Raw genomic sequence first — 57,671 nt, 5'->3', positions numbered from 1 at the left:
ATATAATTCCAAAGATGAAACTGCAGCAAAACGTTATGGCCAGATAGCATCTTTCCTGGGATTGGAACCTAGTGCAGATGCATTAATTAAACACATCAATGGAATGAATAAAGAATTAGATATTCCTTCTTGTATAAAGGATTACGAAGGGGGAATCATTGATGAGAAAGAATTCCTTGAAAAACTTCCTAAGGTAGCAGAGCTGGCTGTAGGTGATGCATGTACCGGTTCTAATCCAAGAGCAATCACCCCTGAGGTAATGGAAAAATTATTATATACCTGCTATTACGATACGGAAGTAGATTTCTAAATAACTTCTGTAATATCTCACAATACTGACATGTTATAGATAAAAATAAGAAGCTTTTGCAAAATAGTTGAACAATCAGCTATCAAGCAAAAGCTTCTTATTTTTTATTCTTAAAAAGAGGATAATATAGATTTTAAACATAATCAGCTAAAGGGCTTTTTAAAGTCCTAATTGCATCAAGGCCTGCGCCATCACTAAGCTTATACGGCGCTAGTAGAAATTTCTTCTAACCTTTTGAAATCCGTGATGCTATATCCATCATCTTTTTTCAGGATTCCATCATCACAGAATTTTTTTATAACAAATAATATATGACGATAGCTGGTATTCATATATTCGGATACATCCGTATGGGATATATAGTACCTTCCATCCTGCTGGTAGTTTAGTATGAAGGAGGCAAGCCTTCTTTCAAGTGAATAATTCATATATTCACTCATTCGATAACTTCTAACCATCAGTTTATTAGAGATATAGGAAGCAAAGTAAAAAGAGGCTTCTGCATCTTTTTTACAGATATTCTTTAACTCTTCTAAATCAAACTCCAGGCAGACTGCATCCTCTACAACTTTATTTTCTTTGATAAAGTTTTCATTACAGAATAAAGAAAGCTCTCCAAGCCAATCAGATTTCCCCACAAAATCAAGGATTGACCGTCGGCCATTTTCATGATCAATATAGATTTTTACCATTCCGGAAAGGATTAGATAGCAATGAGAGATTTTTTCACTGGTCTTAAAAATATTCTTCCCCTTAATAAAACGCCTCTCGGCTCCCAGAACCATCAAGCTTTCAGGTATTTCGCATATATGGTTTTTCATCATTTTTACACCACTGCCCGGCCACAAAATTAAGTTAAAAGAATTACATTGTGGCACTCCTTTTATAATTAATTTTCTTTCAACATTTATTCCTCAATATGATAATTCTCATAGTTGGTTTTCGAATTTTTATGATATCATATTACCGAGGTGAAAACAATGATAAAGAATAATAATAAATATAAGAAATATATGTTCTATTCCATTTTATCCTTTTTGTTTTTTGGTTTTGGAATTTCTCTGCAACTTAAGGCAGCCATCGGACAAAGCGTCATAAATGCATTAGCAGTCACATTATCTGACACCATCCAGCTGAAAGTTGGCACTATACTCAATGTGATTAACTCACTTTTCTTTGCAGCCTATTTACTTTTGCGGCGTTCCCGGTTAAACTATAAGGATGCAATACAAGTAATCGCAACCATTACAAACGGAGTTGTCATCAATTTTTTTCTCTATAACGTACTTTCTATTTTTAATATAGAAAATTATTTTTATAGGGTTGTGCTTTATATAATCGGACTAGGTATCGCTTCCATCAGCTTAGGGGCTGTTCTAGCAATTGGAATTATAAAATTTCCGTTAGAAAGCCTTTGCCTGACCATCAGTGAAGTGTTTAAAAAGAAATTTACCGCTGTAAGGATGAGTTTTGATATAATATTCTTAGTTGCTACTCTAATCATTACCCTATTGGCACATACCCCTTTACAGATCAGGGAAGGGACTGTTATTAGTATTTTTCTTTTATCAACATTACTTGGAATTTGTTACGAATTTTTCAAAAAACATTTGACAATGGAGGAATAATATATGTACCGGATTTTTTTATTGGATATAGACAATACACTTTTGGATTTTGATGCGGCAGAGAAACGGGGATTTAAAAAGGTTATTGAATCCTATGAGATAGAATATAACAACGAAATGCTGGAGCAATATAAAAGAATAAACCGGAATCTCTGGAACTTATTAGAACAAGGGAAGATAGAAAAAGAAGAGTTATTGAATACTCGTTACAGTGAATTCTTCCGTCTCTATCATATAGAGGCCAGTGGTATAGAGGCGGAATCCCGTTTCCGAAAACATCTTGGAGAAAGCTCCGACTTGGTTCTAAATGCAAAAGAAACACTACTGGAGTTAAAGAAGCAAGAGAAAAAATTATATTCAGCATCCAACGGCGTATATGATACCCAGATACAAAGGCTTAAAAATGTCGGTATCTATGATCTTTTCGATGGGATGTTCATATCGGAAAAAGTGGGATATGAAAAACCAGCTCTTCCTTTTTTTGAGTATTGCTTTAACAATATCCAAGGCTTTGAAAAAGAAAAGACAATCATGGTGGGGGACAGCATATCCTCTGATATTCAGGGGGCTGTAAATGCGGGCATTGATTCCTGTCTTTTTAGCCGTTCAGAGAATCCGGTTCTCTCAAGTGCCACTTATACCATAAGGGATATATCGGAACTGCTTCATATTTAGTTACTAACACTTTAGTATAGAGACGGATTTATTTTGCTGAATATCTATAAAAAAATAATCTTTGTTAGTTGAAATCTTAAACATCTATAATACGAAAAGACGTGCCGCACTTTAAAAATGAATGTTTCATACCGGATAAGAATTGTAATATTAGTCTGAACTTATATCTAGTAACCTTATTCATTTGCAATATCCACTTCAAACTTAAAATCTATTTGCGACACGTCCTTTTTTAAAGATCTTTTCAAATATCTTATAAAAATCTCCCCAAAAAATAATCTTATAAAAGTAAATATATTCTACTTTTGAATAACACTGTAAAATTTTAGTTGCAAAGGATTATAACAAATACTAAACTATATATAACATATAAACCAATAACGATTGGAGTGAAATTATGAGAAATAAGAAAATGATTATTATGCATTTAATAATATTCATCATGGTAATATCCGGAACCGGTTGTGGGAAAGAAACAGCACAAACCAAGACTGATAATATAACAATTTCACAAAGCTTTGATATTAAAGAAGAAAAGCCGATAGATAAAGGTGAAAATCGAATGGATAAAGAAGATATTTTTGTAATAAGTCATCCATTATTGAAAGATGTACCATTTTACACAACAACAATAGATAATATAAAGGAAAAATGTTCAGAAAAGCTAGATATTACTTACTCAGAAGAAAGAATGGACGGATACTTAACTTTCTATAAAGGGGATGGAATCATTTACATTACAACAGAGGACGGAAGTCTATATTCTGTAATATTAATTAATAATAAATATGAATTTGACTGTGGTCTTAAAGTTGGTATGGATAAAAGTGAAATTAACAATCTTGATATTCCATTTAATAGATATAATAAAGTAGACATCGGTACGGACAAAAAAATAAACAGCTACTTATTGAGTTTTGAAATAGGTCCTTTATCGATGCTTGACTTTGATTACCTTTATTATTATAGCGCTGTCTTATATGATGAAAATGAAGATCATATGGATAACTTTACAGGACGTTGCATGGGACTTATGGCTTTTATGAAGGATGGAAAACTAATTGCTGTGTCTACAGATTGGCCTAATGCTAATTAGATAAAAATATTTATGCACAATTACTAAAATTGATAGATTCTTGACAAAAAATTATCACATGTATATAATGAAACCGTGTAAAAGTACTAAAATACGGAAGGAAATAAAAAAAGAAAACAGGAAAGTGAATAAGGAGAAATAAGATAAAAATTAAAAACATTGACATCTATTAAATGCCTAATGTGAAGAAGTGTTAGGAGATATATACAGTAAGGAAGTAAGTGACATAGAAGATTATATCGTACCTGGCAGCCTGAAATAATCAAGGTATTTGGGGTATTACCTGGAAGGACCTTGGAAAGGAGTTAAGGATGCTAAAAGTAATCGTAGCAGATGATGAAGATAAAATATGCCAATTAATATACAAATTGATTGACTGGGATTCCCTGGATATGAAAGTTGAAGCCATTGCACATAACGGTATTGAGGCACTGGAGTTAGTGAAGTTAAATAATCCGGATATTATAATCACAGATATCAGAATGCCCGGCTATGACGGATTGGAATTCATATCAAGAACCAGAGAAATAAATCCGAATATTCAATTTGTTATCATCAGCGGTTATCAACAATTTGAATATGCCCAGAGGGCAATTAAATATGGAGTTATTGATTACCTGCTTAAGCCAATTAAAAAGAATGAACTTTTAGCCACTTTAACCAAGATAAAGAATCAATATCTGGAACGGGTGGAGCTGTTGACGAAAGAAGAACAGTCAGAGTTAAGTATAAGAAATAATATTTATAAATTAAGAACCGGGCTGTTTAACTCGGTGTTATTTTATAATAGGACAAAAAACATAACCATTGATTTTATTAATAATGATTACGGATACGGTTTTAAGGAAGGTTTATTTCAAATCATAACCGTAAAGTTAGATGGTGTGGGGCGGTCGTATTCCACTACAGTTACCTTTCTCGAAGAAAAAATATTAAAAATAATTCAGAATAATTTAAAGGAATATTGTTATGATATGGAGAATTATTTTGAAAATAATATAATCTATTGTATCATAAACTATAATCCTGAAAACAAAAAAAGTATCCGCCGCCAATGTAAGAGGTTAATGGATGAATTGCTTTTACAGAGAGAAATATTTGAAAACTTAGAGGTAACAATTGGACTTGGTACGGTGGAAAATGAGATTCAGATGATTGATAATTCATACAAGGCAGCTGTATGGTCATATCAGCAAAGATTAGTACTTGGTACCAATAAGGTAATAGAAGGCAAGATATCCGAATCAAGTAACCTTGTTGACAGTAAACTGTTTCATGATTTTAACAAAGATATGAAAGCTGCTTTGGAAAGGCTGGATAAAGAAGCAGTTGTTGGGGCGATCCATTACATAAGGGAAGGTTTAAGAAACCGGCCAGGAATCAGCGGGTATGAACTGCTTCAAATGACCAAGGAGATTTGCAATTTGTTTTTATTTACCATGCGTTATAATAAGTTTCCTGTAGAAGGGGGAGATAACTTCCTTGAGAATTTCAGCATGAATGCCAATGACATTGGTTCTGTTTATAAATTATATCAATATCTTACAGAAGTTATTGTTAACAGCATGGATAAGATAATAGAAGATAAGAGACAAAGCGATACAAGGCCTATTCGGGATGCAAAACAATTTATTCAGGAAAACTATAAGAGACCCTTAACTTTGGAAGAAGTCAGCGGGAAGGTTGGTTTTAATGCTACATATTTCAGCTCCCTATTTAAGAAAGAAACCGGTTATACATTTTTAGAATATCTATCTGAGGTACGTATTAATAAAGCAAAAGAACTTTTAAAGGATACCAATTATAGTGTTATGGTAATCTGTGAGGATGTAGGTTACAGTGATGTTAAACATTTTACAAAAACCTTTGTAAAACACACGAATTTAAAACCAAATGAGTATCGTAAGTTATACTCTTAATGAAGGGATAGAAAGTACAATGAAACATAAAAGCAGGTATCTTTCTTTTAGAGTGGGCATATTATTTTGTTTAATGACATTACTTACATTAATAATGCTGTCTTTGTTCATGATTATTGCATTAATTGAAAACAGGTACATCCTATTTACGGTGGTGGGATGTACTGCTTTTATTGTACTTCTCTACCTGAGCTATAAGTGGGTGTATAAACCTTATCAGGAGACAAATAAAACACTTAGTTTGTTTTCGGAGGGGTCTATATTGCAGGGAATCTTCGATCTTAGATGTCCCTTAAGTGAGCAGATGGATGATGCTACAAAACGGTTTAAAGTAATGCTTGATACCAAGGAACTATTTAAACTTTCTAAGAAGCAAGCGGAGTATTTAGCACTGCAAAATCAAATAAATCCCCACTTTTTATATAATACTTTAGAAGGGATCCGAAGCGAAGCTTTATGTGCAGGAATGGATGGAGTAGCCAATATGACAGAGGCCCTTGGCACCTTTTTCCGATATACTATATCGAATGTTGATCACTTGGTTACACTGGAAGATGAGCTTTACAATATACAGAATTATTATATGATACAACAATACCGCTTTGGGGACAGGCTGAATGTAAGTGTAGAATACGAAGAGGAAGAAAAGGATGTACTAATGCTCTTATTACCTAAGCTGACTCTCCAGCCAATTGTGGAGAATTCTATTTATCATGGAATTGAGCGTAAGATAGGAAAAGGTAATCTGAGGATAAAGATACAGTCAACCACGGACCGCCTGATTATTGTAATATCAGATGATGGTCTTGGAATCGAAAAAGAGCAGCTGGATTTATTGAATAAAAAGCTCCGGTCTACTTATTTGGAGGATGTGACCCAATTAAAAGGAAAACAAGGTGGTATAGCTATAGTTAATGTAAATAACCGTATTAAACTATTATTTGGTGATGAATATGGCATATATATTACAAGCACCATTCACGTTGGTACGGATGTCACTATTACGCTGCCAAAAGTGAAAGAATAATCTGTAGTGAAAATAAATTTTAAATCTGCACAATAAACCCACTAAGAATTTTAAAGTTTCACATTTGATAGTTTGCTCTGCTAAAGCGGCATGTTTGGCAGGTTAAAAAACACACCTGCAACATCCTTATTTTTATGTGTGCTAAAGCACGCAGATGGGAGTTTTTATGAGAAAAGAAATACTCCGAATGGAACATGTGACAAAGTCCTATGCAGGGGTTATTTATCTGGATAACTTTAATATGCAAATATATAAAGGTGAGATTATGGGGCTTATTCCTATCAACCGGCAGGGAAAATCAGAGCTCATAGAATTGCTTTGTCAAAATAGTCCCATTGATTATGGGCGGATTTACATTAATAATGAATTAGTTAACTATTATGAGCACAGTACCAATAGTATTAACCGGGTATATGTTATTAATCAGAAAAGTAAGCTGATACAGGATTTAACAGTATCGGATAACATTTTTGTCCTGCGGAGAGGTTTTAAAAAATATATTATTAATAATAAGGTATTGAGGGGACAGGTTAATAAATACTTAAAAGAAATTGGCATTTATATTGATCCGGATGAACTGATAGCTGATCTTAATCCTTTTGAGCAGTGCTGTGTTGAACTGGTCAAGGCGGTCATTACAGGGGCTAATCTGATAATTATCAGTGATATAACCAATATCTTAAGTGTAGTGGATTTATCAAAATTATATCAACTGGTTAATTTTTATGCCGATAAAGGATATTCGTTTTTATTTGTTGGGAATCATCATGAAGAAATATTCACAATTTGCCACAGAGTATCATTGATGAAGGATGGTACAATAATAAAGGTATTGGATGAACAGGACATGAAAAATGATCTGATTAAGTTCTATACTATTTCCTTTACTGATAATAAACAGAAAATAGACAGGTACAATGGCCAAGGAATTTTAGAGTTTGAGAATATTTGTACCGGTAATCTGAATAAGATGTCCTTTTCCGTTAAAAAGGGCGAGTGTGTCGTGCTTTTTGACACGAATAATACAATTTATTCAGATTTGCTTGACCTAATGAATGGTGAACTAAGTCCAATATGCGGACGGATTCTGTATAATAATCAGGTATATGCCGAAAATGCAGCCAGAAAAGCCTTGGAAAATGGGATAGCAGTAATTTCCGAAGATTCCATACAAAAAATGATTTTTTATAATTTGAATTATATAGATAATCTTTGTTTTCTGATAGATAAGAAAATAGAAAAAAAGATCATGAAACGAAAAATTAAAAAAAGTATTATAAGAGAATATGAAAATATTCTGGGAGAAGAAATTTATTTGAATGATCTTTCGGATCTTGAACCGGCATCTTTGTATAATCTGGTTTATTACCGGCTTCATTTATATAACCCTAATATTGTTTTCTGCATTCAGCCATTTTCAGGTGCTGACATGTATCTTAGGAAACATATTTCAGATTTGATTTATGAGTTAAAGAAAAAAGGTATTACTATAATTATTATAGCAGTTAACATTTCTGATACACTATCAGTAGCGGACCGTCTTATGATAATTGAACAAGGAGCTGTGTTAAAAGAATATCCAAAAGATGAGTTTGAGTCTATTCATGTTATAGCGTAACCTCATCAGGGATGCCCCCCGCTTTTCCAAGGGGGGGACTTGCTTGTTCAAGCAGGAATCAAGGTCCTGCTGAAATGCCAGGTAGTGGCAATAAGGTCAGAGCCGTAGCGTAAGCGGATAAACTTGCCTGAAAGTAAGTGGGAATAGCTCCTTTGACTGACCTTCTTAATATATCAAAAGAATATACCCCTAAATCCAAAGAATCACCCCTATTATTGATTAATAGGGGTGATATACTTTTATATAACGGATAAACAAAACAGAGAAGGATTAGGTAATATGTATGGATGAATATATTGTTGAGCTGGAACATGTATCGAAAAGCTTCCCCGGCGTATTGGCATTGGATGATGTATCTTTTGACCTGAAGTCAGGTGAAGTATTGGCATTATTAGGAGAAAATGGTGCTGGTAAATCAACATTAATGAAAATATTAAGCGGTGTATACACCAAAGATAGTGGTATTATAAAGATCTTTGGTCAGGTTGTAGATAGTATGAATGCCAAGAAGGCCGGGGAACTAGGAATTGCAATTATTCATCAGGAATTGAATCTATGTTCTCATCTTACGGTAGCACAGAATATTTTTCTGGGACGGGAGATTACCGGACATGGAATGCTGTCTTCAAGTAAGATGAATAGTGAAGCAAAAAAGATACTGAAAAGTTTAAACATTGATATGGAACCTGAAATGATTGTAGGAGACTTGTCTGTATCTAAGCAGCAAATGGTGGAGATAGCAAAAGCATTATCTTCCAATTCCAAGATTTTAATTATGGATGAGCCAACTTCAGCCTTAACTGCTAAAGAAATTGAAGATTTGTTTCTGATTATAAAGAAATTAAAGAAAGAAGGCTGCGGCATTGTATACATATCACACCGGCTGGAAGAATTGGAGCATATTGTAGACAGGGTAACAATATTACGGGATGGGCAGTATATCAATAGTATGAACTTCAAAGAGACTTCTTTACCTGAAATTATATCCTTTATGGTAGGACGCAATATTAAAGAGAAATTTCCAAGGATCACATGCAAGAAAGGAAAGAAAATTCTTGAAGTTAGAAAATTAAATGCCGGTCCAATGGTGAGAGATATTAATCTGGATTTATATGAAGGAGAAATTGTTGGTATAGCAGGTCTTATGGGGGCAGGAAGAACGGAGACAACAAGAGCCATCTTTGGTATAGATGCAAAGGAAAGTGGCGATATAATTCTGGATGGAAAAACCGTAAAAATAGAAAAACCAATGGATGCCATCAGCCAAGGTATTGTATTGGTTCCCGAGGACAGGAAAAAGGACGGATTATGTACAAAACTTAGTATCAGGGATAATATAGCACTTCCCAACCTGGATATTATTTGTCAAAAAGCAGGAATTATAAATAGTAAAATAGAAAGAGAGATGGCAAATAAAGCAGTATCTGATTTAAAGATAAAGCTTCCAGATATTGAAGTAAATGCAGGCAGTCTGTCTGGAGGAAATCAGCAGAAAGTAGTTGTAGGAAAGTGGCTTAGAAGAAAATCCAGAGTAGTAATATTTGATGAACCTACCCGTGGAATCGATGTGGCGGCAAAAGTTGAGATATATAATCTGATGAATGATTTGAAAGAACAGGGAATCGGGGTGCTATTTGTTTCTTCCGAGCTGCCTGAGGTCATTGGAATAAGTGACCGGATTATTGTTATGTGTGATGGTAAGATTACCGGTGAATTAAAGACAGAGGAAGCTACTCAGGATATTATTTTACAATATGCAACCAGGTTTGATAAAAAAATTGACAAAGACGTGCAATACAAATAGTCAAATAGAAGGAGAAATTATAATGGTTAAGATGGGTAAACAGAATAAAATAAAAAGAATATTATCGGTAAGAGGTATGGGACAGGTAATTACGGTTACTATAGGGCTCATAATTCTGTGCATTGTTTTTAGCATCGTTAATCCAATCTTTTTCTCAGGAAAGAATATAGCCAATCTGCTTCGTCAAATTGCACCTATTTTGATTATCGGTATTGGACAGTCTTATGTTTTAATAACAGGTAATATTGATCTTTCCATCGGCTCAGTAGTTGGTATGAGCTGTATGATTTCAGCAACCATGATGACAAAAGGAGTAAATCCCTGGGCGGCTGTATTTATTACATTTATCTGCTGTTTGACGGTAGGTTTACTAAATGGTGAATTAGTGTCTAAATGTAAGCTGCCTCCATTTATTGCAACCCTTGGTACAATGACTATTGCAAGAGGTATTGCACAAATTGTCAATAATAATTATAATACTGGTTCTATTGGAGAAAAGGCAAAAGGATTTCGGAATTTCTTTTATTACGGGAAAACGGCAGGCCTATACAATGCAATATGGATAACAATTGTAATGTGGATCGTATTTAATTTTTTATTAAGTAAAACAAGAACAGGCCGGCATATTTATGCAATTGGAAGTAATGTTGATGCAGCCAGACTTTCCGGTGTCAATGTCCATTCTACAACAATTAAGGCTTATATGGTCAGCGCCATCTGCGCATGTACGGTAGGGCTTATGACTTGTGCAACAACCGGAATGGGAACTATGGATGCGGGTAACAGTTATGAAATGTATGCGGTAGCAGCTTCTGTAATCGGTGGAGTCAGTACACTTGGAGGACAGGGACTTCTTCTTGGAACAGTAGTGGGAGCCTCCATATGGGGAGTTCTACAAAATGGTCTGCAATTTGCCGGTGCACCTGTTGCAATCAGAAATATTACAATAGGGATAATAGTAGTGGTATCCGTGCTTTTAGATGTTGTTGTACGAACCGGAAAACATAGAAAAAGGAAAGCAAGTTAGTTACATATTAACTAGGGATTAAGGCAAAAAGCTTTAATAATAAAACCAATATAAAAGGGAGGATTTAAACAATGAAGAAAAGGGTATTATCAATTATTATCTGCTTATGTATGGTTTTTGTTGCAGCATGTTCCAAAGATAAGGCTACAAGTGGTTCAGGCACAAAAGGCAATGAGAATGAAAGTAAAACTGAGACACCAACTGATACTAATAAACCGGCTGATTCAGAAAGATACAAGGTATATTTAATAACTATGGACCAGATGGACCAGCATTGGGTTAATGTGGATGCAGGATGTAAAAAAGCAGTGAAAGAACTAGATAATATTGATTATGAATGGTTAGCTCCTGACGTGAAAGATGATGCAAAGCAGATTGAGTGTATCAATAATGCTGTAGCTGGTGGAGCCGATGCTATTCTTCTTGCAGCAAATGGTCCTGATGCCGTTACCTCTGCACTGGAAGAAGCAGAAGCAGCAGGGGTTAAAATTATCTATGTTGACTCAGCCGCTGATTATCCGGCTGTTCAAACATTAGCAACTGATAATGAAGCGGCAGGTAAAACTGCAGGTGAGGAAATGATCAAAGGCCTGACGGCAGCAGGAATAAAAGAAGGTAAAATTGGTATTGTTAATGTGAATTCAGCAACAGCATCCTGTGTAGCCCGTGAAAAAGGTTTTCGTTCTGCATTTGAAGGAACCTCCTTTGAATTACTAGAGACACAATATGGTGAAGGTGATGCAGCTAAATCTAAGGATATAGCAGCTAACTATATAACTTCAGGCTGTGTTGGCTTATTCGGAGCAAATGAAGGTTCTACTGTAGGTATTGGTATTGCAATACAGGAAGCTGGTGAAACCATTATTGGGGTAGGATTTGATAAATCAGATACAATCCTTGAATTAATTGACGGTGGACATCTCCTTTGTACTATGGCTCAAAATCCTGATGTAATGGGTTATGAGGGTATGAAAACTGCAGCAAAAGCATTAGCTGGTGAAAATATAGGAGAAACTAATATCGATACAGGAGTATCTGCTATTACAAAGAATTAACTTGAATAAATGGAAGATAGAAGAAACAGTCATTATAAAAAGGTTATAGTAACAGGCTAGCAATGGTGCTAGCCTGTTTTTGTTTTTTTGCCCATTGGAAGAATATATGCTATTATATAAAAAGTTTAAAAGTAATTATCCATAAGTAATTATAATATAACTTTTTTAATTTAAAATGAACCAATTCCATTCTCATGACAATAAATAGTAAGAAGGTAAAATACAGGTTTGATATTACTGAAAGGAGAAAGCAGAAATGACAGCAGATGAATTGATAAACTTAATCACTGAATGCGAAAAGCATGTATATAGTTTCTGTTGTAACCTTACAGGAAACAGAATAGAAGCTGATGACCTGTATCAAGATACCATCTTAAAAGCTGTTGAGTTACGCCACAGACTTGACAGCAGTGGCAATCCCAAAAGTTATCTAATGGGCATATCAGTTAAGATATGGCAAAATCAAAAGAAAAAGTATGCAATAAGAAATAATATTATTCAGATGGAAGAACTTAATGAGAATCTTATGCAGGGCGTATATGGCTTAAGTAATGAACCGGAATCTGAAATAATAAGAAAAGAAACAATCAATGCAGTACGTGAAGGAATTAAACAACTACCTGAAAAAATGCAGACAGTTCTTTATATGTACTATACCGCTGAAATGCCTGTGGAGGAAATAGCGAAGGCATTACATATACCAAAAGGAACTGTAAAAAGCAGGCTTCATAAGGGAAGGAAACTAATTAAAGAATTTCTGGAGGTGTAAGATTATGGAATATCATGATATAGATAAAATCTTAAAGGCTACCCTTTCTCCTTCCGAATGTCCTTCAGAAGAACTGAATCAGAAGATATTAAATCAAATTAAGGAGAGTGGCAAAATAAAAATGAAAAGTAAAAAAATATTAATGGCAGCAAGTATTGCTTTATGTGTACTGCTTTTACCAACATCTATTTATGCAGCATATAAATACTTATCTCCCAAAGAAGCAGCTGTAGAGGTAGGGGATAATTTACTGAGTGAGGCTTTTGAAAAGGATGGTAAAGAAGTAATTCAAACTGTAACTGATGGAGAATATAAGGTTACCTACCTTGGGCACGTATCAGGAAAATCCATAAGTGAAAGAGTTGCTTCCTCATGGGAACTTCATCCTGAAAGAACTTATGTAGCAGTAGCCATTGAAAAAGCTGATGGCACTGACATGAGTGAGAACTTTGAAGAAAGCTTATTTGTTACTCCTTTGATTCAGGGGCTTAAACCTTGGCAATATAATATTGCAAGTATGAATGGTGGCTATGTTGCAGATGTTATTGACGGCGTACATTACCGTATTATAGAATGTGACAACGTAGAAGTATTTGCTGATAGAAACCTATATCTGGCAGTATCAGATACAATCTTTTACAGTACGGAAGCTTTTAATTATGATGAAACAACAGGTCTGATTACCGTTAATGAAGATTATAAAGGAACCAATGTTTTATTCCCTATGGAATTGGATCCCGCTAAGGCAGACAGTAAAAAAGCCCAAGAATATCTGGAACAGTTAGAGAAGGAATGGAATCCTACGGAGGAAATTGATAATAGGGAAGAAAATACTGCTGAAAATGAGGGCATTTCAGCGGATGATGTAGATGTTTCTACAGATGATGGTGGGGATATTGTCATCCGTATGAAAGGGGATAATTAAGAAATATAGTTATACAAAATAGCTGATATTTTATATCATTCTGAGTTATGAAAATCAGTGAATACAAAATTGATTACAGTATTTATATAAAACGGAAGCTGCCAACTTTATGTTGACAGCTTCTTTTTTATTTAGATGCCTTTTCAATTATTTCTTTCGCCTTTGCATCTTCGTTGGATACGCTTAGCACTACAGTATTACCGATTTTTACAATAACTGCTTTATCTAATTTATCAAGTTCTTTTGGAACATAATTTTCAAAAGATTCCTTTTGCTCTTTTACACGTTCCTTTAAAGCTGTTTCTACCTTTTCAGCATCTTCTTTCGTTTCGCACTTTATAGCGGCAATTTCTTCTGCGGTAGCACCGCTGCTTACATAAACAACACTTTCAGTTATATTAATGTCCTCCATATCATAGACAAGATCATAATTTACTTCTGACAACTGATCCTCATATTTTAGTTCTGTAAGTAAACTGTTTGCGGTTGTTTTTACATCAATGCTTTTTGCTTCCTTTTTGCCACAGCCGGTAAATGCCATTAACGCAGCTGTTCCGATTAATCCTATCATTATTCTTTTCTTCAATCTGTTTAATTTCATGTTACGTTTCTCCTTTTAATTTATTGTATGTTTTAATAAATAATCTTTCCAAACTAAACAGTACCTTTGATTTAAGTGTACACCATCAGTAGATGCATCTGCAAATAAATTGCCTGAACTATCTGTCAAAACCTCATTTACGTCCAGGTAATTAACGTTTTCTTCTTCTGCCATTTTTTTGATTAACTTATTTCTGCTGTTAATCTGTTTGTTGTTGATATAAGAAGGGGGATTCTTATCTTTTTCCTTACTCACATTGATAATACTCTGAATGTAAATAACAGCCTGTGGCTGGGATTCCTTTATAGCATCAATAACTTTTTTATAGTGTTCGATAAACACGCTGTCATAGGGCCAGCCAAGTTCATTTACCCCAAGCATAATATAGACCTTCCCAAAGGAGCGTTTTTTTAATGCTTCCATAATGGTTACTTTATCTCCACTTATTTTAACTGCCTTATCTTTAAAGATACTATCCACCATTAAGCCCTTTTCAGAATAAAAAGTAGCGTTCTTTAAACCTGAATACATTCCAAAACCTTCTGTTCTGGAATCTCCAACAAAGACTGCATCATCAAAATAAGAGTCATCAGCTTTTACTGTATCATCATCTTTTTTCTGGTTATCAGGCTCTTTTGTCTCATCGGACTTATCTGTTGCAGGTTTTTCCGGTTTGTCTGGCTTCTCTGATGAATCCGGCTTCTCCTTTCCATCGGAATTATGTGATGAATCCGGCTTTTTAGTTTCATCGGTACTATTTGATGAATCCGGGCTTTCAGGCCCATTTGGATCTTTGGATGAATCAGTTTCCGCTTTATCAGTATTTCCGGATGAATCTGGTTTCTCAGATGAATCAGGCTTCTTTGTTTCATCCGGCTTTTCCGGTATATCAATATTATCTGTTTGACCGGGTTCTTTTGTTTCTTCTGTATTGTCAGCAGGATCTACTATATTTGGAATCTCTGAAACAGAGTTATCTTTGGATGCCTCCGCATTGTATATGCCGTATAATTTTTTCCCTCCATAACCAACGCCGGAGAGCACCAGTATGAATACTAAAATTTTAAAAAGAAGCAGGTTTCTTTTTCGCCTTCTTTGTCTTCTCCGCCATTCTTTTCGTTGTGATTGCTGTACCACGTTATATCCTCCATTATATTTAAAGCCCATCAATTCATCGGCTTAGCCGATAAAAATGATTATCTGTCATCATTGTATCAAAATTGTATAATATGAATGTGGTCTGAATACCCTTATCCTCAATTAACTTGCTTATACTATCGCTATAATATCTCAAATCTACAACATAAATCTCCTGATAGTTATAGGTCAGATAAGGTATCATGCTATTTCCATAAGAATCTTTCAGTAATAATAATTTTTTTCCTTGATTCTGTTCATTTTCTTTTGAATATATTATGCTAATGGGATTGTTACCATGCAGGAACATAGCATATTTATCCCTTACTTTCGTTTTTTCAAGATCATAAAGTCCGGATTTTTCCTCATTGCCTATGACCATCTTTTCAATTGGCCTTTGGTAGTAGGTAATAGTATCCGGTTTAATGCCAATACCTTTATATTTAGAATCATAAGTTCCATAAAAGTTATCAACATTATGGGCAGTAAGACTATTAATATCCACAGGAGTTAATCCCTGTTCCTTGCAAAACTGAAGATATCCATAATATGCTCCTAAAGTTGTCCAATGATGGTCCGTACGATAATAAATATATTCATTTTTATGTTCTTTTAAGGTATTATCTAACTTAATATTTGTAATCTTCTTTTCTTCTTTAAGTGTTTCGTAAGATTGCTCAATCAGTGCCTCCTGATCAATATTTGGAGTTCCTTTTGGGAGATAGTCTTTTAAAATATCATATGAATTAGGTACAATGGATACATAGGTCTTCGTATTTGTGTTTTTACCAAAGTCCCTTATGGCTTTCACATTCTTTTTTAATTGTTTATCTATATTTAATTGCTTATTAAACAAGTACCCATTTTTACCTTTGATAACTCCGTTGTTTTCTTGCTTACCTAAAAGAGTTTCCGTAATTGCTTTTCCGCCAATCCATTGATTACGGAAAATAAACTGTTCATTTACATAAGTTTCATATTGGGTTCCAAAAGAAGAATCCAGTATGTTTCCCAAGGTAAGTTCAGGTTTTTGAGCTAAATATCTATTTTCCATTTCGGAAAAATCGGTATCTTTTTTTATCAAATTTATAAAGGATATTCCAAGAATCAGAATAACCATAACGATTAAAAAGGGATAATGCCGTATTTTTTTCATAAAAACTCCCATCTGCATGCTTTAGCAATGCGTATAAACCAAGATGTTGAAAAATTGCTTTTTATTACTAGAATCTAAAGTATAAAAATGGATTGTATGCTGCATCTACCAGATAGGCAATGGAAAGTAAGAATATTACCAATAACAATATATTGCATAATATTTTATTTGCCTGCTTATCATACCATTTTTTCAGGAATGGAGTAGAAAAAAGGATACCTATTACGAGAATCATTCCGTAATTTCTTAAATAATATATCCAGTCTTCCGATATGGAGAAAGAGAATAATCTGCCAAAGTAAATTTTTATATTCTCTAATTCAGTTATGGCAAATATCATCCATCCCAGTAATATAGCCAGAATGGTATAAATTCTGGATAAAATCACATTCTTCTCTAACCATTTTTTTAAGAATAATTTTTCTAATGAAAGTAAAACGAAGAAATAGATTCCCCAAAAAATAAAATTCCAGCTTGCCCCATGCCATAAACCGGTGACTGACCAAACAATAAACAGATTGATATAGGTTCTTAATTTCCCTTTCCGGTTGCCTCCCAGAGGGATATATAAATATTCTTTAAACCATGTACTAAGAGTAATGTGCCATCTTCTCCAGTATTCTGTAACGGATTTTGAGATATATGGAAAATTAAAGTTTTGTGGAAAATCAAATCCAAGCATTTTACCAAGTCCAATAGCCATCAATGAATAGCCGTTAAAATCAAAATAAATTTGAAGAGAGAAGGAGAGAAGTCCCAGCCATGCCAAAGGCATAGATATATTAGCATATCCTATTTGGGCCATATCATCCCACAATCCACCTACGTTATTGGCAATCAGCACTTTAGATCCCAGCCCTAATATAAAGATTCTTAATCCTTTCTCTATGTCTTTAAGATAATAACTCCTTTTCCTTAGTTCCTTTGATACCTGTGTATAAACTACAATAGGACCTGCAATTAATTGAGGAAACATACAAAGATATGCGCCTAAATTAATATATGATCTTTCTGCCTTGGTATCTCTTCTATATACATCAATGGTATAAGACATAATCTGAAAAGTATAGAAACTGATTCCTAAAGGAAGGGGAATATCTATAAAACTAATATCTCCTTTGAAAATATAATTTATATTTTCAATAATAAAATTAAAATACTTGAAAAACATTAATGTTCCAATATTATAAATAATGGAAAGCACTAAAATTGTAACTCGAATCTTTTCGTTTCTGTCATAACGCTCAATAAAAATTCCTGCAATATAATTTATAAGAATAGAAATTAAAATTAAAATAACAAATCGAGGTTCGCCCCATGCATAAAAAAAGACACTTGCCAAAAATAATATTAAATTCCTAAAGCGTATTGGCGATAAATAATAAATAATAAAAAAAACAGGTAAAAATTGAAAAATGAATAGCAAACTACTGAAAAGCATAATATACTCCTTATCTATGTAAATTCGACACTATATAGACTTAATAGCATCCCAAAAAGTTTTAAAAATTATAAAAAATAGTTAAAATAATTTAAAATTAGCTAAAATGACTAAAAAAAGTAGAAATATAAAAAATTATAAAAGATTTTGTCGTTTTACAAGCTATAAAAATCTTAACACATATAAAAGATTTAGTCTTTACATAGATTTTAAATTTTAATTACAAATTGATTTAAATTAGGTTGTACCTTTTTACTAAATTATTCCAAGGTGTTTTAAGTTATTCCGGAATGTTATGTCTTATCCTATTTTTATAGCTGTCCCTATATTATAATTAAATTAATGAAGTTACAATGGCATAAAATTGGTTACAAAGACAAAACATGAGAGTATTAGAAGGAGCTTACACGGTGTCTTACTAATTTCCATAATCTACAAATAAAAACTTTACATAAACTTTACAAAACATTAGTATAGACTTTACAGGAACTTAATAATCTTGTGTTGAGTGAAATTAGAATGATGGTGTTTAAAGAGGAGATAAAAAAATGGACATATTTGGTGTATTAACATTGATTGGTGGACTAGCCTTATTCTTATACGGAATGAATGCAATGGGAGAAGGCCTTGAAAAACTTTCTGGAGGAAAATTAGAAGCAATTCTTGAAAAACTTACCTCAAACAAAATAAAAGCTGTATTACTTGGAGCAGCTGTTACAGGTATTATTCAATCATCATCGGCAACTACAGTAATGGTAGTTGGTTTTGTTAATTCTGGTATTATGAAATTATCCCAGGCAATTGGGGTTATTATGGGTGCAAACATAGGAACGACGGTTACATCATGGATTTTAAGTTTAGCAGGAATAGAAAGTAATAACTTTTTTGTTAGCTTTTTAAAACCCTCCTCTTTTACACCTGTATTAGCAGCTATTGGAATTGCATTCTTAATGTTTTCAAAAAAAGAAAAAAAGAAACATATAGGTACTATTCTAATTGGTTTTGCTATATTGATTTTTGGTATGGAAACCATGAGTGATGCAGTAGAACCTTTGGCTGAAGTACCTGCATTTATAAACGTATTAACGGCGTTTTCCAACCCTGTTCTTGGTATGATAGCAGGTGCTGTTTTTACAGCTATTATTCAGAGCTCTTCTGCTTCTGTAGGTATTCTTCAGGCATTGTGTTTAACCGGCGCAGTTAAGTATAGTACTGCTTTGCCTATTATAATGGGACAAAACATAGGTACCTGTATTACTGCTATATTATCCAGTATTGGTGCTAATAAGAATGCAAAAAGAGCAGCAGCTGTTCATTTGTATTTTAATCTGATAGGAACTACTATATTTATGATTGTATTTTACGGTCTTAATACATTTATGCATTTTAGTGTTTTAGGAGAAGCGGCAGGTCCCACTGGAATTGCAGTAATTCACAGTACATTTAATATTGCGGCTACTATCGTTTTGCTGCCTTTTTCTAATTTACTTGAAAAGCTTGCAATTAAGACCATCAAGGATGGAAAAGAAGAAAAAGAAGAAAATGAATTTCAAACTCTTGATGTGCGTTTTTTGGAAACCCCTTCCTATGGGCTTAAGCTTTGTAAGGATATGACGGACAAAATGGCTGAAATTTCAAAAGAAGCCCTTTTATCCTCCATAGGATTATTAGTGAAATATGATGATGAAGCAGAAAGAAAAATAATCGCATCGGAAAATAGAGTAGATAAATATGAAGATGCAATAGGAAGTTATTTGGTTAAATTAAGCAGTAAACAACTTTCTAATGAAGATAGTAAAACATTATCATTGTTACTTCATTGTATTGGGGATTTTGAAAGAATTTCTGACCATGCATTAAATATAATGCAGACGGCAAAAGAAATGAAAGAAAAGAAAGTTAGTTTTTCTAAAGAAGCTGAACATGAATTAAAAGTATTTATCAAAGCTGTAACAGATATTATGGATAAAGCGGTTACAGTCTTTATTAATAGAGATATTGAAGGTGCAAAGTCAATTGAGCCTTTAGAAGAGGTAATTGACTATCTGCATAACGAAATAAAGAAAAGACATATTAACCGGCTTATGGAAGGAAAGTGTACCATTGAATTAGGTTTTATCCTATCCGATATCACAACTAATTTAGAGAGGGTATCCGACCATTGTTCAAACATTGCTGTTGATGTTATTCAGCTAAACATGGATGAATTTGATATACATGAATATTTAGATGTACTGAAACATGAGGATAATAAAGGGTTTAAAGATGATTATTATTCTGTGAAAAAGCTATATCAATTACCTTAGATATTGAACATTATACAAGGCACTATCAATTTAGAATTGATAGTGCCTTTGTTGTGTCAGATATGTTGCGTCAATCTCTTTTTAAAAATTCTTTCAAGTCCTTATAAAATCCTTATAAATTACAGATATACTTTTAATATCTAAGAAAGGGGAATTTAATTATGGAAAAAACAATGAAACAAAAAGGGCTTACTGGATTTCAACTAAAATATATTGCTATGTTTCTTATGGTATTAGACCATATTCATTATTTCTTTGAATTTACCGGTAAAATACCAATATGGTTTTCTATGTTGGGACGACTATCTGCACCTTTATTTCTATTTTGTATTATTGAAGGTTTTACTCACACTCATAACAGAAAAAAATATTTTACACAGATTTATTCCATTGCTGTTGTTATGGGGCTAATACAATTTTTTATCATTGAATTAGGACTTACAAGGCCGGATGGATTTTATCCACAAAATCAGATGCTTGCCACCTTTTCCATATTATTAATTATTTTACAAGGATTTGACTGGTGCTCAAAAAAGCAGTGGGTTAAAGGCTTACCTGCAATTATTGTACCAATTATATTACCATTTTTAGCATTCTTTATCGGTAGCAGGGTTCCCGGTGCTTGGAATTTTATTAATCTTCTGAGTCTTTCCATACTTCCTTTGCATAGTTTCATTATGGATGGAGGTACATTTTTTATTTTACAAGGCATCCTTATGTATTTATTTCGTAAAAACCGCAAGTGGCAAGCTATTGTCTTTGTTATTTCAACAATTGTGATAGATGTAGTTTTACCCCTTGCATTAATGTCTGGTATTACTATAGAACTTTTGCTTACAGTAGCTTTTGAATGGATGGGAGCTTTTGCGGCAATATTGATGTTGATGTATAACGGTGAGAGGGGAGCAGGCAATAAGAAACTTTTTTATTGGTTCTACCCCGGACATGTTTATATTCTATATGGGCTGTCATTTTTACTTTACTTAATTCTGAACAAATAAGCTTTAGAAGTAAGATTCTAACATGTATTAACTAGTTTTAATTTTTATAGAAGAATAAAGAAGACACCAAATTTTATGTTTATATTTAATGACTAACAGAAATATGCATTGAATAAAGTGTCTTCTTATGATTAAAAGTATGATATACTATCAAGTAAAGGTAGGTGTTAATATGTCAAAAATACTTGCACTTGATGACGATATTCAAATTTTATCAATTATCAAGAAGGCCCTTGAAAATGATAAGCATTCTGTTGATATTCTAGATAATATTGAAAAAGTGAATAAAGGTAATCTTTCTAAATATGATTTAATTTTACTTGATGTAATGATGCCTGGTACAAATGGCTTTTCTTTCTGCAAAGAAATCCGTAATATTGTTGATTGTCCTATTCTTTTTATAACTGCAAAGGCCATGGATGAAGATTTAACGGAAGGATTTGCAGTTGGTGCTGATGATTATATAAAGAAACCATTTAGCTTAGCTGAACTTAGAGCCAGAGTAAATGCACATATAAGGCGTGAAAAAAGAGAATACCATAATCGGATTATAAGTGGCAATTATATATTAGATATTTCAGAAAAAATATTTTTTTATAAAAATGAGCAAATAAAGTTAACTAAAAGTGAATATGAGATATGTGAGTTCCTGTTAAAAAACAAGGGGCAGGTATTTTCACTTGAACAGATAATTGAGAAAGTATTTGGGTTTAACTCTGAAAGTGATTGCAGCGCAATTAGAGAGCATATAAAAAATATAAGAGCTAAACTGAAACATTGCGATAAACAACCAATTGAAACAGTTTGGGGGATAGGCTACAAATGGAACTTATAAAAAATAAATCCTATACACTATTTTGGCTGTTTTTAGAGCAATTATTATGGCTTGCTGCTTGTTTTCTTATGGAGATTTTTGTGTTTATTTTACTGTTTAATATAGCGCTTAATAGTGGATTTATTTTACCTGCAAATTATGCCGAGCATTATCTTGAAATAAATAAGAGTATAATTGGAAAGAGTGAACCTTTTGACAAAGCATTAATACCATATACTTGTAAATACGGATTATTTGATTTTAATGGAAATTATTTATCAGGTGATTTTAGTGAAGATATTGTAGATGATGCAAAAGTATTTATCAAAGATGCAAAAAAATCTAATAATCGATTTATATTGATTGAAAGAGCTAACGAATATTGTGTTATTCAGTATGATATATCTGTACATTTTTCATCCTATACTCTTGATAAACTTTTTCCTAAGTTTGAGCTGATGTATCTAATTTTGTTTTTTATAATTTTTATTGTTATTGTTATAAATAATGCATTGCATTTTGGTAGAAAGTTAAAGAAGGAACTTAAACCAGTACTTGAGGAAATAAGCCAGATTCAAAATAGAGAACTTAATGTAGAACGTAAAAATTCTAAAATTAAAGAATTTAATGATATATTATTATCGCTTTATGATATGGAAACAGCATTATCACAATCATTAAAAAAGGAATGGGAAACTGAACAGAAAAGAAAAAGCAATATCTCTGCACTTGCACATGATATTAAAACGCCGCTTACTGTTATAAAGGGTAATTCAGAACTTATTTTAGAAGAAAATAATATAGCTGAAATATATCAACTTGCTGATTTAATTAATAGTAACTCTGATAGAATAGAAAGATATATTAAATTATTGATTGATGAGACAAATAATACTTTAACATCGGGCAATGAAGAAAAGGTTACATTAACTACTCTTATAGATGGTATTATTAAAGCAAGTGAAGTAATCTGTAATTTACATGGTATAGAACAAATTACACATAATAAAGTATTTGAAGTTGACATTATTATTAATAGAGATTTAGTTGAAAGAGCAGTATTAAACCTTATTCAGAATGCAATAGAACATACTAATTCAAAAAAAATGATTAAGTTGTATTTTGAATGTTTGGAAAACAAACTTGTTATATCAGTTGAAGATTTTGGAAAAGGTTTTACCAGTGAGGCCTTAAAGTATGCTAAAAATCAATTTTATACGGAAAAATCCGAAAGAAGCGAAGAACATTACGGACTAGGAATGTATTTTGCTAGCAATGTTGCAGAAAAATATAATGGCGGCATAACTTATTACAATAAGTCAGATCAAACTGGGGCTATGGTTATTTTTGAAATAAAAATTTGTTAAAGATAACAGGCTAGCATAATGTTTGACAGCTTTTTTTAATTATTAGGAAATTCCTCAAATCGAAAAAATAGTGTATAATAGAGTAGAAATAAAAAATGGCATAACAAAAGAGCGAAGGGTGCTACTTCGCCATGAATTTGCATGGAAAGTGGATTTATCCATAACCTATAGACTTTCGATATTGTTCAAATAGTGCATTTTTTTTATGTTACACTTCTAGAACCAACATAGAAGTGCCACACTTAGGACAACGAAGAGGGTCATATCCAAACGTTAGAAGAATGGATTGTTTCCAAATCAAGTAAGGAACGTAAGAGCCTACGTTTCTCACAGGAAAGGCATTTTCTGAGATTTTTTTCTTGCTTGTGATGTTTTGCATAAATTCCATAGTATCGAAGCTTTTAGAAATGTTTTCAGGGATATGTACAATTAATCGCTTTATAAAAACAAGTAAAGGAACTGTTTCTGTTACGAGAGCATCATCCTCATGTCTGCTATAGTGAAATGTTACGGAATAGCCATCGTATTTATCAATACGAGAAGCTGCAATGACAGGTCTGCAAATGTAGCGCGTGATATATTTAATGGTTTTATCTGGAGTGCAGGAGTTCGGCTTGACTCGTACATAGAAACCATTAGAATGCTTTGTATACATCTCATTTTTGACTTTCTTAAAGGAGGGACCGATATGTTTTGACATTCTATTAAGAAGGACTTTCCGAAAGGAATTTCGAAGAAAGGTATAATCAAAGTGTTTTACAATACGCCAAGGAGTGATGTTACCAGCACCGCCCTCTGAAATAAGAGCATGGATGTGAGGATTCCATTTCAAATCGCGTCCAAAAGAATGAAGAACGCAGACGAAACCAGGAGTAAAGTTTTCGATTTTATTCATTTTTGAGAACATGTAGAGGATTGCATCACGAACGGAATAAAAAAGTTCTCCAAGTAGAGAGCGATCATTTAAAAAGAAGCTACGAAGTTCTTCAGGAATAGTAAAAACACAATGTCTTGGACGCAAGAAATAAGCTTGCAAGACATGTGGAAAGAACGTTTCTGATTGTACATGTTACCACAGGAAGGACAGAAACGGCTTTTGCAAGTATAAGAAACAAATTTAAGTTTGCCACAATCGGGGCACCCCCAAAAAGCACCCCCATGAGAAGAGTCACCGAAGTTAAGCATTCGGTTAACGTTGTCAATGACAGTTTTTCGAGGGTGTAAAATATATAACATTTCTTCATAATGGTTTTTAAAAATATCTTTTAATATACTCATATGACTATTAAGAAAACCCCTTCCCCTCATGAATGAGGGGTCAGGGGAGTAAGGATATTCGCGGAAAATCGATTGGAGAAGTTTATGATAACAAGATTATTACCAAAATTGCTGAATGATTAGTAAGTAATAAATCTATAGCAGCTGAATTACTGGATGAAGGTAAAAATATAAAGGGGTTATTTGAAGAAATGACTCAGATGTTTAAAATTGAATGAAAATTTTTATACAATTTTGCTTATAAATATGGTAAAATTATCTTGGTTTATTGTATCAGTAAATAGTTGTTTATTTATCTAATATCTATATAATGAATAGAGATTGAAGATTAATGAAGATTTTAATAAGTTTCTGAAGGGATATTTCTTTGGACTTTTAATAATACTTGGACTTTAACTTTAACATTGAATAAATAAGCTATGTAGCCAATAGTGGGGGGAAAGAATGCTTAATTATGTCACTAAAGATATAAATATTAACGATTTGATTCTGGATGAAAATAATCCTCGATTTATTATACCACCTAATCCATCACAACAAAGTATTGTAGATTATTTAATTGACTATGAAGAAGTAGAACAATTAGCTATGGATATTAGTAAAAGTGGCGGATTATATGCAGGAGAGAGAGTTATAGCTGTAAAAGAAAATGGGAAATATGTTGTTTTAGAAGGTAATAGAAGAATATGTGCATGTAAAATATTAATGAATCCTCGATTGTTACAGAATCGAAGACCGGCATCCATAAATAAATTAGTAATTACAGATAATTTAATCAATAATATTTCTAATATTAATGTAGATGTAATGCCTAGTAGAATAAGTGCTCAAAGTTCACTTGCAGCAAAGCATATTGATGGAATAAAAAAATGGTCAACAATTTCAAAATATAAATTTTTTGCATTAGAATTTGATGCAGGAAGAACAATTGACGAAATAGCACTAGTTACAGGTGTTTCTCAATCTAAAATACGTAGCGGTTTAAAGGAATATAGGGTAATTCAATATGTTCTTAATCTACAATACTGGACACAGAAACAAAAAGAAGAATACTTAAATCTCCAAGATATTAAAACATCTAGGTTAACTCGTTTATTTAGCGCAAAAACACAAGATAAAAAGAATCCAAGATTACGAGATATTTTAGATTTAAGCTACGATGATAATTTTTATATTCAAACTGCTTTAGATAAGGATATATTTGATAAAATATTATATATTGTTGCACAAGCTGCTTTTATTCCTGATTATTGCGTTGATTTTAATGGAACAAGAAGTACATATGAAGATATTCCTGAACTTATGAATTATTTAGCAGAAAATAAAATTTTGATTGAATCTCGCAAGGAAGAAAAACAAACTTTATCATCAAATGATTTGGGAAAGAAGGAAACTACTCAAATAACCAGTAAAGAGTCGGATGTAGAAAATAAAAACGATTTAAGGAATAAAGAGAAAAATAAAAAAGAAAATAAAAATGATAAAAAATATACTTCGAATAGAAATGTATTAATACCTGATGATTTTATGGTTTCTTGTAAGATGATCAAGATTAATGATATTATAAATGAATTAAAAAGGCTAAATCTGAATTATTCAATTAATGCTCAGGCAGTTTTATTGAGAGTGTTGGTTGAATTAAGTTTAAAGTATTATTTAAATAATGTAAATGAGAGCGGAAAAATTATTGAAAATAATTTGGAAGGAACTTTTAATGCAACCCTGGAGAGTATGAGAGTAAAGAAGATCATTAGTCTAGCAGAACATAGTAATTTGAATCAAATTAGAAAAAATGATAAGATTTTTAGTATTTTTAATGGATATGTTCATTATGATTCTGTTTTACCTAATAAAAATATTCTGATTTATTATTTTGATAATATGAGAAAAATATTAGAAATTTGCTTGAATAGTTGATGAAATGGAGGGATGGTAGATGCTCTATTCGCCATTAAGATATCCAGGTGGAAAAGGAAAACTTGCTCCATTTATGGAATTCATGATAGAAAAATTAAATATACAGGGTGGTACATATATTGAACCGTTTGCTGGAGGAGCAGGTGTGGCTTTATCGCTATTAATGAAGGGACATGTAGATAATATTGTAATAAATGATTATGATAAGGCAATCTATTCTGTTTGGAGAGCAATTTTAATAGAATCTAATAACTTGATTGATAGGATAATCGAAACACCTGTATCGATAGAAGAGTGGAATAGACAAAAAGAGATTTATACAAATAAAAATAATAAATATTCCTTAGATTTGGCATTTGCTACATTTTTTCTAAATCGAACAAATAGATCTGGAATATTAAAAGCAGGACCAATAGGCGGAATGGAGCAAAATGGAAATTACCTAATTGATGCAAGATATAACAGAGAGAATCTTGTTAATAGAATTAAGGATATAGCGAGTAGAAAAAAACATATTAAAGTTTATAATAAAGAAATATTGGGTTTTATTGATTGCGTTTTACCGAGGTATGGAAAGGATGTGTTAGTTTATTTTGACCCTCCGTATTTTAATAAAGGACACGAATTATACAAAAACTTTTTTAAAAAGCATGATCACACTATAATTGCTGATAGGATAATGAATAATGTTGACAATAACTGGATTATTACATACGATGATACACCAGAAATTATAGAAATATACAAAAACCACTGTATTAGAAGATTTGATCTAAATTATAGTGTGGCTAATACACGTAAAAGTTCTGAAGTAATAATATTTAAGAGTACTGCTTTTTGTCCAAACAATGAGGAATTGTTAGATAAAAAAATAAATATTAACTTAAGAGGAGTATAATTAATGATTATTGAAAATATTGATATAGAACGCTTTAGAGCTATTGAGAATTTGAAGTTACAAATAGGGAAAAATATAACGGCAATAGCTGGACGTAATGCAACATTAAAAACAACCGTATTGGGAATGCTTGGTCAGCCATTTACAATATCTACAGGTCATCCAATGTATGGATGTACAACTATTGATGGTTATAATTTCAAATCACAATTTAAAGAGAAATTTAAATTATCAAAGACTTTTGATCGTTTTGGTGAACATATTTGGACGTTGAATTTTTATAATAACGGATATTATAAGGACAATCAGATTAAGATTACTAGTATGAAGCGACCAACAAAGAGCAACCCGGATGATATTAGATTTTGGAACGCAAAAAGTAGAGCTAAAGGCTCTGGTTATGTTCAATTACCGGTTTACTATTTAAGTTTAGGAAGATTATTTCCGATTGGTGAGACTGCAAAAACAAAATCTGTAGATATTAAACTAACAGATGAAGAAAATATATTTTTTACAAGATATTATAAGGAAATTTTATCTATACAAGATTCAAAAGATGCATCAGCAGTAATGGAGAAGGCTGATGCTAAAAGAAGTTTTGTAGGTGTTAATGATACTACGCATGATGTATTCACTAACTCAGCTGGTGAAAGTAATATCGGGAGAATTATTTTGGCTATATTATCATTTAAAAGATTGAAGGATAAATACCCTGCATATAAAGGGGGAATATTGTTGATTGATGAGTTGGATGCAACTTTATATGGGTACTCACAGAAAAAACTTGTTAAATTCCTTTACGAAAAGTCAAAAGAATTAAAAATTCAAATAGTATTTACAACACATTCTCCAATGATTATGAAGGAAGTTAATTCCCTGCAACGTAATGAAGTTAAAAAATTACAAAAACAACGAATAGACCCATCAATAATTTCATATAATTATGAATGTGAACTTATATATTTGGAATCTTATTATGTTGGAGAAGTTGGTGATAGTAAAAGAATGATTACAGGGAGAAACATTAGAACATCATCTGACCTTAATACTATAATAGATGGTATTAATATGCAACCATCAACAGTAAGACAGAGTGTTAATGTTTACTTGGAAGATGAGAGAGCTAAGTCATTATTATTCTACTTACTTTCAAAACATTTAGACTATAATTTTGAAAATTATTTTAATGTTGTAGATATTGATTTAGGTTGGACAAATTATGTTCAATTACATCAAAAAAATGTTCCTGAATTTATAAATAGCGTAATTATCCTAGATCATGATGTTCGTGAAAAAGCTGATAGAACAAAATTAAACTATATTTTAAATACTGCAAAAAATATTCTTTTTCTTCCAGAAGATGTTGAAAAGGGATTGTTTATGTTGCTAAAGGACCCTATATTTTATTCAGAATTTGAACAAACTATTCAAGAAGTTAGAATGCCCTATGAGATTTGCTTCAGAGATTGGGTAGAAGCTGAGTATGACGCGAAGGAATATAAGAGTTGGTTTGCATACATGGAAGAAACATTGGGAGGAATTAATAAATTATTCGATTTTTGGTTTTTAAAAAATCCAGATAAAGCTAATAAATTTGTCCAAGAGTTTATTGATGTATATAATTTGATTGCAGAGAAGTTAGGATTTGATTATATGATGGGACTTGTAGCAAATGACAATGAAAATGCAGAATTACAGAAATGATAATAAGATTATTAGAAATGTAAAATTAACCCATAAATGCCAAAGTAACGAAGCATTTTAAAATCTTTCTCAGGAATAGAAAAGGTATCATCTTATTAACGTTGTCAATGACAGTCTTACTGGTATGTAAAAATATATAACATTTATTCATAATTAAAAATATCTTTTAATATACTCATAAAGTTATTATGTAGCAACGTAATAAAAAAAGACACCCCCTTCCTCGTAAATAAAATGAGGGGAAGGGGATGTTATAATTGTCTATAAAAGTATACAATCTAATTTTTCTTTTAGTTGATCCGATATTTGTGTTAAAGGAAGTCTTACCTCATCGGAATCTATCAACGATAGTTCCTCTAAGCAATATTTAACAGGAGCTGGGTTAGGTTCTTTAAATAGTAAAGGAATAAAGTCATATAAAGGTTTCCATATCTTTAAAGCAGATTCTAAATCATTTTCCTTTATCTTATTATATACCTCCACAAACATCTCTGTTTTCAAATGTGAAGAGGAAAGTATTCCTCCATGTCCTCCCATAGTAAGGGTTAAAAAGAATAATAAGTCTTCTCCGGTTAGGATAGAGAAGTCTTCTGGAGGATTCATTAATAATTCAGCTGTTTGTTTAATATTACCGCAGCAATCCTTTAATCCTACTATATTTTTTATCTCAGATAGTTTATATATGGTTTCATTTTCCATATTTACACCAGTTCGATATGGAATATTATACATAACGATATCTAAAGGAGTTTCCTCAGCAATGCTCTTAAAATGACCATAGATTCCTTCTTGGCCTGGTCTGTTATAGTAAGGACAAACGGATAGGATACCTTTTATATCATAATATTCAGCAATTTTTACTTTCTTTATTACCTGGGCAGTACAGTTTCCGCCAACTCCTACATAGACAGGTAATCGTCTATTATTATATTCCATTGTCTTTTCAATCATATCTTCAAACTCAAAATCACTTAAAGTTGGACATTCCCCTGTTGTACCTAGTGGAATGAAACCACTTATTCCTTTATCAGAATAGTGATCAATTAATCTTTTATATGACTGATAGTCAAGTTTATTATCTTTAAATGGGGTTATAATCGGTAACCATACACCAGTAATCTGCATAAAAAATCCTCCCTGCATTTCGTATAACGTGCATTTTATTCTTAATTCTATTTTACACAATAATATTCTTTAAGAATAGCATTATAATGCTTTAAATATTGCATATAGTGCTGTATAATTGTCTTTAGATTAAAAAGTGCTAAAGTGGTGCTAAAAGTGCCAGAATTGAGGTTAATATGAACAAGGTTGAAAAAACCGGATATTTAAACAATGATTATAAAATGTTTCATATCGTTGACAGGGAGAAGAAAGAATTCAATTATCACTATCATGATTTTAACAAAATTATGATTCTTCTAAGCGGAAATATCAATTACTCCATAGAAGGAAAAGATTATTTACTTAAGCCTTACGATATCGTTCTTGTGAATCAGGGAGAAATACATAGACCTTCCATAATGGATAGCTCTCCTTATGAAAGAGTTATTATATATGTTTCAACAAAGTTTCTAAATACCTATTCAGATAATGATAATGATCTAAAGTATTGTTTCCAACGTGCAAAAGAAGAACATTCCAATGTGCTTAGAATTCCTTCCCTTGATAAAAGCAAACTATTTCAGGTATGCCAGGAACTGGAGTATTCCTTCACAGATAATGCCTATGCCAAAGACTTGTATCAAAGAATATTGTTTTTGGAATTTATGATACAGCTAAACCGGACTGCGATATCAAACCCCATCAATTACCTTGATGCTGTAATTGGTAATGAAAAACTTCTGCAAATTATAGATTACATCAATGAACATCTTACGGAGGATATTACCATAGATACATTATCTAGCCATTTTTATTTAAGCAGGTATTATTTAATGCATTTTTTTAAAGAAGAAACAGGATATACCATTGGTAAATATATTACTGAGAAACGATTATTATTAGCTAAAAACCTTGTTCAAAATGGAAGCTCACTTACACAGGCCTGTTATCAATGTGGTTTTAAGAATTATTCTTCCTTTTTCAGAGCTTTCAAAAAAGCTTATAATACAATGCCTAAAAATGTTTCCTTTATTGATTGATGTATATTGACAATCCTTATAGGCAAGTTTAGAATACCTATTAGTCCAAGGTGCTGGAAATAAATTCAGTTTATACAAAAAAGGAGTTTACCTATGTTTTCCCAAAGTAAAGAAAATGAGAAAAAGTTTAGAATAATGCCGGTTGGCCTCCGAATGATAAAGACTGCCATGGCCGTGTTTATCTGCCTTATTATATACATACTCAGAGGTGAGAAAGGTATTCCATTTTATTCTGCTATAGCAGCAATATTTTGTATGGAAACATATATAGAGAATAGTAAAACTAATGCCAAATCCCGGACATTTGGTACCTTTAACGGAGCCTTTTGGGGCTGCATTGTTTTAGTTATGAATACTTATATATTAAAAGATATACCTATAATGTGGAAATATTTGTTTATTTCCATTTCCGTTATTCCTGTTATATATACGGCAGTTCTTTTAAAGAAACATGAGGTATCATTCTTTTCTGGTGTGGTATTTTTAAGTATTACGGTAAACCATTTAAGTGACAGCAATCCCTACTTGTTTGTATTAAATCGTGTGCTGGATACCCTTATTGGAGTTGGAGTGTCAATTATAGTTAATCGGATTTCATTACCACGGAGAAACAATAACAATATTTTGTTTGTCAGCGGATTGGATGATACTTTGCTAAATGATAAGGGAGAATTAGTACCATACAGCAGGGTTGAATTAAACCGTATGATTGAGCGGGGAGCTAATTTTACCATAGCCACAGAAAGAACCATTGCCTCTTTAATGGACTTTGTAAAGGAGGTACCTTTAAAATTGCCGGTAATTGCTTTTAATGGAGCAGTTTTATACGATGTGGAAAAGAAAGAATTTCTAAGAAAAAAGATATTGGATAAAGAAGTAGTAAAATCCATACAAGATCTTTTAAGAGAGGAAAAAATCTGCTGTTTTACTACAGTCTTACTACAGGAAACTTTAATGATATATTACGAAGAATTCTATCAGCAGGCAGAAGAAAAGGTTTATAATAAACTAAGAACTTCACCCTATCGTAATTTTATAAAGGGAAGTACAGGAAGTGATGGGGAATGCTTTCATATAATGTGTATCTGTAAACAGGAACATATTACAAAAATCCATCAGCGAATTAAGGATCTGCCTATAGCAGAACATATTCGAATAGTGCAAAGCTCGTCCAAAGACAATCCGGGTTACACTTATTTAAACATATATCATGAAGATGCTGCTAAAGAAAATATGCTTGCTGAACTAAAAGTCTTAACCGGATTGGAGAAGATGGTGACTTTTGGTACTATTCCGGGGCAGTATGATATTCTAATACAGGATAGCAATCAGAATACTGTGGTGAAAAGAATGAAGGAATTATATGAGCCTTTTATCTGGAAGAAAAAAGAAGAAGGAAATATGTGAAAAATAAAAGATAATATATTATCCATAAAAAGGACAACCAAACTATTATTGCGCGGCTGTTTTCCTTATGAATAAACGAAAGGCAACCCCGCTAGGAGTTGCCTTATTGCATTATGGAAATGTTTCTGTACTTTATCCCAGATGGCTGTCTCTTCTGAAATAGGATAAAAAGCCATGGTTAAAAAATTCCTTTTCACTTACAGGATAGCAATATAAATCAAATATTGACATCCCTAGCAATACTATAAAAGCTGTTCCTTGTTATAATTAAAGTATCTAATTATAGTATTTTATTACTTAATATTCAGGGGGTGCAGCAATTATGAAATACGGCTATTTTGATAATGAGAATAAAGAGTATGTAATTGAAAGAGTGGATTTACCTACCTCGTGGACGAATTATTTAGGGGTAAAGGACATGTGCGGAGTTGTCAACCATACTGCAGGGGGGTATGTGTTTTATAAATCACCGGAATATCATCGTATTACCCGTTTTCGTGCCAATAGCGTACCTATGGACCGGCCGGGACATTATGTTTATTTACGGGATGATAATTCCGGTGACTATTGGAGCGTATCCTGGCAGCCGGTTGGCAAATCTTTAGATAAAGCCAAGTATCAGTGCAGACATGGCTTATCTTATACAAAGTATTTATGCGAATACAACGATATTAAAGCAGAACAGACATTATTTATACCCATAAATGATCCTGTGGAACTATGGGATGTAAAAATTAAAAATACCGGTGAAGTTAACAGAGAATTAAGTGTATTTTCCTATTGTGAATTCTCCTATCACCATATTGCCATGGATAATCAGAACTTCCAAATGAGTAATTATGCAGCAGGTTCCTCTTATGAAAATGGAATTATAGAATATGACTTATTCTATGAAGAGTTTGGATATCAGTATTTTACTGCGAATTTTGCTCCTGATGGTTTTGATTGTCTAAGAGATAAATTTATCGGACTTTATCGCAGCGAAAACAATCCCGTTGCAGTAGAAAAAGGTGTCTTAAGCGGCAGCTTTGAGAAGGGAAATAATCATTGCGGTTCCTTACATAAAAAATTGGTTCTCCATCCGGGAGAAGAAGTTCGGTTAGTCTTTATGTTAGGAGAAGGTAATCTTGCAGAAGGAAAACGGATCAGAGAAAAATACTCGGATTTTAACAGAATAGACGCTGCTTATAATCAAATGGCCGACTTTTGGAACAGAAAATTAGATAAATTAGTCATTCATACTCCAAATGAAGGTATGAATACATTAATTAACATATGGAATTTATATCAGGCAGAGATAAATGTTATGTTTTCAAGATTTGCTTCCTTTATTGAAGTAGGAGGAAGAACAGGTTTAGGTTTCAGGGATACCTCACAGGATGCAATGACAATTCCCCACTCCAATCCTGAAAAATGTAAGCAAAGAATAGTGGAATTACTCCGGGCATTGGTATCCAAAGGTTATGGACTTCATTTATTCCAGCCGGAATGGTTTGAACCGGACAAGGAGGTTAAACCATTTAAATCACCAACGGTAATACCTTCTCCAAATAAAAATGATATTGTTCATGGTATAGATGATGCGTGTTCCGACGATGCCCTGTGGCTGGTTAGCGCAATCGTTGAATATGTAAAAGAAACTGGTGAAATGTCTTTCTTAGACGAAGAAATCACCTATGCAGACGGTGGCAGCGGCTCTGTTTATGAGCATATGACCAAAATACTGGATTTTTCCAATAATCAGGTAGGGGAGAATGGTATCTGTAAGGGACTGCGGGCGGACTGGAACGATTGCCTTAATCTTGGAGGCGGCGAAAGTGCTATGGTTTCTTTTCTTTTATACTGGGCACTGGGCAATTTTATCGAGATCGCAGAATATCAAAATAAGACAGAAGATGTTATAAAGTATAATAAGATACGTTCAAAAGTGAAGGATGTTTGTGAAGAGGTACTTTGGGATAAGGAATGGTACATCAGAGGTATTACTAAGAACGGGAAAAAGATTGGAACAGATGAGGACAAAGAAGGAAGAATTCATTTGGAATCCAATGCCTGGGCAGTGCTGTCCGGCCTGGCATCAAAGGACAGAGGAAGTAAAGCAATGGACAGTGTAGATCATTACTTATATACGCCTTATGGTATTATGTTGAACGGCCCTTCCTATACGGTACCTGATGAGGATATTGGATTTGTTACAAGGGTATATCCGGGACTGAAAGAAAATGGAGCAATATTCAGTCATCCCAATCCATGGGCATGGGCTGCTGAGTGCATGTTAGGACGGGGTGACCAGGCAATGAAGTATTATAATGCCTTATGTCCTTATAATCAGAATGACAACATAGAAATCAGGGAAGCAGAACCTTATTCCTACTGCCAATTTATTGTGGGCAGGGACCACACTGCCTTTGGACGTGCAAGACATCCCTTTATGACAGGAACAGCAGGTTGGGCGTATTTTTCGGCTACCCGCTATATTCTTGGAATTCGTCCGGAGTTTGATTATTTATTAATCGATCCATGTATTCCATCGGATTGGAAAGAATTTCGTATTCGCCGTGAATGGAGAGGGGCACAGTACTATATCACTGTGCGGAATCCGGAAGGCGTTATGAAAGGTGTGAAAGAAATCCGGTTAAACGGAAAATTGGTTGAAAGAATACCCGTACAGGAGCAAGACAGTATAAATCAGGTTCTTATAATTATGGGTTAATTCTAATCCCTCATTAAAACCTTTTTAATTGGGATTATTGAATAGAAAATGACAGAGTAATCTGCTGAAAGCGGATAAATGTATATGACTGCTAGAGGAGGCTATTGCGATGATAAAGTTTGGTACCGGAGGTTGGAGAGCAGTAATTGGAGAAGATTTTACAAAAGCGAATATTCAGAAACTTTCCAAAGGTATAGCATTGAAAATGAAAGATGAAGGAGTTACGGAGAAAGGAATTGTTCTTGGCTATGATAGAAGATTCCTTTCAAAAGAAGCTATGAGATGGGCAGGAGAAGTATTTGCCGCAGAAGATATCAAGGCATATCTGATTAACCGGTCTTCACCTACTCCACTGATTATGTATTATGTTATGAAACATGAATTGCCTTACGGAATGATGGTGACGGCAAGCCACAATCCGGCAATTTATAATGGAATAAAAGTATTTACTTATGGCGGAAGAGATGCAGATGAATTTCAGACAAAAGAAATAGAAAATTATATTTCCCATGTTGAGGATGTGAGTTCCATGTATTATGAAAAAGCAATAGATGCCGGACTCATTTACGAAATAAATCCATTAAATGAATACATTGACACTATTATTACAAAAATTAATATGCAGGCTATTAGAAATAGGGGGCTTAAAATAGCATTGGATCCTATGTATGGCGTCAGTGAAACCTCCCTAAAAACAATTTTACTGACAGCAAGGTGTGATGTAGCTACCATCCATGACAGACACGATACCCTATTTGGCGGAAAGCTTCCCTCGCCTTCCGCCAGTACTTTAAAGAGTCTGCAAAATTATGTGATGGATTATCATTGTGACATTGGAATAGCAACAGACGGAGATGCTGACCGGATTGGTGTAATTGATGATACGGGTAAATTTCTTCATCCCAATGACATTTTAGTACTCCTCTATTACTATCTTGTGAAGTATAAAGGCTGGCATGGAGCAGTGGTAAGAAATATTGCCACTACCCATCTGTTGGATAAGGTAGCGGAAAGTTTCGGAGAAAAAGGATATGAAGTTCCTGTGGGATTTAAACATATTTCTGCTAAAATGAATGAAACCAACGCAGTAATCGGCGGAGAGTCTTCAGGGGGACTGACGGTTCGGGGCCATATTAAAGGAAAAGACGGCGTTTATGCAGCTATGCTTTTAATTGAAATGATTGCAGTTGTAGGCAAGAAACTTTCTGAGATAGTAAAAGATATTGAAGAGGAATATGGACGATACTACATGGAAGAGAAGGATTATCATTTTGATGAAGAAAAGAAGGAGGAGGTTTATCAAATCCTGTTAATTGATAAATTGATTCCGGATATACCTTTTGAGATATCAAAGATTTCCTACTTGGATGGCTGCAAGATATACTTTAATAATGGTGGGTGGATTGTAATCCGGTTCTCCGGTACAGAACCGCTGCTTAGAATATTTTGTGAAATGCCTTCTGAGGATGAAGCAAAACTGGTATGTAATATATTTGAAGAATTTCTTCAAATTTAAAGGCTTAAAGGATATTCGAAATTCATATATGCTTCCATCCCTTTACTAATTTTCGCAGAGCTCCAAAAAACTTCGAAAAAGGCTTAATAGGCCATTTTTCGAAGTTTTTTCTATTAACTTTTTTAACTAGGAATCAGTATTGCCCAAATCTTAAAAATAGTTGGGATTATTGTATAAGTACATAGAAAATACCATAAAAATATGGTAAAATTAAGAAAGTAGGGTTTTAATGAGAGAACAGTATTATGTTTAGGGGTGGGAATATGCTATTGGAGGAACATAAGGAAAGTATAAGAAAAGAAATAAAGGATGCAGCAAAAAGCGAAAGTGCAGCTATGAAAGATAATGAAGAAATTAAAGGGAAAATAATAAAGATTAAGAAAAGGGTATCCTTACGGAGAAGGCTGCTCTCTTTAGTTGTACTTATTTGGATGCTGCCGGTTTTAATCATGTATCTGTTTATGACTATTTCCTATCGAAATAATATAATTGGGAAAACCAATGCAATTATGGAAGAAAATCTAAAAAATTTCACTTATTTCAGTGCTCAAAAAATAGATGAAGCAATCGACATATCCAAAAAGACTTCCTACGAACTGGTTATTGAAAAGGCATGGAGAATGTATGAGGCTGGTAATATAAAGAAATCTAAATTATACAGCGAGATAACAGGTAATTTAAAAAGCAGATTTTACATAGACAACCGGTTTGTCATGTCTGTATTTTATTTAAGTGATGAACCTGATAAAATTTACTATACTTCAAGAGAAAATGTGGAATATATTAATATTTATAAAAATAATGTGGCTAAAGCTGCTCATGAAATAACAAGTCAGGATACTTCCGATGCCCATGTCCGTATTATTGACGGAAAAATCTATATTATCCGTAATCTATATACAACTACCAAATACACAAAGTTTGGTACGCTGGTTCTTGAATTGAATAAGGACAAGCTGATTGATGGAATATCCTTGAACAAGGATTATGAAATAGGATTTTTTATTAATGATACAAGCTCTATGATATCTTATAATAATAATTTTGATGAAACCAGCAGAACAGAGATTCTGGATAAGTTATCAAATCAATATTCTCAGAAAGTGAATAGAAAGATTCTTCAGGAAAAAGACAGACCATTCATAGGTCTGTTATATCAGCAGAAATACGATGATTTTCATTTTGGTGCGGTTCTTGTAGCCAATGAAAATGTAATTTTCTCAGAAATATATAATCTTTATACCATTATGCTTTTTATAATGCTAATTATTATTCCGGTATTTATTTATATGATATATTTTATTGCCCATCATATTACAAAGCCAATGAGCAGAATGATTGAAGCAGCAAACAAAATTGAACAGGGCGGAATCGGTATGCAGATTGAAAGCAACATCATGCCTAACCTGGAGTTTGATGTGTTGCAGGATGCCTTTAACCATATGTCATCGGAGATAAAGTATTTATTTGATTATGCCTACAATGAAAAAATAGCAAGAAGGGATGCAAAAATTAAGGCATTACAGTCCCAGATCAATCCACATTTTTTAAATAACACTTTGGAGATGATGAACTGGCAGGCGAGAATGGCGGGAGATGTTACAGTATCAAAAATGATAGAAGCCTTAGGAACACTTCTAAACTACTCCATGGATCGTTCCAACAGAAAAATGCTCAGTCTGGCAGAAGAACTAAGATGCGTGGAGGCTTATTTATATATTGTATCCATGCGCTTTGGCAAGAGATTGAAGGTGGAAAAGGAAGTGGATGAAAATTTATTACAGATTAAAGTTCCTCAGCTCATACTTCAGCCTTTAATTGAGAATGCAGTGGTTCATGGGGTTGAAACAGTAAAAAGTGGTACTATCCAAATAAAAATATATCAGGATAAAGAAAATAATCATGTAATTTTACAGATTATCAATACCGGCAAAGATATGTCGGAAGAAGATATATCAAAAGTGGATTATTTACTGAACGGGAAAAGAAATCAGAATCAGGATGAGAAAACAGATCATGAATCCTTAGGAATACAAAATGTGAATGAAAGAATTAAGCTCATATACGGTGAAGAGTATGGACTTAGTATAAGCCCCATAGGAGAAGGAGAAACGGCGTCCACTATAACCATACCTTTTGTTGAAGAATAATTAAGGCTGATATCTGGCTATTTGCTAGTATATTATCAAAAGAATATAAAGATGATTTCATAAAGAATAAATATAATTACAATATATACAAAATGTATATTGGGTGGAAATTTAAATGTAGCAAGAATATACAAATAATATCAAGTTAAACTAATGCTTTTTATTACATCTGTTTATATAATAATAATATGCCTAAGAGATTGCTCTTGGTGAATAGCTAATTATATTAAAGGAGGATTTATTTATGAGGAAAGTAAAAAGACTAGTTTACCTTGTACTGACAGTGGTTTTCATGATGTCTCTTTTAGCTGCCTGTAAAAAGGGAGATGTAAAAGAAACGTCAGAAACAAAACAGGAAACAAAGGATAATGGGGAAAAAGAGGAAAATAAGCAAGAAACAAAAACTGAAAATGATAAACACAATCCAGTAACTTTAACAACTGTTTCCATGCATGGCGGTACAGACCCTAATGCTGCGAATTATCAGGAAATTAATAAAAAGTTCATGAATGATTATTCATACATAACAATAGAAGATGATTCACAGACTTCCGATCAGGATTGGAAGACAAAGATAGCAGCAGATTTTGCTGTAGGTAATGAACCGGATGTTATCCAATTCTTTACAGATGCCAATGCTTCTGATGTTCTTGCTGCCGATAAATTCGTTACCATTGAAGAAATTAAAGCAGAATATCCAGATTATGCGAAAGATACTCTTCCAGCTGCATTAGAAGCAGCAGTTAACCCGGATGGTGTGCAAAGAGCAGTGCCAACTACTGGTTTTTGGGAAGGTTTATTCTGCAACAAAGATTTATTTGATAAATATAATCTTGAACTTCCAACAGATTGGGATAAGATGTTAAAAGCAATCGAAACCTTTAAAGAAAATGATATTATTCCAATTGCTGTATCTTTAAACAATGTTCCTCATTATTGGGTGGAGTTCTTAATGCTTGCAGCAGCAGGTCCGGAAGGTTTTACTACAGTACCTGAAAGTGCTCCTGAGGACTGGGTTAAAGGTTTAGAAATGTTCAAGACATTAAGAGACTTAGGTGCTTTTCCAGTAGATACAGATACTATCGATAATGATTTTGCTGGCGAATTATTTAAGAATAAACAAGCAGCTATGCAACTTGATGGTTCATGGTATGCTGGCGGAATTCCAGATCAGGATAATACAGTAGTAGTATCCTTCCCGGTTATTCCTGGCGGAAAAGCAGAACCAGGATTTATGGTAGGCGGATTATCATCAGGATTCTATATTACTAAGAAAGCATGGAATGATCCTGACAAGAGAGATGCAGCAGTAAAATTTGTTATGGCACATACCTGTAGTGAATCTGTTCAAAAATATTGGAATGGAAACGGTACGGCTGCTGCAAAGGTTGAACCTCTTGCAGATATGACACCACTTGGTATTTCCGGATTGAATTACAGCAGCGCAGCAACTAGTATTTCTACCCCAACTGATGCAAGAATCAAACAAGAGGCTTATAATACTCTAACTGCTGGTATTGTAGATGTTTCAACCGGAGCTAGAACTCCTGCGGATCTGATAGAAGAAGTATTACAAGTTAATGCAAGATAATTAAAAATTTCTGTCATTCATAATAAAGTAATTGTTAAGGTATGTCATTCCGACCGAAGGAGAAGAATCTAATATTTTTATAAATGGATTCTTCACCTGCGGTTTGGAATGACAAATATAATTCTGAATGACATTTGTGTTTAACTGAAATCAGGTTCTTATTACTAATCACTCATTAAACCTTACTAAACAAAATATACAGACTTTACAAATATTTTTCAGGGTTATAATTGAGGCAAGTATAAGAAGTTTCCATTAAATTAGGAAAGGCGAGAGATCAATGCTCTATAAGAAAAAATTACCGTTATTTATATTTTTGGTTCCCGGTCTGCTATTAATGGTTTTATTTCTCTACAAACCTTTTATTGAGAATATTATTAACAGCTTTTATGATATGACCTCTGTTGTGAAAATGCCGGGTCAGGAATGGAAATTTATTGGCCTGGAAAATTATAAAAGACTATTTCAGGATACGAAAGTTAGAACAGCTATTCTAAATTCTTTCAAAATGATGATATTATCCGTTGTTTTCCAAGTTGGTATTGCTTTTCTGTTGGCTGTTTTAGTTAGTAGAATAAATAAGGGCCAGCACATCTTCAGAACAGTTTACTTTTTCCCCATTGTAATTTCTGCATCTGCAATTGGATTGCTATTTAAATTATTTTATAATTATAATGGTGGAATGCTAAATCAGATAATGATAGCTCTGGGGAAGGAACCGATTAACTGGTTGTCCACAAGTAAGGCATTTTCCATGATTTCCATACCTATTATATGGAGTTATGTAGGTTTCTATTTTGTTATTATTCTAACCGGATTAAATGCAATTTCTGATGAACTTTATGAAGCAGCATCCATTGACGGATGTTCTAATTTTAAACAAGTTTTTTATATTACCATACCAATGGTCCGTGGAGTTATGTGCTCTTGCATTACTTTAGCAGTTACCGGTGCATTGAAGGTTTTTGATCTTCCTTGGGTAATCGTTCCCAAAGGTGCTCCACAAGGTGTAACACATTTCTTAGGAACTTATATGTATGAACAAACATTTACTATAAGTAACATTGATTATGGTTCAACAATAGCTTTTGTTATCGTAATATTTGGTGTGATTGTTTCCAAAATAGTATCAGTCCTGATAAAACCGGATAAGAATCTGTAATAAGGGGGTTGAAAATTTGTCCGAAGTAAAGAAGAAAAAGAAAAAAATTAAAGTATCAACTATCCTTATCTACATTATTTTAAGCTTATGGGGAATTACAACTATATTTCCATTTGTATGGGTAATCAATAATTCCTTTAAGCCATCAAGAGAGGTTGTTAATAGTTCATTTTCATTACCTATAGAATTTACCATGCAGAATTATGTTAAGGCTTTTGATAATTTAAATATTTTAGAGGCATATAAGAATAGTTTTATTATATCCGGAAGTGTAACTATTGCAGTTATGATATTAGCAAGCATGATTGCATTTGCAATGACTCGATATAAATTCAGAGGGAGGGAATTCATTCACTCACTTATTATAGCAAGTTTGATGTTCCCTGTGTTTTCTACCATTATTCCTGTCTTTAAAATGATGTCTCAGGCAAACTTAATTAGTAATCCTTTAAGTGTTATTATTCCTCAGATTGCAGGTAATTTAAGTTTTGCATCTGTGATTATGATGGGTTATTTAAGAGGACTCCCTATTGAAATGGAGGAAGCTGCTTATATGGAGGGAGCCAACATTAGACAGGTATTTACACGGATTATTGTACCTTTATGTAAACCGTCGCTGGCAACAGTAGGAATTTTTTGCTTTCTATGGTCTTATAATGATTTATTCACTCAATTGATCATGATTCGAAGGAGAACAAAATTCCCTATCTGTGCATTGTTAAACGAAATCAGTTCAAAATATGGAATTGATTATGGATTGATGGCATCTTCCATAACAATTATCATAATTCCTGTTTTGATTGTATATATATGTCTTCAAAAAAACATTATAAAAGGTTTGACAGCAGGAGCAGTAAAAGGATAAGATAAAAGTAACAGTTGTAAATAATTGAGGGATGGTGTATGTATAAAGTTGTAATTATTGATGATGAACCGATTATCGTGGAAGGAATATCTCGTATGATCTCATGGGACCAGTATGATTGTACGGTTGTGGCAACGGCCAATGATGGCAATGAGGGCGGGGAAGTTATTAGAAAGTATAAGCCTCACATTGTTATCACGGATATTGCTATGCCGGATTTGGATGGCTTAACTATGATAGCAGGCCTGAAATCCGAATTTGATAATATAGAGATAAGCATTCTCACGGGATACCGCAAGTTTGAATATGCAAGACAGGCAATTAATCTGGGTGTGACCAGGTTTTTGTTAAAACCTTCCTCCATGGAGGAGATTGAAGAAGCAATTAAAACTATGGTAAATAATCTAAAATCTCATAATATCTTGCCGGATATAGAGGAAACTGATGGTACACAAAATACCAAATTAGACAGTGAAGCAAATAATTTTATTGTCAATAATGCAATGAAATACATAGAACAGAATTATGCTCATAAGATTACCTTATCTGAAGTGGCTGAAAAAACATACGTCAGCCAATGGCATTTAAGTAAACTTTTGAATCGGAACCTGGGACAAAATTTCTCTGAAATTCTAAATAATATTAGAATTCGGGAAGCAATTGAGTTGTTGCGGGATCCGTCTCTTAGAATAGGTGATATATCTGAAAAAGTAGGTTTTGTGGATTTAGCCCATTTTTCAAGAATATTTAAGAAAAAGATGGGTATATCCGCAAATGAATACCGTAATACTATTTTGGAAAGTTCAGAAAATAAAAAAGGCCCTAATAAAGAGCGTTGCCACAAAAAAGCGTGAGAACTCCATAAAAATGGTTGGTGACGGGGAAACAGGTAGCAAAAAACTAAATACAATATATAATAGCTACGGCGGTTTTGATGTTTATAAAACCGCCGTTTTCGTTAAAAAAGCGGTGCAAATATTCTTAAAATAGAACTTGCAAAGCGCTTAAAACAATTCTTATATTTACTTTTTTCATAATAGATAAGTTTGCTTTCTTCAATCGTACTGAGAAAGTCTTTCTTCATATCCATAATGCATTCTGACTTATACATCCATACGCCGCATTCAAAATGAAAATATAAACTGCGGTAATCTAAATTAATAGAACCCACTACACCATAAAGGTCATCCACTATAATATTTTTGGAATGAATAAATCCAGGTGTAAATTCATAAATTTTGACGCCGGATTCCATTAACACAGGATAGAAGGAACAAGACATCATAAAAACTATCTTTTTATCCGGAATATAGGGAGTAATGATTCGAACATCTACACCGCTTTTGGCGGCATTACACAGGGCTGTTACCATTTCACTGTCTATTATAAGATAAGGAGCTGTAATATAGACATAATCTGTGGCTTTATTAATTAAATTAAGATATACGGTTTCACCCACTCCTTCATAATCCAGCGGAGTATCGTTATAGGGCTGAACGAATCCGGAAGGATTATCTTCTTCAGAAAGAGTAATAACTTTATGGAATGGGGAAGTATCTTCGGTTGAGCCATCTAAATAATCCCAAGTAGATAAGAACATAGCAGTAAAATTCTGTACGGCATCACCTTTTACACGAATTACGGAATCCTTCCAATAACCATGTTTATTAATAACATTAATATATTCATCAGACAGGTTAAATCCTCCGGTAAAAGCGGCTTTACCGTCAACTAATAATATTTTACGGTGGTCCAGATTGGTACTTACCGTTGAAAAAATCCAACTATAGGGTCTAAAAACATGACATTTTATTCCTAAGGATATTAATTTTTTATCATAATGAGCCGGCAGAGTAAATAGAGAGCCTACTTCATCATAAATAATTCTTACATCCACACCCTCTTTCACCTTTTTAGTAAGAATATCAAGTACACCGTCCCAGAATACACCTTCTTTTATAATAAAAAATTCTAAAAAAATAAACTCTTTTGCTGATTTTAAAGCATTCATAATATCATTATAAGAAGCTTCTCCAGATGGAAAATAGGTGCAGGAACTATTTTTATATATGGGACAAAGAGACTTGCCCTTAATATAATTTGCCTGGCGGTAGGCATGAATATCAATCTCTTTCAGTTCCGAAAGAATGGCATCGCTTCCAAGGGAGAAATCTGATTGTATTTTGGAATATATGGAATTTAGTTCTGCCTGCATTTTTTTTACCGGTTAGTTTTCCACCGTAAAGGATATAAACCAATACTCCAAAAACAGGAAAAAGAAAAATAGTGAATAACCAGGTTACTACAAATGTGGGATTCATACGCTTATTAATAATCCAAAGCATAGCAATAAAGCTAATAATAAACTTTACTATATAATATAAAACAAAGTATTGGTGGTATTTAATAACCATTATAATAAATAGGAATATTTCCGCTAAAATCACGATAAAAGGGATAAGTACTTTACTGGCTATAAATTTTATTTTATTCAAAATTGATTCACTCCATTCCGGGTTATATCCTTAAGGCAGGGTAGCTGTTAAGATTGGGCATTTTTCAGAATTTTTAAAACAATTATAGTATTAGCATAATTTTAACAAAAATACGTAATGTAAGCTGGGTTAATTAAATGAGCTATAATTATTGAAAATTTAAATATATTCATTATTCACAATAAAGTTGTCTTTTTTGCCACCGAATTTGTCAAAAAAATATCATTCATTGCAATCTCTTAATCCTGTTTGTATAATAAAAACAAATGTATCTGTAATTGTAGGAGGAAAGTGTGAATGGGTGCAAAATTGGCTAAATGCACATTGGAACAAAGTAATTCCAAAAAGCAAATCGATGAAGTTTTAAAAAAGTTTAGACGCAAGTTAGATGCATATCCAATGGGAGTTTGCCCTTTGATTGTACAAATGTCTTTACTACATACATCAAAAAACCAGACCTGCGGTAAATGTGTTCCCTGCCGTGATGGATTACCCCAGTTGGAAGAATTATTACAACTTGTTTTAGACGGAGAAGCAACAAAAGATACTTTAGAGGAGATAAAGCACTTAGCTGAATATATACGGGATAATTCAGATTGTGCCATTGGTTACGAAACTGCAGGGGATATGTTGGAGGGCATGGAAGTCTTTTATGACGAGTACATAAGTCATATTGAGAATAATAGCTGTCAAAAAGGAACAGAGCAGAAGCTGCCTTGTGTAGCCCTATGTCCGGCACATGTGGATATACCAGGTTACATTTCTTTGATTGGTGAAAAGGATTATGCAGGAGCTATCAATTTAATTCGTAAAGATAATCCTTTCCCTACTGCCTGCGCCATGATTTGTGAACATCCCTGCGAAGAGCGCTGCAGACGCAGCCTGATTGATAGTCCTCTAAATATAAGGGGTCTAAAGAAATTTGCCGTAGACCAGGTGTCGGCAGATACCGTACCTTTGCCCCAAAGTAATGTAACAACAGGTAAAAAGATCGCTGTTGTGGGAGGGGGGCCAAGCGGATTGACCGCAGCCTACTTCCTATCACTTATGGGGCATAAAGTGGTGATATATGAAGAAAATGATAAGCTTGGAGGAATGCTAAGATATGGAATACCAAATTATAGATTTCCCAAAGACCGTTTGGAAGAAGATATAAAAGCCATACTTTCTACCGGTAATATTGATGTAATCTATAATAGCAGTGTAGGAAAAGACATTCCTATAGAAAATATCCATAAAGAATACCATGCCCTATACGTTGCTATCGGGGCTCAAAGGGGAAAGGGCTTAAGAATAGAAGGAGCCAATTGTGGTAATGTAACATCAGCTGTGGATATGCTTCGGGAAATTGGTTACGGAAATTATCCGGATTACTCCAACAAAAAGGTAGTGGTAATTGGAGGGGGTAATGTGGCAATGGACTGTGCCAGAAGCGCCCTTCGGTGTAAAGCAGAGGAAGTTACCATAGTATATCGAAGGCGGCAGGAGGATATGACTGCTCTAGCCAGTGAAATAGAAGGGGCTGTTATGGAAGGAGTTGAATTAATGACCTTACAGGCACCTCTTAACATAGAAACGGATAAAAGCGGAAATTGTACGGCCCTTTGGACACAGCCTCAAAGGATTGGTGCATATGACAGTGAAGGACGTCCCCGTCCCGTAGATGCAAGGAAAGAACCGGAACGAATTCCTTGTAATATTATTTTAATAGCAGTTGGTCAGGATATTATAAAGGGCCCTTTTGAAGAATTTGGAATGCCGACAGATGGTAATTGTTTTGTCACTACATCGGAATGTGCTGTTAAAGAATTAGAAGGAGTATTCTCAGGAGGAGACTGCGTTACAGGGCCTTCTACTGTTATAAAGGCAGTTGCAGCCGGTAAAGTTGCAGCCTTTAGCATTGACGAATACTTGGGTTATCACCACAAAGTAAATGCTGGAATTAAGATACCGGATGCAAATCCCAATAACCGTATTCCAACGGGACGTGTAAATCTAACGGAAAGAAAGCCAAGTATCCGTAAGCAAGATTTTCTTCATATAGAGAATGAAATGTCTTATGAAGAAGCTATGCAGGAAGTATCCAGATGTTTGCGATGTGACCATTATGGATGCGGTGTATTGGAAGGAGGCAGGGACTGATATGGTGAATATAATAATAGACGGTAAAAATATTCAGGCAAAGGAAGGAAGCACTCTTTTGGAATCTGCTGTTTCTGGAGGAATTAAGATACCTACTTTATGTTATCTAAAAGAAGTCAGCACTATAGGCGCCTGTAGACTTTGTGTAGTAGAAGTAGAGGGAATGGAACAATTAGTTACTTCCTGTAATACCCCTGTGAAAGAAGGTATGGTAGTCCGTTCAAGAAGTGAAAAAGTAATAAAGTCAAGAAAAATGACCTTGGATTTGATTTTATCCAACCATAGTACAAATTGTTTTTCCTGTCCTAAGAATGGAGATTGTGGTCTGCAAAGTTACTGTAAAGAATATGGAATAGAAAAATCTTCTTACGAAGGCAGCAGAAGTAAAATCAAAAAGGAAATCCTTCATTCCCATCCCTTTTTATCCTACGATCCAAGTCTTTGCATCCATTGTCAAAGGTGTATTAATACCTGTTCCAAAACAGTAGGAAGAAAAGCCATAACCTCTGGAAAAAATGGAATATTTACTGTTATTGATGCACCCTTTGGTGAGGACTGGAAGAATACTATCTGTGAATCCTGCGGTAATTGTGCACAGGCCTGTCCAACCGGAGCATTAACAGAAGGTCGAAGAAAAAAATATCAGCCTTGGGAAGTAAGAAAGGTTTTAACAACCTGTCCTCACTGCGGTACAGGATGTCAATTATATCTTGTGGTAAGAGGCAATAAAATTGTTGATGTGGTAAGTGCCGAAGGCCCCTCCAACAAAGGACGGTTATGTGTGAAAGGACGTTCCGGCTCCTTTGATTTCATACACTCCAAAGAGAGATTAAAATATCCGTTAATAAAGAATAAAAAGACCGGTGAATTTGAAAAGGCAACCTGGGAAGAAGCCATGGACTTGGTTGCTTCCAAATTCCTGGAATTAAAGAAAGAATACGGCCCGGATTCTTTAGCAGGCTTTGCATGTTCACGTTCCCCTAATGAAGATATTTACATGATGCAAAAGATGGTAAGAACCTGCTTTGGTACCAATAACGTGGATAATTGTGCCCGTGTATGCCATTCTGCGTCAGTAGCCGGTCTTGCCATGACCTTAGGCTCCGGTGCTATGACTAACCCTATTTATGATATTACACATCATGATGTGGATTGCATCTTACTTATTGGCTCCAATCCGGAGGAAGCTCATCCAGTTGTAGGTATGCAGATTCGTAAGGCAGTTGGTGAGGGTGCCAGACTAATCGTAGTAGATCCCCGGGATATTGGATTGTCCAAACAAGCAGATATACATCTGAAATTAAAGCCGGGAACCAATGTGGCTTTTGCAAATGGTATGTTAAATGTAATTTTGTCGGAGGGATTAGAAGACAAGGAATTCATTAAAGAACGTACGGAAGGTTATGAGGTTCTTGCTGAAATCGTAAAGGATTACACACCGGAGAAGGTGGCAGAAATCTGCCATATCCATCCGGATCAATTAAGAGAAGCAGCAAGAATGTACGCTGCAGCAAAGAAAGCACCAATTATATATTGTTTGGGAGTAACGGAACACTCCACAGGAACCGAAGGAGTTATGTCCATCTCCAACTTAGCTATGGCGGTAGGTAAACTGGGAAAACCGGGCTGTGGAGTTAATCCCTTACGTGGACAGAACAACGTACAGGGTGCCTGTGATATGGGTGCCATGCCGGGAGATTTTCCGGGATATCAAAAGGTCAGGAATCCGGAAGTAATAGAAAAATTCGAAAAAGCCTGGGGAGTTCCTTTAAATCATAAGCAAGGAACCCATGCAACGGATGTATTTCCGGCAGCAACAGAAGGAAGAATCAAGGGACTTTATATTTTTGGTGAAGACCCGGTTGTTTCCGATCCTGATACCCATCATGTAATAAAAGCGTTGGAAAGTCTTGACTTCTTAGTAGTACAGGAATTATTTATGACGGAAACTGCCAGGTATGCAGACGTGGTACTTCCCGGTGTCAGCTACGCAGAAAAAGAAGGAACCTTTACCAATACGGAAAGAAGAGTACAAAGGGTTCGCAAAGCAGTAACCATAGAAGGTGAGATGCGTTCAGATGCGGATATATTTATGGATTTAATGAACCGAATGGGATATTCTCAGCCTTATTTAACAGCTTCCGAAATCATGGAGGAAATTGCTTCTGTAACACCAAGTTTTGCAGGTATCAGTTATGAAAGACTGGATGCAGGAGAAAGTTTACAGTGGCCTTGCACCGGAAAAAGTCATAACGGGACTCCTATTATGCATGTGGGCAAATTCACAAGAGGTTTGGGCTGGTTCTTCCCGGCAGAATACAGGCCTTCTGCAGAATTACCAGATGAAGAATATCCAATTATTATGATGACAGGACGTATTTTAGCACACTATAATGCAAGAGCCATGACCGGCAGAACTCCCGGACTAAATGAAATAGAAGGAAGGTCTTTCATTGAAATGAATGAGAAGGATGCCTTAAAACTGGGTATTGTCAACGGAGACAGGGTAAAAGTATCCTCCCGCAGGGGCGTAATAGAATCCACAGCAAGAGTTGGTGTAAAAGTATCACAGGGAGAAAGCTGGATGCCATTCCATTTTCAAGATGGCAATGCAAACTGGTTAACCAATGCTGCCCTGGATGAATATGCCCGCATACCGGAGTATAAGGTATGTGCAATAAAAATTGAGAAGGCGTAGATGTTAAGAATAATTCTGTTCTTACTATTCCTCAGAAAGACATTAATAAGGTTAGAGGTAATAATATGGAGATAACGGTAGGAATTCTTGCAGGTGGAAAAAGTACCCGTATGGGAATAAACAAAGCATTTCTCCCATTTAGAGAAACATCATTTATAGAAACTATTGCAGAAGAATGTGAAGATTTCTCTAAAATTATTCTGTCAGTGAATGATTTAGAAACCTATAAAAATATAGGTTATGAATTAGTGCAGGATGAAAAAAGTGGATTTGGGCCATTGGAGGGGGTTTATCAGATCCTAAAAAAAGCGGATACGAAGTTTGCTCTAATACTGGCTGCGGATATGCCTTATATTAATAAAAACTTCTTAAACAAGTTCTGTAGCTGTTTGGATAACCCTGTCCTGTTAAGAAATGACCAGGGAGAGATGCCGGGCTGCATTGTCTTACGGGCTGATAATATGCTGGAGCCTTTATGCAGTTTATATTCCAGAACGACTTTGCCTTTCCTGAAAGAAATGAGGGAGCAGGAAGAACATAAGCTTAGGATGCTTTATGAACGGGTATATACCAGATATATAGATATTGAGAGTTTGGGATATACAAAACAAATTATAACAAATATTAATACTCAGGAAGAATACAAGAAAATTATAGAAGCAAATTAAAGATATTAAAAGATAAATATTATACTTGTTCCTGAGAATTTTATTTTTAACAATGAAGCAAAATATAATTTTCTTAATCTTAAACAAAGCCTATCTGCTTTACTTAACAGTAAGAATAGGCTTTGTTTCTTTTTTATCCACAAAATTGGAAGCAGGAAAAACTCTAATATAAATATTCATAGAAAAACATTCTTTATAAAATCCAACCTACAAAATAATCTCCATAAAATCTCCATAAAACAAATATATACTTCTATTAAAATATACGAATTAATAGAAAGGAACTTACCATGTCCAATAATAAGAAAACCAATCATTCTAAGAAAAAAAATACGAATCCGCTGTTAATAACGGCAATTGCGGTAGGCGTGTTGGCTATTGCAATAGTATTTTTGGTTCCTGAAGGAAAGGGAACCAAACTTCCCGGTAATATACCTGATTCATCAGATACCTCGAATTCAACAGATACATCCGATTCAGCCAATAATTCAGCTAACAGTTCCGATTCAACAGATTCCTCCATTGTTTCCAGTGAGGATGCCATTCCGGCAGTTTTTAACGAAGAGGGTGATGTAGTCATCCAAACAGCAGACATATCAGAAACAGCAACCTTTTATACCATGGATGTAGAAGGAACCACGGTTGGCCTGTTTGCTTTAAAGGCTTCGGATGGAACCATACGTACCGCATTCGATACCTGCCAGATATGTAATGGAAGCCCTTACGCTTTTTTCATTCAGCAAGGAGACAAATTCCAATGCCAGAACTGCGGTAACATCTATAGTGGGGACATGATTGAGCAAGAACGGGGAGGATGTAATCCAGTTCCAATTATGGCAGATGAAAAAAAAGAGACAGACACAGAAATCACCATACCTTTAAAACTGATAAAAGAAAATGCGGATAGATTTGAGAACTGGAAGAAATTTTAATGAAAGAAAATAAAAGTTTAACTATTTTGGGTATGAGCTGTGCCCACTGTGAGCTGACAATTGAGAACGGGTTATCAAAGTTAAATGGTATAGGGAATATAAATGCCAGTTATGGTAAAGGGAAAGTATTTTTTACCTATGATAATAAAGTTGTAGGTTTGGATGAAATTAAGAACACAATCAATAAGCTGGGTTACAAGGTGGTAGAGGAAACCAATAAAATACCTGGAGGAAATAAAGATGCAAAAGAAAGTAATGTAGAAGAACTAACCGGTAATTCACAATCTCTTTATATACTGATTATCCTTATTGGCGGGTACATAATTTTAAAACGCTTAGGATTATTAAACTTTACAAACTTTTTTCCAAGAATACAAAGTAACATGGGCTATGGCATGATGTTTGTTATAGGTCTGCTGACCTCTTTGCATTGTGTAGCCATGTGCGGCGGCATTAACTTAGCCCAGAGTGCAAATGCTTCTAAAAAAGGTGCATCTGCCATATACCCTAATCTCCTATATAATCTGGGGCGTGTCATATCTTATACATTAATAGGTGGTATTGTAGGGGCATTAGGCTCCGTTATCAGTCTTGGAGGCGGATTTCGCGGCGCAGTAGCAATCTTTGCAGGTGTATTTATGATGATAATGGGACTTAACATGATGAATGTATTTCCTGCTTTAAGAAGATTTACTATTAAAATGCCAAAATTCCTTGGAAGAAAAATAGGTAAGAAGAAGACAGAAAGTCATTCCTCTTTTTATATAGGGCTTTTAAATGGACTTATGCCCTGCGGACCATTGCAAAGTATGCAGCTATTTGCATTATCCACCGGAAGTTTTTTCTACGGTGCATTATCCATGTTCCTGTTCAGTTTAGGAACCGTACCTCTTATGTTTGGACTAGGAGCCTTAAGCAGTAAACTGAATAAGAAATTCACAGATAAAATGATGTCAATTTGTGCTGTTTTAGTTGTTGTTTTGGGAATTGGAATGTTAAGCAACGGATTGGCACTATCCGGCGTGGCATTGCCCTTTCAAAATAGCAGCGGGCAGTCAATGACTGCACAAATAGAAGGCGGAATTCAAACCATAATCACACCTCTTGATTTTGGTACATATCCTCAGATAACCGTAAAAAAAGGTATTCCGGTCAAATGGATAATTCAAGCAGAAAAAGGCAAAATTAATGGATGTAATAATGAACTTATTATACCAAAGTATGGCCTTGAAATAGAACTTCATGAAGGAGAGAACGTAATTGAATTTACACCTACAGAGGCAGGTCAGATTGGCTATAGCTGTTGGATGGGAATGATACGCAGCTCCATAACAGTAGTAGAATAGAGTCATATTTTAATTGGCTCACTTGAAGTGGACTTATGTTTACGTCAAGTGAGCATTTCCCATGGAATGGAGTTCCCACTTCATGAATATTAAGTTAGTGTTACTGCCAAAGTGGCATTCTTAAGGGGACAATTCTTTTGAAAATTATCTCTAAGAGCGGTAAATATGTTTAACAGGCAATAAGAGATCTTATAAAAAAGAAATTGATAAAATTTATTAATAAAAGCACTTGACATACAAAAACAATAGGTGTAATATGAAATCATCAAAGACACCCCCACCCAGGGGGTATGGGATGAGGTGAAAAAATGAACGGCGAGAAAGAGAATGCATTAAAGTCTTTAAAGATCGCAAAGGGTCAGATTGAAGCAACTATAAAGATGCTTGAAGATGAACGCTACTGTGTAGATGTATCCAATCAGATTATAGCTACCCAGTCACTTTTAAAGAAAGCCAATTTATTGATTATAAAGCAGCATATGAATCACTGTGTTATGGAAGCTTTTGAGCATGACAAAGGAAGTGAGAAGATAGACGAGGTAATAGACCTATTATCAAAAGTAATGGGTAAATAATATAAGGTTAGGCATTTTAATAATTGCAGGCATTTATTAGCCTGATAAAAACTATAAAGGAGGGAAAAGAGTTGGCCAGTAAAACTTTAAAAATAGAAGGAATGACCTGCGCCGCTTGTGCAAAAGCAGTTGAAAGAGCAACCAAAAAACTGCAAGGTGTTACAGAGTCAAGTGTTAATTTAGCTACAGAAAAGTTAAACATCAGTTTTGATGAATCTAAAGTTACTGTTGAAGACATTCAAGGAGCTATAGATAAAGCAGGTTATAAGGCATTAAAGGATAGTGCCGCCAAGACTTTAAAAGTACAGGGAATGACTTGCGCGTCCTGTGCTAAGAATATTGAAAGAGTCACAAGAAAACTGGAGGGTGTAGAAGAAGCCAATGTCAACTACGCCACAGAAAAACTAACCATCAGTTATGATTCTTCTAAAGTCAGAATGTCAGATATAAAAAAGGCTGTTGAGAAAGCCGGTTATAAGTTGATAGAAGAAGAAACTTCAGTAGATACAGATAAGGAAAGAAAAGAAAAAGAAATAAAGACATTATGGAAGAAATTTATTGTATCTGCCATATTTACCGTGCCATTGCTTTATATAGCAATGGGTCATATGATAGGTCTTCCCCTTCCGGGTATTCTTCATCCGGATATGCATCCGGTAACCTTTGCCCTGGTGCAATTAGTATTAACGATTCCCGTTGTAATTGCCGGCAATAAATATTACAGAGTTGGATTTAAATCCTTATTCAGAGGAAGTCCTAATATGGACTCCCTGATTGCAATCGGTACTTCCGCCGCCATTCTTTATGGTATATTTGCTACTTATAAAATACTGGGCGGAGAAAGCCACTATGCAATGGATCTATACTTTGAATCTGCAGGTGTTATTATTACTTTAATTACCCTGGGAAAATATTTGGAGGCAGTGTCAAAAGGCAAAACCTCAGAAGCTATTAAGAAGCTTATGGGACTTCAGCCTAAAACAGCCATTATCATCAGAAATGGAGCAGAAGTTGAGACACCTATAGATGAAGTGGAAGCTGGAGATATTATCGTTGTAAAACCGGGTGAAAAGATGCCGGTGGACGGTGAAGTAATAGAGGGTATGACTTCCGTTGATGAATCCATGTTAACCGGTGAAAGTATTCCAGTTGAAAAACATGTGGGAGATAAAATCATCGGTGCAAGTATTAATAAAAATGGTTCCATCAAATATAAAGCAACCAAAGTTGGTAAAGACACCGCACTGGCACAAATTATTAAATTGGTGGAAGATGCTCAGGGCTCCAAAGCTCCTATTGCTAAAATGGCCGATATTATATCCGGATACTTTGTGCCAATAGTTATTACCTTAGCAGTAATTTCCGGATTGGCTTGGTATTTCTTAGGGGGCGAATCTGCCATATTTGCAATTACTATATTTATATCTGTTCTTGTTATTGCCTGCCCATGTGCGTTAGGCCTTGCAACACCAACTGCCATTATGGTTGGAACCGGTAAAGGTGCAGAACACGGAGTACTGATTAAAAGTGGTGTAGCCTTAGAAACCGCACACAAGGTGCAGACCATCGTATTCGACAAAACAGGTACCATAACAGAAGGTAAACCAAAAGTTACGGATGTAGTGGTGACAAATGGCATTACAGAAGATGATTTATTACAATTAGCAGCTTCTGCTGAAAAAGGTTCTGAACATCCATTAGGTGAAGCCATTGTAAAAGGGGCGGAAGAGAAAGGTCTTTCATTTAAGAAATTAGATGCTTTTAAAGCAATTCCGGGATTTGGAATTGAAGTTACGGTAGAAAATAAAAAGCTTCTCCTCGGCAATATAAAATTGATGCAAGAGAGAAATATTTCTTTGGAAAACCTGGAAGAAATCTCTGATAAACTTGCGTCAGAAGGTAAAACTCCTATGTATATTGCCATTGATGAAAAAATAGCAGGAATAGTAGCAGTAGCAGATACGGTAAAAGAAAACAGTAAAAAAGCAATTGACAAACTTCATCAGATGGGCATTGAAGTTGCCATGATTACCGGCGACAACAGAAGAACCGCAGAAGCAATTGCAAAGCAAGTAGGCATTGACAGAATCTTAGCGGAAGTATTACCTCAGGATAAGGCAAATGAAGTGAAAAAACTTCAGGCAGAAGGCAAGAAGGTTGCTATGGTTGGTGATGGTATCAATGATGCTCCTGCTTTAGCACAGGCAGATATTGGTATCGCTATCGGTTCCGGAACGGACGTTGCTATGGAGTCCGCGGATATTGTATTAATGAGAAGTGATTTAATGGATGTTCCAACTGCCATACAGCTTTCTAAGAGTACTATACGTAATATCAAGCAGAATCTATTCTGGGCATTTGGATATAATACATTAGGCATTCCGGTTGCTATGGGTATTCTTCATGTATTTGGAGGACCATTATTAAATCCTATGATTGCAGCAGCAGCTATGAGTCTTAGTTCTGTATCCGTACTCACCAACGCTTTAAGATTAAAGAAGTTTAAACCGATAAAATAATTCCCCTTGTAAATACTAATCTCTTATAAAACTTTTTCAGAAAATCAGAGCAAAAACCATATATCTAAGTATAAACACACTTCCCTTTCTCTTCGATTTTTTGGAAGTTTTATAACCGGGATTGGTATAAGGGTTCACTATAGATGTAATAGATATTTAAGATCAGGAGGACATCACAATGAAAAAGAAAATTGCAATTGAAGGAATGAGCTGTCAACATTGCGTCAGCCACGTAAAGGAAGCATTAAGCGAACTGAATGGAGTTACAAGTGTAGAGGTTAATTTAGAAGGAAAATCTGCTGTTTTAGAAGCATCTGGGGAAGTAAAGGACGAAGACATTAAATTTGCAGTAGACGATGCAGGATATGAAGTAGTGAATATAGAAAATTTATAATACCAGCATAAGGGGCTGTTGCCCTAGCGTTATTTCTTACTGTTTTGTCATTCTGAGCAAAATTTCTCAAAGTGAATTGGAAAAGAATCTTAGAAAATTATAATAGTTTGATTCTTCCGGATTCTGCTTTCCGAAATATGTTCAGAATGGCAAGACAGTGTTTTTAATATCCAAAGAAAGGGAAAACAATGTTTAAAAGAATAAAACAGGCAATCAACAAATATCTTCAAGATATGGCAAGGGAAAATGAAAAGCTTTATGGAAAAGAAAGAATGGATTGCTGCAAATTAAATAAATCCAAGAAGGGATAATCCTATGGGTACCGGTTCCAAGAAAGTATTAATTGTAGATGACGAAGTTAAAATTGTTGAGTTTACGGAAGTTTATCTTATAAACAGCGGTTATGAAGTCTATAAGGCATACACAGGCAAGGAGGCTCTTGCCATATTTCAGACCCAAAGAATTGATCTTGTATTATTAGATTTAATGCTGCCGGATATTAGTGGGGAACAAATTTGTAATGAAATTAGAAAGACTTCCAAAGTGCCTATTATTATGCTAACAGCAAAATCCGGTGATGAAAATATTATTCATGGGCTGGATATTGGTGCGGACGATTATATGACCAAGCCCTTTAGTCCAAGGCAGATGGTTGCAAGAGTTAATGCTTTGCTTCGAAGAGTTAAAGTAGAAACCCCTCCAGACCAAAGGGAAGGTATTATAGCCTTTCATAAAGATAATTTAATTATCAATCATTCTGATTATACAGTTAAAAAATCAGGAGAAAATGTCAGCCTTACACCCAGTGAGTTTAAGATTCTTTATACCTTGGCTAACCGTCCCAATAAAGTATTTACCAGAGACGAGTTGATTCATATTGC

General features: G+C 34.2%; 47 protein-coding genes (2 of these 47 cut by a window edge). 38 read left to right on the top strand and 9 right to left on the bottom strand.

The window, feature by feature from the left end:
• Positions 1-310 carry the end of an iron-containing alcohol dehydrogenase gene (locus BM183_RS04590; RefSeq protein ID WP_091684776.1) on the top strand. Its footprint begins 866 nt before the window's first position, so only the last 310 of its 1,176 coding nucleotides appear in the window; the start codon falls outside the window, past its left edge; the stop codon is at positions 308-310.
• 200 nt (positions 311-510) lie between these two features.
• Here BM183_RS04590 and BM183_RS04585 read toward each other — a convergent pair whose 3' ends face one another.
• Positions 511-1,134: a cyclic nucleotide-binding domain-containing protein gene (locus BM183_RS04585; protein WP_091684856.1), complete on the bottom strand. Its 624-nt coding sequence runs from the start codon at positions 1,132-1,134 to the stop codon at positions 511-513.
• Between the two features lie 156 nt (positions 1,135-1,290).
• Between BM183_RS04585 and BM183_RS04580 the strand changes: the two genes are divergently transcribed.
• The 11 genes from BM183_RS04580 to BM183_RS04530 all read left to right on the top strand — a co-directional run bounded on the left by BM183_RS04580 (position 1,291) and on the right by BM183_RS04530 (position 13,853).
• A complete protein-coding gene (locus BM183_RS04580) occupies positions 1,291-1,938 on the top strand; it encodes a YczE/YyaS/YitT family protein (RefSeq protein ID WP_242960849.1) in 648 nt (215 codons plus the stop codon).
• 3 nt (positions 1,939-1,941) lie between these two features.
• On the top strand, positions 1,942-2,613 hold the full coding sequence (locus BM183_RS04575) for a YjjG family noncanonical pyrimidine nucleotidase (RefSeq protein ID WP_091684775.1): 672 nt from the start codon (positions 1,942-1,944) through the stop codon (positions 2,611-2,613).
• Positions 2,614-3,010: 397 nt separating this feature from the next.
• Positions 3,011-3,709 (top strand): hypothetical protein, encoded by a 699-nt coding sequence (locus BM183_RS04570; protein WP_091684774.1) that lies wholly within the window; start codon positions 3,011-3,013, stop codon positions 3,707-3,709.
• Positions 3,710-4,020: 311 nt separating this feature from the next.
• Entirely contained in the window at positions 4,021-5,628 is a 1,608-nt protein-coding gene (locus BM183_RS04565; RefSeq protein WP_091684772.1) for a response regulator transcription factor, read from the top strand.
• A 19-nt stretch (positions 5,629-5,647) separates the two neighbouring features.
• Entirely contained in the window at positions 5,648-6,655 is a 1,008-nt protein-coding gene (locus tag BM183_RS04560; protein ID WP_091684852.1) for a sensor histidine kinase, read from the top strand.
• 166 nt (positions 6,656-6,821) lie between these two features.
• The gene (locus tag BM183_RS04555; protein ID WP_091684770.1) at positions 6,822-8,273 is read left to right on the top strand and encodes an ATP-binding cassette domain-containing protein; all 1,452 of its coding nucleotides are present in this window, start codon (positions 6,822-6,824) and stop codon (positions 8,271-8,273) included.
• A gap of 283 nt (positions 8,274-8,556) precedes the next feature.
• On the top strand, positions 8,557-10,077 hold the full coding sequence (locus BM183_RS04550; protein ID WP_091684769.1) for a sugar ABC transporter ATP-binding protein: 1,521 nt from the start codon (positions 8,557-8,559) through the stop codon (positions 10,075-10,077).
• A gap of 22 nt (positions 10,078-10,099) precedes the next feature.
• Positions 10,100-11,104, top strand: a complete 1,005-nt coding sequence (locus BM183_RS04545) for an ABC transporter permease (protein ID WP_091684767.1) — start codon at positions 10,100-10,102, stop codon at positions 11,102-11,104.
• Between the two features lie 71 nt (positions 11,105-11,175).
• Complete coding sequence (locus BM183_RS04540; RefSeq protein ID WP_091684765.1) at positions 11,176-12,159, top strand: ABC transporter substrate-binding protein; 984 nt, start codon at positions 11,176-11,178, stop codon at positions 12,157-12,159.
• A 256-nt stretch (positions 12,160-12,415) separates the two neighbouring features.
• Positions 12,416-12,928: an RNA polymerase sigma factor gene (locus BM183_RS04535; protein WP_091684762.1), complete on the top strand. Its 513-nt coding sequence runs from the start codon at positions 12,416-12,418 to the stop codon at positions 12,926-12,928.
• Between the two features lie 4 nt (positions 12,929-12,932).
• The gene (locus BM183_RS04530; RefSeq protein ID WP_091684760.1) at positions 12,933-13,853 is read left to right on the top strand and encodes a DUF4179 domain-containing protein; all 921 of its coding nucleotides are present in this window, start codon (positions 12,933-12,935) and stop codon (positions 13,851-13,853) included.
• A 127-nt stretch (positions 13,854-13,980) separates the two neighbouring features.
• On the opposite strand, the gene BM183_RS04525 is transcribed toward BM183_RS04530, so the two are convergent.
• The 4 genes from BM183_RS04525 to BM183_RS04510 form a co-directional block, all read right to left on the bottom strand.
• Positions 13,981-14,454 carry a DUF4358 domain-containing protein gene (locus BM183_RS04525; RefSeq protein ID WP_091684758.1) on the bottom strand — a complete coding sequence of 158 codons (474 nt, stop codon included), beginning with the start codon at positions 14,452-14,454 and terminating at the stop codon, positions 13,981-13,983.
• A gap of 15 nt (positions 14,455-14,469) precedes the next feature.
• The gene (locus BM183_RS04520; protein ID WP_170847889.1) at positions 14,470-15,591 is read right to left on the bottom strand and encodes a GDSL-type esterase/lipase family protein; all 1,122 of its coding nucleotides are present in this window, start codon (positions 15,589-15,591) and stop codon (positions 14,470-14,472) included.
• Positions 15,592-15,625: 34 nt separating this feature from the next.
• Positions 15,626-16,747, bottom strand: a complete 1,122-nt coding sequence (locus BM183_RS04515; protein ID WP_170847888.1) for a DHHW family protein — start codon at positions 16,745-16,747, stop codon at positions 15,626-15,628.
• Between the two features lie 67 nt (positions 16,748-16,814).
• Positions 16,815-18,089, bottom strand: a complete 1,275-nt coding sequence (locus BM183_RS04510; protein ID WP_330392321.1) for an MBOAT family O-acyltransferase — start codon at positions 18,087-18,089, stop codon at positions 16,815-16,817.
• Positions 18,090-18,736: 647 nt separating this feature from the next.
• Here BM183_RS04510 and BM183_RS04505 point away from each other — a divergent pair.
• From BM183_RS04505 to BM183_RS04490, 4 genes are all read left to right on the top strand, one after another.
• On the top strand, positions 18,737-20,494 hold the full coding sequence (locus tag BM183_RS04505) for a Na/Pi cotransporter family protein (RefSeq protein WP_091684751.1): 1,758 nt from the start codon (positions 18,737-18,739) through the stop codon (positions 20,492-20,494).
• Between the two features lie 161 nt (positions 20,495-20,655).
• Positions 20,656-21,495 (top strand): TraX family protein, encoded by an 840-nt coding sequence (locus tag BM183_RS04500; protein ID WP_207650129.1) that lies wholly within the window; start codon positions 20,656-20,658, stop codon positions 21,493-21,495.
• A 172-nt stretch (positions 21,496-21,667) separates the two neighbouring features.
• Positions 21,668-22,330, top strand: coding sequence for a response regulator transcription factor (locus tag BM183_RS04495; RefSeq protein WP_091684848.1), 663 nt, complete (start codon positions 21,668-21,670; stop codon positions 22,328-22,330).
• Positions 22,318-23,676, top strand: a complete 1,359-nt coding sequence (locus BM183_RS04490) for a sensor histidine kinase (protein WP_091684749.1) — start codon at positions 22,318-22,320, stop codon at positions 23,674-23,676. The genes BM183_RS04495 and BM183_RS04490 overlap by 13 nt, the downstream gene beginning before the upstream one ends.
• Positions 23,677-23,884: 208 nt before the next feature.
• Here BM183_RS04490 and BM183_RS04485 read toward each other — a convergent pair whose 3' ends face one another.
• Both BM183_RS04485 and BM183_RS21455 read right to left on the bottom strand, forming a co-directional pair.
• A complete protein-coding gene (locus BM183_RS04485) occupies positions 23,885-24,697 on the bottom strand; it encodes an IS91 family transposase (RefSeq protein ID WP_170847887.1) in 813 nt (270 codons plus the stop codon).
• A complete protein-coding gene (locus tag BM183_RS21455; RefSeq protein ID WP_242960856.1) occupies positions 24,640-24,912 on the bottom strand; it encodes a transposase zinc-binding domain-containing protein in 273 nt (90 codons plus the stop codon). Before BM183_RS21455 ends, BM183_RS04485 begins: the two co-directional genes overlap by 58 nt.
• A 486-nt stretch (positions 24,913-25,398) precedes the next feature.
• Between BM183_RS21455 and BM183_RS04475 the strand changes: the two genes are divergently transcribed.
• From BM183_RS04475 to BM183_RS04465, 3 genes are read left to right on the top strand one after another with little or no spacing between them, the layout of a single operon-like run.
• Positions 25,399-26,871, top strand: coding sequence for a ParB/Srx family N-terminal domain-containing protein (locus tag BM183_RS04475; RefSeq protein ID WP_091684745.1), 1,473 nt, complete (start codon positions 25,399-25,401; stop codon positions 26,869-26,871).
• Positions 26,872-26,890: 19 nt separating this feature from the next.
• Positions 26,891-27,769 (top strand): DNA adenine methylase, encoded by an 879-nt coding sequence (locus BM183_RS04470; RefSeq protein ID WP_091684743.1) that lies wholly within the window; start codon positions 26,891-26,893, stop codon positions 27,767-27,769.
• 3 nt (positions 27,770-27,772) lie between these two features.
• Positions 27,773-29,473, top strand: a complete 1,701-nt coding sequence (locus tag BM183_RS04465) for an AAA family ATPase (RefSeq protein WP_091684742.1) — start codon at positions 27,773-27,775, stop codon at positions 29,471-29,473.
• 261 nt (positions 29,474-29,734) lie between these two features.
• Here BM183_RS04465 and dapA read toward each other — a convergent pair whose 3' ends face one another.
• Positions 29,735-30,598 carry a 4-hydroxy-tetrahydrodipicolinate synthase gene (gene dapA, locus BM183_RS04460; RefSeq protein ID WP_091684740.1) on the bottom strand — a complete coding sequence of 288 codons (864 nt, stop codon included), beginning with the start codon at positions 30,596-30,598 and terminating at the stop codon, positions 29,735-29,737.
• A gap of 176 nt (positions 30,599-30,774) precedes the next feature.
• Between dapA and BM183_RS04455 the strand changes: the two genes are divergently transcribed.
• From BM183_RS04455 to BM183_RS04415, 9 genes are all read left to right on the top strand, one after another.
• Entirely contained in the window at positions 30,775-31,617 is an 843-nt protein-coding gene (locus BM183_RS04455; RefSeq protein ID WP_091684738.1) for an AraC family transcriptional regulator, read from the top strand.
• Positions 31,618-31,710: 93 nt separating this feature from the next.
• Positions 31,711-33,024 carry an HAD hydrolase family protein gene (locus tag BM183_RS04450; protein ID WP_091684736.1) on the top strand — a complete coding sequence of 438 codons (1,314 nt, stop codon included), beginning with the start codon at positions 31,711-31,713 and terminating at the stop codon, positions 33,022-33,024.
• Between the two features lie 322 nt (positions 33,025-33,346).
• Positions 33,347-35,737, top strand: a complete 2,391-nt coding sequence (locus tag BM183_RS04445) for a glycoside hydrolase family 94 protein (RefSeq protein ID WP_091684735.1) — start codon at positions 33,347-33,349, stop codon at positions 35,735-35,737.
• 109 nt (positions 35,738-35,846) lie between these two features.
• On the top strand, positions 35,847-37,253 hold the full coding sequence (locus tag BM183_RS04440) for a phosphoglucomutase/phosphomannomutase family protein (RefSeq protein ID WP_091684733.1): 1,407 nt from the start codon (positions 35,847-35,849) through the stop codon (positions 37,251-37,253).
• Between the two features lie 245 nt (positions 37,254-37,498).
• Entirely contained in the window at positions 37,499-39,403 is a 1,905-nt protein-coding gene (locus BM183_RS04435; RefSeq protein ID WP_091684731.1) for a sensor histidine kinase, read from the top strand.
• 244 nt (positions 39,404-39,647) lie between these two features.
• Positions 39,648-40,994 carry an ABC transporter substrate-binding protein gene (locus tag BM183_RS04430; RefSeq protein WP_091684729.1) on the top strand — a complete coding sequence of 449 codons (1,347 nt, stop codon included), beginning with the start codon at positions 39,648-39,650 and terminating at the stop codon, positions 40,992-40,994.
• A 280-nt stretch (positions 40,995-41,274) separates the two neighbouring features.
• Positions 41,275-42,156, top strand: a complete 882-nt coding sequence (locus BM183_RS04425; RefSeq protein WP_091684727.1) for a carbohydrate ABC transporter permease — start codon at positions 41,275-41,277, stop codon at positions 42,154-42,156.
• 16 nt (positions 42,157-42,172) lie between these two features.
• Positions 42,173-43,021, top strand: coding sequence for a carbohydrate ABC transporter permease (locus BM183_RS04420; protein WP_170847886.1), 849 nt, complete (start codon positions 42,173-42,175; stop codon positions 43,019-43,021).
• A gap of 38 nt (positions 43,022-43,059) precedes the next feature.
• Positions 43,060-43,875 (top strand): response regulator transcription factor, encoded by an 816-nt coding sequence (locus BM183_RS04415; protein WP_091684723.1) that lies wholly within the window; start codon positions 43,060-43,062, stop codon positions 43,873-43,875.
• Between the two features lie 104 nt (positions 43,876-43,979).
• Here the strand turns inward: BM183_RS04415 and BM183_RS04410 are convergent, their stop codons facing one another.
• Positions 43,980-45,236 (bottom strand): phospholipase D-like domain-containing protein, encoded by a 1,257-nt coding sequence (locus BM183_RS04410; RefSeq protein ID WP_091684722.1) that lies wholly within the window; start codon positions 45,234-45,236, stop codon positions 43,980-43,982.
• 577 nt (positions 45,237-45,813) lie between these two features.
• On the opposite strand from BM183_RS04410, the gene BM183_RS04400 reads away from it, so the two are divergent.
• The 10 genes from BM183_RS04400 to BM183_RS04360 all read left to right on the top strand — a co-directional run.
• Positions 45,814-47,658: an NAD(P)-binding protein gene (locus BM183_RS04400; protein WP_091684718.1), complete on the top strand. Its 1,845-nt coding sequence runs from the start codon at positions 45,814-45,816 to the stop codon at positions 47,656-47,658.
• A 1-nt stretch (position 47,659) separates the two neighbouring features.
• On the top strand, positions 47,660-50,356 hold the full coding sequence (gene fdhF / locus BM183_RS04395) for a formate dehydrogenase subunit alpha (RefSeq protein ID WP_091684717.1): 2,697 nt from the start codon (positions 47,660-47,662) through the stop codon (positions 50,354-50,356).
• Between the two features lie 65 nt (positions 50,357-50,421).
• Positions 50,422-51,024, top strand: coding sequence for a molybdenum cofactor guanylyltransferase (mobA, locus tag BM183_RS04390; RefSeq protein WP_091684715.1), 603 nt, complete (start codon positions 50,422-50,424; stop codon positions 51,022-51,024).
• A 290-nt stretch (positions 51,025-51,314) separates the two neighbouring features.
• Entirely contained in the window at positions 51,315-51,956 is a 642-nt protein-coding gene (locus tag BM183_RS04385; protein ID WP_091684713.1) for a DUF2318 domain-containing protein, read from the top strand.
• Entirely contained in the window at positions 51,956-53,302 is a 1,347-nt protein-coding gene (locus tag BM183_RS04380) for an urease accessory protein UreH domain-containing protein (protein ID WP_091684712.1), read from the top strand. The genes BM183_RS04385 and BM183_RS04380 overlap by 1 nt, the downstream gene beginning before the upstream one ends.
• 308 nt (positions 53,303-53,610) lie before the next feature.
• The gene (locus tag BM183_RS04375) at positions 53,611-53,877 is read left to right on the top strand and encodes a metal-sensing transcriptional repressor (protein ID WP_091684710.1); all 267 of its coding nucleotides are present in this window, start codon (positions 53,611-53,613) and stop codon (positions 53,875-53,877) included.
• 71 nt (positions 53,878-53,948) lie between these two features.
• A complete protein-coding gene (locus BM183_RS04370; RefSeq protein ID WP_091684708.1) occupies positions 53,949-56,396 on the top strand; it encodes a heavy metal translocating P-type ATPase in 2,448 nt (815 codons plus the stop codon).
• Positions 56,397-56,574: 178 nt separating this feature from the next.
• Positions 56,575-56,790: a heavy-metal-associated domain-containing protein gene (locus BM183_RS04365; protein ID WP_091684707.1), complete on the top strand. Its 216-nt coding sequence runs from the start codon at positions 56,575-56,577 to the stop codon at positions 56,788-56,790.
• 188 nt (positions 56,791-56,978) lie between these two features.
• On the top strand, positions 56,979-57,101 hold the full coding sequence (locus BM183_RS21220; RefSeq protein ID WP_276326320.1) for an LDCC motif putative metal-binding protein: 123 nt from the start codon (positions 56,979-56,981) through the stop codon (positions 57,099-57,101).
• Between the two features lie 4 nt (positions 57,102-57,105).
• Positions 57,106-57,671: the 5' portion of a response regulator transcription factor gene (locus BM183_RS04360; protein ID WP_091684705.1), read on the top strand. The gene runs 142 nt beyond the window's last position; only the first 566 of its 708 coding nucleotides appear in the window; its start codon is at positions 57,106-57,108; its stop codon lies off the right edge, out of view.

Origin of the sequence: Anaerocolumna aminovalerica, assembly GCF_900115365.1 — a bacterium.
Classification (GTDB): domain Bacteria; phylum Bacillota; class Clostridia; order Lachnospirales; family Lachnospiraceae; genus Anaerocolumna; species Anaerocolumna aminovalerica.
The sequence above is the reverse complement of the archived record's forward strand: the minus strand, read 5'-3'. Positions and strand labels throughout refer to the sequence as shown.

Excerpts from the sequence above, each read along its gene's own strand:
- BM183_RS04440 (WP_091684733.1), top strand. The coding sequence starts at position 35,847 with ATGATAAAGTTTGGTACCGGAGGTTGGAGAGCAGTAATTGGAGAAGAT.
- BM183_RS04530 (WP_091684760.1), top strand. The coding sequence starts at position 12,933 with ATGGAATATCATGATATAGATAAAATCTTAAAGGCTACCCTTTCTCCT.
- dapA (WP_091684740.1), bottom strand. The coding sequence starts at position 30,598 with ATGCAGATTACTGGTGTATGGTTACCGATTATAACCCCATTTAAAGAT.
- mobA (WP_091684715.1), top strand. The coding sequence starts at position 50,422 with ATGGAGATAACGGTAGGAATTCTTGCAGGTGGAAAAAGTACCCGTATG.
- BM183_RS04515 (WP_170847888.1), bottom strand. The coding sequence starts at position 16,747 with ATGAAAAAAATACGGCATTATCCCTTTTTAATCGTTATGGTTATTCTG.
- BM183_RS04445 (WP_091684735.1), top strand. The coding sequence starts at position 33,347 with ATGAAATACGGCTATTTTGATAATGAGAATAAAGAGTATGTAATTGAA.
- BM183_RS04385 (WP_091684713.1), top strand. The coding sequence starts at position 51,315 with ATGTCCAATAATAAGAAAACCAATCATTCTAAGAAAAAAAATACGAAT.
- BM183_RS04450 (WP_091684736.1), top strand. The coding sequence starts at position 31,711 with ATGTTTTCCCAAAGTAAAGAAAATGAGAAAAAGTTTAGAATAATGCCG.
- BM183_RS04545 (WP_091684767.1), top strand. The coding sequence starts at position 10,100 with ATGGTTAAGATGGGTAAACAGAATAAAATAAAAAGAATATTATCGGTA.
- BM183_RS04470 (WP_091684743.1), top strand. The coding sequence starts at position 26,891 with ATGCTCTATTCGCCATTAAGATATCCAGGTGGAAAAGGAAAACTTGCT.
- BM183_RS21455 (WP_242960856.1), bottom strand. The coding sequence starts at position 24,912 with ATGTTATATATTTTACACCCTCGAAAAACTGTCATTGACAACGTTAAC.
- BM183_RS04380 (WP_091684712.1), top strand. The coding sequence starts at position 51,956 with ATGAAAGAAAATAAAAGTTTAACTATTTTGGGTATGAGCTGTGCCCAC.
- BM183_RS21220 (WP_276326320.1), top strand. The coding sequence starts at position 56,979 with ATGTTTAAAAGAATAAAACAGGCAATCAACAAATATCTTCAAGATATG.
- BM183_RS04425 (WP_091684727.1), top strand. The coding sequence starts at position 41,275 with ATGCTCTATAAGAAAAAATTACCGTTATTTATATTTTTGGTTCCCGGT.
- BM183_RS04580 (WP_242960849.1), top strand. The coding sequence starts at position 1,291 with ATGATAAAGAATAATAATAAATATAAGAAATATATGTTCTATTCCATT.
- BM183_RS04455 (WP_091684738.1), top strand. The coding sequence starts at position 30,775 with ATGAACAAGGTTGAAAAAACCGGATATTTAAACAATGATTATAAAATG.
- BM183_RS04400 (WP_091684718.1), top strand. The coding sequence starts at position 45,814 with ATGGGTGCAAAATTGGCTAAATGCACATTGGAACAAAGTAATTCCAAA.
- BM183_RS04415 (WP_091684723.1), top strand. The coding sequence starts at position 43,060 with ATGTATAAAGTTGTAATTATTGATGATGAACCGATTATCGTGGAAGGA.
- BM183_RS04565 (WP_091684772.1), top strand. The coding sequence starts at position 4,021 with ATGCTAAAAGTAATCGTAGCAGATGATGAAGATAAAATATGCCAATTA.
- BM183_RS04585 (WP_091684856.1), bottom strand. The coding sequence starts at position 1,134 with ATGATGAAAAACCATATATGCGAAATACCTGAAAGCTTGATGGTTCTG.
- BM183_RS04465 (WP_091684742.1), top strand. The coding sequence starts at position 27,773 with ATGATTATTGAAAATATTGATATAGAACGCTTTAGAGCTATTGAGAAT.
- BM183_RS04430 (WP_091684729.1), top strand. The coding sequence starts at position 39,648 with ATGAGGAAAGTAAAAAGACTAGTTTACCTTGTACTGACAGTGGTTTTC.
- BM183_RS04550 (WP_091684769.1), top strand. The coding sequence starts at position 8,557 with ATGGATGAATATATTGTTGAGCTGGAACATGTATCGAAAAGCTTCCCC.
- BM183_RS04500 (WP_207650129.1), top strand. The coding sequence starts at position 20,656 with ATGGAAAAAACAATGAAACAAAAAGGGCTTACTGGATTTCAACTAAAA.
- BM183_RS04505 (WP_091684751.1), top strand. The coding sequence starts at position 18,737 with ATGGACATATTTGGTGTATTAACATTGATTGGTGGACTAGCCTTATTC.
- BM183_RS04495 (WP_091684848.1), top strand. The coding sequence starts at position 21,668 with ATGTCAAAAATACTTGCACTTGATGACGATATTCAAATTTTATCAATT.
- BM183_RS04555 (WP_091684770.1), top strand. The coding sequence starts at position 6,822 with ATGAGAAAAGAAATACTCCGAATGGAACATGTGACAAAGTCCTATGCA.
- BM183_RS04535 (WP_091684762.1), top strand. The coding sequence starts at position 12,416 with ATGACAGCAGATGAATTGATAAACTTAATCACTGAATGCGAAAAGCAT.
- BM183_RS04410 (WP_091684722.1), bottom strand. The coding sequence starts at position 45,236 with ATGCAGGCAGAACTAAATTCCATATATTCCAAAATACAATCAGATTTC.
- BM183_RS04365 (WP_091684707.1), top strand. The coding sequence starts at position 56,575 with ATGAAAAAGAAAATTGCAATTGAAGGAATGAGCTGTCAACATTGCGTC.
- BM183_RS04475 (WP_091684745.1), top strand. The coding sequence starts at position 25,399 with ATGCTTAATTATGTCACTAAAGATATAAATATTAACGATTTGATTCTG.
- BM183_RS04570 (WP_091684774.1), top strand. The coding sequence starts at position 3,011 with ATGAGAAATAAGAAAATGATTATTATGCATTTAATAATATTCATCATG.
- BM183_RS04525 (WP_091684758.1), bottom strand. The coding sequence starts at position 14,454 with ATGAAATTAAACAGATTGAAGAAAAGAATAATGATAGGATTAATCGGA.
- BM183_RS04540 (WP_091684765.1), top strand. The coding sequence starts at position 11,176 with ATGAAGAAAAGGGTATTATCAATTATTATCTGCTTATGTATGGTTTTT.
- BM183_RS04575 (WP_091684775.1), top strand. The coding sequence starts at position 1,942 with ATGTACCGGATTTTTTTATTGGATATAGACAATACACTTTTGGATTTT.
- BM183_RS04560 (WP_091684852.1), top strand. The coding sequence starts at position 5,648 with ATGAAACATAAAAGCAGGTATCTTTCTTTTAGAGTGGGCATATTATTT.
- BM183_RS04375 (WP_091684710.1), top strand. The coding sequence starts at position 53,611 with ATGAACGGCGAGAAAGAGAATGCATTAAAGTCTTTAAAGATCGCAAAG.
- BM183_RS04490 (WP_091684749.1), top strand. The coding sequence starts at position 22,318 with ATGGAACTTATAAAAAATAAATCCTATACACTATTTTGGCTGTTTTTA.
- fdhF (WP_091684717.1), top strand. The coding sequence starts at position 47,660 with ATGGTGAATATAATAATAGACGGTAAAAATATTCAGGCAAAGGAAGGA.
- BM183_RS04435 (WP_091684731.1), top strand. The coding sequence starts at position 37,499 with ATGTTTAGGGGTGGGAATATGCTATTGGAGGAACATAAGGAAAGTATA.